This is a genomic window from Kitasatospora sp. NPDC049258, from assembly GCF_040678895.1.
In the GTDB taxonomy this organism is placed as follows: Bacteria; Actinomycetota; Actinomycetes; order Streptomycetales; family Streptomycetaceae; genus Kitasatospora.
In genome coordinates, this window is the sequence record NZ_JBFAQT010000049.1 from 1 (window position 1) to 43042 (window position 43042).

Here is a 43042-nt window from a genome sequence, read left to right on the forward strand (position 1 = left end):
GGCAGCACGATGTGCCGGCGGGCACCGAGGACCGGGTGCTGCGCGCCGCCGAGGTGCTGCTGCGCCGCAACATCTGCGGGCCGGGCCCGCGGCGTTCGTCCGCCCGGTGCCCCCGCCGCGGTCAGTGCTTCTGCCGGCTGAAGTACTCGAAGCCCTTCTGCGCGTCCGCGCCGAGGGTGGGGCCGGCCAGGAAGGTGGCCTGGTCGTTGCCGACCGAGGTGTTGCTGACCAGGGCCGGCTTGCCGTCCGGCTTGGTGGCGAACCAGCCGCCGCCGCTGGAACCGCCGGTCATGGTGCAGCCCATCGCGTTCATCGGCGGGCGCGCGGGGTCGTAGACGTACGGGGTCAGCTTGACCCTCGAGTCGCAGTGCTCCAGCTCGCGGCCGTCGAACGGGACCTCGGCCGGGTAGCCGTAGGCGGAGACGGCGCTGATCGTGTCGATCGGGGCGTTGAACCAGATCGGGATCGAGCCGCCGACGGTCTCCTCCAGCGAGCGGCTGCCGCCCTCCTCGTTGTGCACGTGGAAGACGGCGAAGTCGAACTGGCTGGCCGGGCCGCCCTTTTCGCTGCCCTCCTGGACCCACTGCGGGGAGACGTAACCGGCGTCCATCGTCCAGGCACCGTACGGGGCGAGCTGGGCGACGGTGGCCCTCTTGCCGCCGCTCGCGGCGCCGCCCCGGTTGTACGAGGGCACGAAGCCGATCTTCTTGAACCAGTCGCCGTCCTTGCCTTCGTGGACGCAGTGCGCGGCCGTCCAGACCAGGTTGGAGCGGCCGGGGTTGGCCGGGTCCGAGACCACGGTGCCGGAGCACTCCGCGTCGGCGGTCGGGCTGACGCTCATGAAGATCTTGCCCACCACCGCGGTGCCCGGGCTGTAGGGGTGCTTCTCCGCGGTGGCCGCGATGGCGGGCGGCAGCTGCACCTCGGAGCGGGTCGGGGACTTCGCGGTCGCGATGTTGGCCTCCTTGGGCTTGACGCCCTTGGCGGCCTCCATCCGGACCTGGTCCCAGTAGCCCTTCAGCACCTCGGGCTTGAAGCCGTGGTCCTTGGCCCAGTTGGCCAGGTCGTCGGCGCTCCAGTTCTTGAGGTCCTTCAGCGAGTCCGGCAGCTTGATGCCGCCCTTGCCGGCGGAGGCCGAAGGGGCCGACGAGGGCGGCGGCGGTGCGGCCTGCGGCGCAGGGTCGTCCTGGCAGCCGGTGGCCGTCAGCGCCAGCACGGTGAGCAGGGCGGCCGTGGCCGCGGCGGAACGTCGGTGGGTGGAAGGCATGGGCTCGATCCCCGTTGCTCGGTCGGTCGGTGGGGCGGGTGTCGGTGCTTCTCGGACGGATGTCTTTCTCGGACGGATGTCACTTCTTGGAGAGGTAGTCCAGCGCCTGGCGGGCCACGCCCTCCAGGTAGGGGCCGTTCAGCGAGGTGTGGTCGACGGTCCCGAGGGAGGTGTTGCTGACCAGCGCCTGGCGGCCGTCCGGCAGGGTGGCGAACCAGCCGCCGCCGCTGGCGCCGGAGGTCATGGTGCAGCTGATCGTGTGCATCGCCGGGCGCTCGGGGTCGAAGGAGAGCACCCCAGGCCGGCCCGCGTCGCAGCGGTCCAACTCCTGGCCGTCGAAGGGGCGGCCGACCGGGTAGCCCCAGGCCGAGACGGTGATGCCGTCGCGCGGGGCGTCGAACCAGACCGGGACGGCCGACCCGACGGCCTCCTCCAGCGACTGCCCGGAGTCGTCCGCGGCGTGCACCCGGAGCACCGCGAAGTCGTACTGGTTGGCCGAGTTGCCCGCGTGCCCGCCCTCGGCCGTCCACTGCGGCGAGGTGATCACCTTGTCGGCCCACCACTGGCCGAGCGGCGCCACCTCGGCCAGCGTCGCCTTGCGGCCGCCGCTGGCCGCGCCCGAACTGTTGTAGGCGGGAACGAAGATGAGGTTCCTGAACCAGTCGCCGTCCTTGCCCTCGTGGACGCAGTGCGCGGCCGTCCAGACCAGATTGCTCCGGCCGGGGCGGGCCGGGTCGGCGACCACCGTGGCGGAGCACTGGCCGGTGCCGCCGTTCGGCGCGGTCATGAACACCTTCCCGGAGGCGGCGTACCGGGTGTAGGGGCGCGGCACGGCCACCGCCTGGACGGCGGAGGGCACCGGTGCGGCGGTGGGTGATGCGGCGGGGCCGGCAGTGGCGGAGAGCGGCGGGGAGGAGGCCGCGGGCGAGGCGGCGGGCGGCGCGGGCTGCTGCGCGGGTGCGCCGGCCATGCTGTCCGGGCTCCACACGCCCTCCGTCCGCGGGTTGTGGAAGACGTGCTTGGAGGCCCAGTTGTCCCAGTCCTCGAAGCGCCACCGCTTCAACTCGTCCCAGCTGCGCGGCAGCCCCGAGGCGCGCCGGCCGCCGTCGTCGGGGGCGCCGCAGGCGGCCCCGGTGAAGAGCACCGCGAGGGCCACGGCAGCGGCCCCCGCGGTGCGGTTGATCGATGACATCGGCCCCGCCCCCGGACGTTCGACAGAGTTCCCCTGCCGCAGTCTCCCATCCGCGCCGGACCCGGGGCCCGCCGGTGTCCGGCTGTTGACGAGTGGTCATCGATTCGTGACCGGTGTCGGCCGTCCGAGTGACAGTGCTCACCCCCGGGGGTGAGTGATGGTTCGCCGTTCACCGGAAGGAGTGAGCTGATCTTGTGCTCACGACCCCGGGATAGGTAGCCCTTACCCGTAGTCCAGCCCGTCCGAAGGAGCAGCCTTGAGCACCGCCCTCACCGGAGCCCCGCCGGCCGTAGCCACCAGGCCGGCCGCGCAGGCCGCCACGGCCGCGCCGGATCCGCTGCTCCACCCGGATCCGGCCACCGCCGCCGAACAGGCCGCCACCGAGAGCCTGCTGCGGTGCTGGGCCCGGGAGACCGGGGCCCGCCCGGCCGGCGGGCAGCTGCGGATCGCCGTCCTCGGCGGCGCCGCCGAGCTGGCCGCCCCGCTGCGGCACTGGTCCGCCTGCGGCTGGCACCGGTTCGGGCGGGTCACCGTCACCGCCGGCCACGGCGCACCGGGCCCGGTCGACCCCGTCACCGTCGCCGCGCTGCTCGCCGGCGCCGCGGCCGAACACCCCGACCCCGGGCAGATCGCCGACCTGGCCGCCCGGGTGGCGGACTCGGTCGGCCGTACCGCCGAATTCCTGGCCCACCACCGGGCGTCGACCCGGGAGGCCGGCACCCCCTTCCTGCGGGCCGAGCAGTCGCTGCTGCTGGGCCACCCGCTGCACCCCACCCCCAAGAGCCGGGACGGCCTGGCACCCGCCCAGAGCGCCGCCTACTCGCCCGAGCTGGGCGGCAGCTTCCGGCTGCACTGGTACGCGGTCGACCGCGAGCTGCTGGCCGCCGACTCCGCCGCCGCGCTGCCCGCCGAGGCCCTCACGGCGCGGCTGCTCGGCGACCCGGGCCTGCTGCCACCCGGCACCGCGGCCCTCCCGCTGCACCCGTGGCAGGCCGGGGAGCTGGCGCTGCGCCCGGCCGTCGCCGCCCTGCTGGACGAGGGCCTGCTGCACGACCTCGGACCGCACGGCGAGCCCTGGCACCCCACCTCCTCGGTCCGCACCGTCTACCGCCCCGGCACCCCGTGGATGCTCAAGCTGTCGCTGGGCCTGCGGATCACCAACTCCCGCCGGGAGAACCTCCGCAAGGAGCTGCACCGGGGTGTCGAGGTGCACCGGCTGCTGGAGCGCGGTCTGGGCGCCGAGTGGCAGGCCGCCCACCCGGGCTTCGACATCGTCCGCGACCCGGCCTGGATCGGCGTGGACCACCCCGGCCTCGGCGACCCGGGCGGCCTGGACACGGTGCTCCGCAGCCAGCCCTTCGGCCCGGCCGACCGGGCGCTGTGCGTGGCCGGTCTGATCGCCGAGCAGCCGCTGGGCCGGATGCACTCGCAACTGTCCGACATCCTGCGGGAGCTGGCCGGCCGCAGCGGCCGACCGGTGCAGACCGTCGCCGCCGAATGGTTCCTGCGCTACCTGCACGCCGTGGTGCTGCCGATCCTGTGGCTGGACGGGCAGGCCGGCATCGCCCTGGAGGCGCACCAGCAGAACAGCCTGGCGGTGCTGGACGCGGCGGGCTGGCCGGTCGGCGGCCGCTACCGCGACAACCAGGGGTACTACTTCCGGGCCTCGCACGCGGGCCGGCTGGCCGCCCGGTCGCCCGGCATCGGCGCGCACAGCGACACCTTCGTGCCCGACCAGGTCGCCGACGAGCGCTTCGCCTACTACCTCGGCATCAACCACGTCCTCGGCCTGATCGGCGGCCTGGGCTCCCAGGGCCTCGCCGAGGAGGGCGTGCTGCTGGCCGCCCTGCGCGGCTTCCTGGCCGGCCCCGAGGCCGCCGCCACCGGCTCCCGGCTGCCGGCCCACCTGCTGGACTCGCCCACCCTGCGCTGCAAGGCCAACCTGCTCACCCGGCTGCACGGCCTGGACGAGCTGGTCGGCCCGGTCGAGACCCAGTCGGTGTACGTGACCATCACCAACCCCGTGGCGACGGGGTGACGGTGGCCGGGCCGCCGCCGGACCTGCTGGACGGCGTGGCCGACTGGGGCCCGATGCCCACCGCCGCCGGCGAGTTCCGGCTCCGGCCGGCCGACCCCGACACCGACCTCGCGCTGCTGGCCGGCTGGATGAACGACCCGGCGGTGGACGCCTTCTGGGAGCTGGCCGGACCACCCGCCACCACCGGCCGCCACCTGCGCGCCCAGCTCGACGGCGACGGCCGCAGCGTGCCGTGCCTGGGCCTGCTGGACGGCGCCCCGATCAGCTACTGGGAGGTCTACCGCGCCGACCTCGACCCGCTCGCCCTGCACTACCCGGCCCGGCCCCACGACACCGGGCTGCACCTGCTGCTCGGCCCCGCCGAGGCCCGCGGCCGAGGCCTGGGCGGCCTGCTGCTGGCCGCGCTCGCCACCCGGATCCTGGCCCGCCGGCCGCGCTGCGAGCAGGTCGTCGCCGAGCCCGACCTGCGCAACACCCCGTCCCTGCGGGCCTTCCGCAAGGCCGGCTTCGACGCGCGCGGCGCACTCGACCTGCCGGGCAAGCGGGCCGCCCTGATGGTGCGCCGGCGCGCCGGCCTCAGCCCCGCCGGCCCGCCCGGCTGACGCCACCCGAGCCCGAACCCCCTCTCCCCGAAGTGGATGGCATGGACAACCCGCAGCCCGAGCCGTACGACCTCCTGGGCGTCGGCATCGGCCCGTTCAACCTGTCCCTCGCCGCGCTCGCCGACCGCGCCGACGGCCTGCGGACCCTCTTCTGCGAGGCCCGGGCGGAGTTCCGCTGGCACCCCGGCATGCTGGTCGACGGCGCCCGGATGCAGGTGCCGTTCCTGGCGGACCTGGTCTCGCTGGTGGACCCGACCAACCCCTGGTCCTTCCTGAACTACCTGCGCGACCAGGGGCGGCTGTTCCCGTTCTACTTCGCCGAGCGCTTCCAGCTGCCCCGCCGCGAGTACGACCACTACTGCCGGTGGGCCGCCGAGCGGCTGCCCAACTGCCGCTTCTCCGCCGAGGTCACCGCCCTGCACTGGGAGCCCGAGCAGCGGCTCTACCGGGCCGAGACCGCCACCGGGCCGGTGCCGGCGCGGGCCGTGGTGCTGGGGGTGGGCACCGTCCCGGCCTGCCCCGAACCGTTCGACCGGCTGGCCGGCCACCCGCTGGTCTGGCACGGCGCGCAGTACCTGGAGCGCCGGGCCGCGCTGGCCGGCGCCCGGGACATCACGGTGATCGGCTCGGGCCAGTCGGGGGCCGAGATCTTCCTCGACCTGCTGCGCACCCGCGGCGCGGACGGCACCCGGCTGCGCTGGCTCACCCGCAGCCGGGCGCTGGCCCCGATGGAGTACTCCAAGCTCGGCCTGGAGCACTTCACCCCCGACTACACCCGCTACTTCCACGGCCTGCCGGGCCCGGCCCGGGACCGGCTCGTGCCGGCCCAGTGGCAACTGCACAAGGCCGCCAGCGCCGAGACCCTGGCCCAGATCCACGACCACCTGTACGACCGCACGGTGGGCCGCCCGCTGGACGCCGACCCGGTGGAGATCGTCCCCGGCACCGAGGTCACCGGGGCCCAGGCCGGCCCGTGCGGCGGCTTCGAGCTCAGCTGCCGGCACCGGGACTCCGGGGTCCGGCACCTGCTGCGCACCGACGCCGTGGTGCTCGCCACCGGGTACCGGGCCGTCCGCCCGGCCCTGCTGGACCCGATCGCCGACCTGATCGACTGGGACGAACAGGGCCGCTACCGGGTCGACCTGGACCACCGGGTGGCCACCGCCGCGGCCCTCACCGGCGGTCTGTACGTCCAGAACGCCGAGCTGCACACTCATGGGGTCGGCGCCCCGGACCTCGGTCTGGGCGCCCACCGCGCGGCCGTCATCCTCAACGCCGTCGCCGGCCGGTCGGTCCACCACCTGCCCACCCGCACCGCCTGGACCAGCTTCGCCCCGCCCACCGCCGCCCTGCTCCCGCGACCCCAGGAGGAGAACCGTGCCGCAGCCGTCCGCTGACCAGCCGCTCCAGCTGCCCCCGCACCTCACCGAGGAGCACTGGCAGCGGGCCCGGCGGGGGCTGCTCGCCAAGATGCTCGGCGAGTTCGCGTACGAGGAGCTGATCACCCCGGAGCCCGACGGCGACGGCGACGGGTACGCGCTCGAACTGCCCGGCGCCGGCTACCGGTTCCGGGCCCGCCGCGGCGCGTACGGCGGCTGGCAGGTCGATCCGGCCTCGGTGAGCTGCCCGCAGGACCCCGAGGTGGATCCGCTGCGCTTCGTCCAGCGCGCCCGGCACCTGCTCGGACTCTCCGGCGACACGGTGGGCCACCTGATCCGCGAGCTCACCGCCACCCTGATCGCCGACACCCACCAGCTGGGCACCGAGCTCACCGCCGCCCAGCTGGCCGGGCTCGGGCACGTCGAGCTGGAGGGCCGGCAGACCGGCCACCCGTGGATCGTCCCCAACAAGGGCCGGATCGGCTTCTCCGCGCAGGACGCCGCCCGCTGGGCCCCGGAGGCGCGCCGGCCCCAGCCGCTCCCGTGGCTGGCCGTGCACCGCAGCCTGGCCGAGTACCGCGGCCCCGCGGACCTGTACGAGCGGGAGCTGGACTCCCCGGAGCGGCTGCGCGCGGTGCTCGGGGAGCGCGCCGACGAGTACCTGCTGCTGCCCGTCCACCCCTGGCAGTGGGACGAGGTCGTCGTGCCGCTGTTCGCCCCCTGGATCGCCGACGGCCGGATCGTCCCGCTGCCGAGCGACGGGGACCTGCGGCTGCCGCAGCAGTCCATCCGGAGCTTCTTCAACCTCACCCGGCCCGAACGCTGCACCGTCAAGCTGCCGCTCGCCATCCTCAACACCCTGGTCTGGCGCGGTCTGCCGACCCGGCGCACGCTGGCCGCGCCCGCCGTGACGGCCTGGGTGCACGCGATCCGCGACGCCGACCCGTTCCTGCGCGAGGAGTGCCGGGTGATCCTGCTCGGCGAGCTCGCCTCGGTCACCGTGGACCACCCGCTCTACCGTGACCTGCCGGAAGCGCCCTACCAGTACAAGGAGCTGCTCGGCGCGATCTGGCGGCAGTCGCTGGACAGCTGCCTGGAGGCCGGCGAGCGCGGCCGCACGCTGGCCGCCCTGCTGCAGACCGGCTCGGACGGCCGGGCACTGGTGGCCGAGCTGGTCGCCCGCTCCGGGCTGGCGCCCGCCGAGTGGCTCGGCCGGCTGTTCGCGGTGATGCTGCCGCCGCTGCTGCACTTCCTCTACCGCTACGGCACGGTCTTCTCCCCGCACGGCGAGAACGCGATCGTGGTCTACGACGAGCGGGACGTGCCCGTGCGGCTCGCGGTCAAGGACTTCGTGGACGACATCAACCTCAGCGACCAGGACCTGCCCGAGCTGGCCGGCCTGCCGCCCGAGGTGGCCGGGGTGCTGCTGCGCGAACCCCCCGCCTACCTCTGCCAGTTCCTGCACGCCGGCCTGTTCATCGGGGTGTACCGCTACCTGGCGCCGCTCTTCGAGCAGCAGCTCGGCCTGCCCGAGCGGGAGTTCTGGGCGCTGCTGCGCGAGCGGATCCTGGCCCACCAGCGGCGCTTCCCCGAGCTGCGGGAGCGGTTCGCGCTCTTCGACCTCTTCACGCGCCGGATCGACCGGCTCTGCCTGAACCGCAACCGGCTCCTGCTGGACGGCTACCGCGACCGCGCCGAACGGCCGCACGCGGCCGTCCACGGCCAGGTGGAGAACGCGCTGCACCCCGGGGCCGCGATCGGGATGCCGGGACAACGGGGCCGGATTGTCACTCCCGCCCCGTAGGCTTGGGACGCGATGACGAACGACTCCGAATCCCTCCTCCAGGCGGCCGACGAAGCACCGGGCGACGAAGCTCCGGCCGCCGTCCCCGCGTCCCGGCTCCCGGAGCTGCTGCACGCCGCGGTCACCGCCGTCGGCGGTGTCGAGCGGCCCGGCCAGGTCAAGATGGCCGAGGCGGTCTCCGCCGCGGTCGACACCGGCGAGCACCTGCTGGTGCAGGCCGGCACCGGCACCGGCAAGTCCCTCGCCTACCTGGTGCCCGCGCTCGCCCACGGCGACCGCGTGGTGGTGGCCACCGCCACCCTCGCGCTCCAACGCCAGCTGGTGGAGCGGGACTTGCCCCGGACGGTGGACGCGCTCCACCCGGTGCTGCGCCGCCGCCCGCTGTTCGCGATGCTCAAGGGCCGCTCCAACTACCTGTGCCTGCACCGCGCGCACGAGGGCACCCCGGCGGACGAGGGGGAGGGCCTGTTCGACCCGGTCGAGGCGCTCGGCGGCCCGTCCGGCAAGCTCGGCCAGGACGTGCTCCGGCTGCGCGAGTGGGCCGGTGAGACCGACACGGGGGACCGGGACGACCTCTCCCCGGGCGTCTCCGACAAGGCCTGGGCACAGCTGTCGGTCACCTCCAAGGAGTGCCTGGGGGCCACCAGGTGCCCGTACGGCGGGGAGTGCTTCGCCGAGGCGGCCCGGGAGCGGGCCAAGCTCGCGGACGTGGTGGTGACCAACCACGCGATGCTGGCGATCGACGCCATCGAGGGCGCCCCGGTGCTGCCCGAGCACGGCCTGCTGATCATCGACGAGGCGCACGAGCTGGTGAACCGGGTGACCGGCGCGGCCACCGCCGAGCTGTCGGTGCACGCCGTCAACCGGGCGGTCCGGCGGGCCGCCAAGCTGGCCAACGAGAAGGCGGTGGACGCCCTCCAGGCGGCCGCCGAGAACTACCACGGCCTGATGGAGACCGCCCAGCCCGGCCGGGTCGAGGAACTGCCCGAGTACCTGGCGTACGCGGTCTCCGGGATCCGGGACGCCGCCCGCCAGGTGATCACCTCGCTGGGCGAGACCAGGGACAAGGCGCTCACCGACGAGGACGCCGTGCGCAAGCAGGCGATGGCCTCCGCCGAGACGCTGCACGAGACGGCCGACCGGCTGCTCCAGGACTCCGAGTACGACGTGGTCTGGATCGAGCGCAGCGACCGCTTCGGCCTGGGCGCGGCCTCGCTGCGGGTGGCCCCGCTGAGCGTCTCCGGGCTGCTGCGGGAGAACCTCTACAAGGAGCGGTCGGTCGTCCTCACCTCCGCCACCCTCAAGCTGGGCGGCGACTTCAACGGGGTGGCCGGCTCGCTCGGCCTGCCGGTCGACGGCCGGTTGCCGGACGAGCGCTCGGCGGCCGAGCTTGAGCCCGCGCAGGGCGAGGACGCCCCGCCGTACTGGCGCGGGATCGACGTCGGCTCCCCGTTCAGCTACCCCAGGCAGGGCATCCTCTACGTGGCCAAGCACCTGCCGGCGCCCGGGCGGGAGCCCGACCGGCCGCAGATGCTGGACGAGTTGACCGAGCTGATCGGCGCGGCCGGCGGCCGCACGCTGGGTCTGTTCTCCTCGATGCGGGCCGCGCAGACCGCCGCCGAGGCGCTCCGGGAGCGGCTGGACAACCGGATCCTGCTGCAGGGTGAGGACACCCTCGGCGAGCTGATCCGGGAGTTCGCCTCGGACGCCACCACCTGCCTGTTCGGCACCCTGTCGCTCTGGCAGGGGGTGGACGTGCCGGGGTCGGCCTGCCAGCTGGTGGTGATGGACCGGATCCCGTTCCCGCGCCCGGACGACCCGCTGATGAGCGCCCGGCAGAAGGCCGTCGAGGAGCACGGCGGCAACGGCTTCATGGCGGTGGCCGCGACCCATGCCGCGCTGCTGATGGCGCAGGGCGCCGGCCGGCTGGTCCGCGCGGCGGACGACAAGGGCATCGTCGCGGTGCTCGACCCGCGGCTGGCCACCGCGCGGTACGGCGGCTTCTTCCGCTCCTCGATGCCGGACTTCTGGTACACCACCGACCGCAACCAGGTGCGGCGCTCGCTGGCCGCGATCGACGCCTCGGCCGCCCCGGTCCGCCCGGTCGCCAAGCGGGCGGTGTCGTAGCCCCGGCCACCGGGCCGCGACATGCCGCGGGGGCCCCGGCCGTGATCGGCCCGGAGCCCCCGGGATGTCGGGTCGTGATCGGTCAGAGGCGGCGCAGCACCGCGACGACCTTGCCCAGGATGGTCGCGTTGTCACCCGGAATGGGCTCGTACGCGGGGTTGTGCGGCATCAGCCAGATCTTGCCGTCCTCGCGCTTGAGGCGCTTGACGGTGGCCTCGCCGTCGATCATCGCGGCGACGATGTCGCCGTTCTCGGCGACCGGCTGGCGGCGGACGGTGACCCAGTCGCCGTCGCAGATGGCGGCCTCGATCATCGAGTCGCCGCGGACGGTGAGCGCGAACAGCTCACCCTCGCCGACCAACTGGCGGGGGAGCGGGAAGACGTCCTCGACGGTCTGCTCGGCGAGGATCGGGCCACCGGCCGCGATCCGGCCGACCAGCGGCACGTACGAGGTGGACGGGCGCCCGGCGGTCTCCGCCGTGTTCGGCCGGGCGACCTCGACGCCGCGGACCTCGTAGGCGCGCGGGCGGTGCGGGTCGCGCCGCAGGAAGCCCTTGCGCTCCAGGGCCATCAGCTGGTGCGCCACCGAGGAGGTGCTGGACAGGCCGACGGCCTGGCCGATCTCCCGCATGCTCGGGGGGTACCCGCGGCGCTGCACCGAGTCCCTGATCACCTCGATCACCCGGCGCTGGCGCTCCGTCAGGCCCGCCTCGTCGGTGCGGATGCCCGGCGGGCGGCCGGGCATGGCGCGGGGCGGGGCGGGCTGGACGAGCACGGCGTCCTGCACCGAGGCGTGCTCGATCGGCTGGCTCTGGCTCATGCTGTGGTCCATGCTCTGGTCCGCGGTGCGCGCCGAGCGCTCCTGCACCGGAATGGCGGTCCTTGCTTCTACCGTGTTCATGGCGGCCCTCATTCGACAGGCGTTCTCCCTTGTGCAGCTCAACTGGTGCACCTATCGAAAGGTTGCGCCAAACACACGTTCGAGTGAATTATCAAGCAGTTAGCTGACTCGATCAAGGCTTTGGGTGTACATCGATTAAATGTTCGACTCGAACAGTGTATTCCGCGTCGCGGAGGGATCTCGACCGCTTCCGGCGCGTCGCCCCCCGACTCCTAGATCTAGTGGCTAGTCTCCTCGCTCGTACCCACAGGTTGTGGTCCGGTAGAGTGGCGGAGTCCGATGTCTTGCCGCCAGGGAGGAAGTCCTCAGGTGCACTGCCCCTTCTGCCGGCACCCGGACAGTCGCGTGGTGGACAGCCGCGCCAGCGATGACGGGAGTTCGATCCGTCGCCGCCGTCAGTGCCCGGACTGCAGCCGCCGTTTCACCACGGTGGAGACGGCCACGCTGATGGTGATCAAGCGCAGCGGAGTCACCGAGCCGTTCTCCCGGGAGAAGGTGATCTCGGGGGTCCGCAAGGCCTGCCAGGGTCGTCCGGTGACCGAGGACGCACTGGCCCAGCTCGGCCAGCGGGTCGAGGAGTGCGTCCGGGCCAGCGGGAGCGCCGAGCTCTCCACCCATGACGTCGGGCTGGCCATACTCGGTCCGCTCAAGGACCTCGACGTGGTCGCGTACTTGAGGTTCGCCAGCGTGTACAAGGCCTTCGACGGCCTGGAGGACTTCGAGGCCGCCATCGCGGAGCTCCGCGTCGAGCGGCCGGTGATCGCGGAGGACTGCGCACCCGTGCCGACCCCCGCCGCCGCGCCCTGACGGCTCGGCCGTACCCCGTGCGGCCCCTCGGGGCCCCGCGCGCCTGAAATCGGCGCACAAACCGAACAAAACGTGCACATCGGCGGGCCGACCGGCAGCCCTGCACGCCAGGAGAAGCGAACCAGCGGTGCCCGGAAGGTTCGGGGCACCTAGGGCGTTTGCCCAGGAGGAGGACCAGAAGTGACAGACACGACGAGCGGTTCCGCACGCGGGTCGAAGTCCGAGCGGACCAAGGGCGCCGGCAAGGCGGCCAAGGCCGGCCTGCGGATCGAGCGCATCTACACCACCCCTGGCGTCCACCCCTACGACGAGGTGAGCTGGGAGCGGCGCGACGTCGTCATGACCAACTGGCGCGACGGTTCGATCAACTTCGAGCAGCGCGGCGTGGAGTTCCCGGACTTCTGGTCGGTCAACGCGGTCAACATCGTCACCTCCAAGTACTTCCGCGGCGCCGTGGGCAGCCCGCAGCGCGAGTGGAGCCTCAAGCAGATCATCGACCGGGTGGTGCTGACCTACCGCGCCGCCGGCGAGAAGCACGGCTACTTCGGCTCCGCCGAGGATGCCGAGGTCTTCGAGCACGAGCTCACCCACGCCCTCCTCCACCAGGTGTTCAGCTTCAACTCGCCGGTCTGGTTCAACGTCGGCACCAAGCAGCCCCAGCAGGTCAGCGCCTGCTTCATCCTGGCCGTCGACGACTCCATGGAGTCGATCCTCGACTGGTACAAGGAAGAGGGCATGATCTTCAAGGGCGGCTCCGGCGCCGGCCTGAACCTCTCCCGGATCCGCTCCAGCAAGGAGCTGCTCTCCTCCGGCGGCAACGCCTCCGGCCCGGTCTCCTTCATGCGCGGCGCCGACGCCTCGGCCGGCACCATCAAGTCCGGCGGCGCGACCCGCCGCGCGGCCAAGATGGTCGTGCTGGACGTGGACCACCCGGACGTCGAGGCCTTCATCGAGACCAAGGTGAAGGAGGAGGAGAAGATCCGCGCGCTGCGCGACGCGGGCTTCGACATGGACCTCGGCGGGGACGACATCGCCTCCGTCCAGTACCAGAACGCCAACAACTCGGTCCGGGTCTCGGACGAGTTCATGACCGCGGTCGAGAACGGCACCGAGTTCGGCCTGCGGGCCCGGATGACCGGCGAGGTCATCGAGACCGTCGACGCCAAGAAGCTCTTCCGCAAGATGGCCGAGGCCGCCTGGGCCTGCGCCGACCCGGGCATCCAGTACGACTCGACCATCAACCACTGGCACACCTGCCCGGAGTCGGGCCGGATCAACGCGTCCAACCCCTGCTCCGAGTACATGCACCTGGACAACTCCAGCTGCAACCTCGCCTCGCTCAACCTGATGAAGTTCCTCCGGGACGACGCCGCGGCCGACGGGGGCCAGCGCTTCGACGCCGAGCGCTTCGCCAAGGTGGTCGAGCTGGTCATCACCGCGATGGACATCTCCATCTGCTTCGCCGACTTCCCCACCGAGAAGATCGGCGAGACCACCCGCGCCTACCGCCAGCTCGGCATCGGCTACGCCAACCTCGGCGCGCTGCTGATGGCCACCGGCCACGCCTACGACTCCGAGGGCGGCCGCGCGCTGGCCGGCGCCATCACCTCGCTGATGACCGGCACCGCCTACCGCCGCGGCGCCGAGCTGGCCGGCGTGGTCGGCCCGTACGAGGGCTACGCCCGCAACGCGGCCCCGCACCAGCGGGTGATGAAGCAGCACGCGGACGCCAACGCCGCCGCCGTGCCGGCCGACGGACTGGACACCCCGGTGTGGGCCGCCGCCACCGAGACCTGGGCCGAGGTGCTGCGCCTCGGCGCGCGCAACGGCTTCCGCAACGCGCAGGCCTCGGTGCTCGCGCCGACCGGCACCATCGGCCTGATGATGGACTGCGACACCACCGGGGTCGAGCCCGACCTCGCCCTGGTCAAGTTCAAGAAGCTGGTCGGCGGCGGCTCGATGCAGATCGTCAACGGCACGGTGCCGCGGGCGCTGAAGCGTCTCGGCTACCAGGACGAGCAGATCGAGGCGGTCGTCGCGCACATCGCCGAGCACGGCAACGTGGTCGACGCGCCGGGCCTGAAGCCGGCCCACTACGAGGTGTTCGACTGCGCGATGGGCGAGCGGGTCATCTCCGCGATGGGCCACGTGCGGATGATGGCGGCGATCCAGCCGTGGATCTCCGGTGCGATCTCCAAGACGGTCAACATGCCCGAGGCGGCCACGGTCGAGGAGATCGAGGAGATCTACTTCGAGGCCTGGAAGCTCGGCGTCAAGGCGCTGGCGATCTACCGCGACAACTGCAAGGTCGGCCAGCCGCTCTCGGCCAAGACCAAGACCCCGGCCGTCGCGGCACCCGCGGCCGCGCCGGTGGTCGAGAAGGTCGTCGAGAAGGTGGTCGAGTACCGCCCGGTCCGCCGTCGACTGCCCAAGGGCCGTCCCGGCATCACCACCTCCTTCACGGTCGGTGGCGCCGAGGGCTACATGACCGCCAACTCCTACCCGGACGACGGTCTGGGCGAGGTCTTCCTGAAGATGTCCAAGCAGGGATCCACCCTCGCGGGCATGATGGACGCCTTCTCCATCGCCGTCTCGGTGGGCCTGCAGTACGGCGTCCCGCTGGAGACCTACATCTCGAAGTTCACCAACATGCGCTTCGAGCCGGCCGGTCTGACCGACGACCCGGACGTGCGGATGGCCCAGTCGATCGTCGACTACATCTTCCGCCGCCTGGCGCTGGACTTCCTGCCCTTCGAGACCCGCTCCGCGCTCGGCATCCACTCCGTCGAGGAGCGCCAGCGCCACCTGGACACCGGCTCCTACGAGCCGGTCGAGGACGACGTGGACGTCGAGGGCCTGGCCCAGTCCGCCCCGCTGGCCGAGGCCTCCAAGCCCGCCGCCGGCACCCCCGCCGAGCCGCCGAAGGCCGTCGCACCGGCCCCGGCCAGGGCGCACAACTCCACCGAACTGGCGGAGATCCAGCTCGGCCTGAGCGCGGACGCGCCGCTCTGCTTCTCCTGCGGCACCAAGATGCGCCGGGCCGGCAGCTGCTACCTGTGCGAGGGCTGCGGCTCCACCAGCGGCTGCAGCTGATCACGGTCGCCGGCGCACGGGGCATCGCCCCGGCGCGCTGGTGCGGCCAGTAGTGGTGCACGAAGGGCGTCGACCGACCGGTCGGCGCCCTTCGTGCTGCGCGCGCTCCCTCCCGCTCCGGGTCGCGCCGGGCCTCCGACGTGCGGTCCGGCCCGGTGCTCCGGAACGCGTCGGCCGCCGTTCACCCGGAGTTGTACGGATGCGCAGGGTTGGGTTGCCACAACGGAACGTCAACTGGCCGGTTGAGACCGTGTGCTGAATCGATATGATCTGATGACCGCGTGTACTGATCAACCGCCCGGGGCGGGCCCTGTCGTGTGCCTCGGGCGGTCGCGCGATGTCGACCGCCCTGCCGCTGACGCCTGCACCGAGGATCAGATAGATGAAAGCTCGCACGCGCCCCGCTCGCGCGGCGTACCAAGGCCGGGACATCGGCTCGGCACTGTGGGCCGCCGCCGCGGTGCTGCTCGGTGCGGCCGCCGCCGCCGGTGCGGTGGTCGCCGCCGCCGGGCACCGCGCGGTGGTGGCCGGGGTGGCCGGCGGTGTGCTGCTGGCCTGGTGCGGCCTGGTGGTGATCGCCGCCCGGCTGGCCGGCCGGGCGCACCGGGCGGAGGCCGAGCTGACCCTGGCGCGCCGCGAGTTGGCCGCCACCCAGGGCACGGTGGCCCATTTGCACGCCGACGTCACCGCGGGCCACAACGTGGCCGCCGCCCTGCGCGCCGCACTCGCGGAGGCGCAGGCCGGTGCCGAGCGGGACCGGGCCGACCTGCACGGCGCGCGTACCGCGCTGGCCGAGGCCGACAGCACCGCCGCCGCGCTGCGCGAGGACGTCCGGACCGCCGCGGAGGAACGGGCCGCGCTGGCCGCGCTGTCGGCCGAGGTGCTGCCCGAGGTGATCGGCCGACTGCGTGCCGGCGCCGCGGTCAACACCGTGCTGGCGGGCCGCCCGGCGACCGCCCACGACGCTCTGCTGCGCACGGTCGCGGAGGAGATCGGCCGGGGCGAGCGGCAGCGGGCCGCTGCCCTCGCGGTGTGTGCCACGGCCGCCGGCCGGGTCCAGGCGCTGGCCACCTCGATGCACGCCGAACTGCGCGACATGCAGCACCGGCACGGCGACGACGTGCTCGGCGACCTGCTCAGCCTGGACCACTCCACCGCACAGGTCGGGCGGATGGCCGACAGCATCGCGGTGCTCACCGGGGCTCGTTCGGGCCGCCGCTGGACCAAGCCGATCGGCGTGGAGTCGATCCTGCGCGGCGCCCTTGGTCGGATCGGCGCCTACCAGCGGGTCCGGCTGCACTCCGCCTCGACCGCTGCGGTGGCCGGCTTCGCGGCCGAGGGCGTGATGCACACGCTGGCCGAACTGCTGGACAACGCCGCCAACTTCTCGGCGCCCCCGGCCGAGGTGCACGTGTACGTCGAGGAGGTCCACTCGGGCCTGGTGATCACCGTCGAGGACGGCGGACTGGGCCTCGGCGGCAGCTGGCTGCGCCGGGCCGAGCAGGCCGTCTCCGGTGAGCCGCTGGACCTGACCGCCCTCTCCGCCGGCACCCGGCTGGGCCTGGCGGTGGTGGGCTCGCTGGCCCGCAAGCACGGGCTGTCGATCTCCTTCCGGCCGTCCGCCCGGGGCGGCACCGGTGTGGTGGTGCTGATCCCGGAACAGCTGGTCACCCACCCGAACCCGGCGCTGGCCAAGGCGCTGACGGTGGGCCGCTCCCCGGACCGGGGGAACACCGAGAACCGCCAGGGCGCGGACGGCCGCCGGACCGAGCCGCTGCGTTCCGAGCCGCTGCGCGCCGAACCCCTGCGCGCCGAACCCCTGCGTTCCGAGCCGAACCGTACGCTGCCGGCCCGCATCGAGCCCGCCCGCACCGAACCGGCCCGCACCGAGCCGGTCGAGCCCGCGCCGGCGGCCCCGGCCGGGACCGGTGGCCTGCCGCAGCGTCGCCGCGGACAGACCCTGGCCGGTGCCACGACCTCCCAGACCATCGCGCCCGCTCCACCGGCGCAGCCCGCCCGCCCCGGCGCCGCAGCTCTCTCGGCGGCCCGGTTCGGCGCCTTCCGGAAGGCCCTGCAGCAGGGGCCGGACGAATCCCACGACGCTCTCCCGAAGGACGACTCCTGATGAGCAGCACCGACCGTGATCTCGACTGGCTGTTGGAGAATCTGCTGAGCAGCACCCCGGGGGCGCGGCACGCCCTGGTGCTCTCGGCGGACGGGCTGAAGCTCTGTCACACGGTCGGACTCGGCACCGACCAGGCCGACCAGCTCGCCGCGATCGCCTCCGGGATGCAGAGCCTGGCGCACGGCGCCTCGATCGAGTTCGGCGACGGCTCGGGAGGGGTGCGGCAGTCGATGACCGAGTTCCACGGCGGCATCCTGTGCATCGTGGCGGCCGGCGAGGGCGCGCACCTGGCCGTGGTGACGGAGGACGACGCCGACGTCGGCGTGGTCGGGCACAACATGCACGGGCTCATCGAGCAGATCGGGGCCTACCTGAGCGCCCCGCCGCGCGAGATCGAGGCCGGGGTGTGAACGCCCCCCGGAACCTGCCGGGGTGGGACGAGGATCCGGACCGGCTCTACACCGTGACCAAGGGGCGCAGCCGCCCGCCGGAGCACGCCTTCGACCTGGTCACCCTGATCGTCACGGAGCAGGAGCCGGCGCCGGGCATGCAGTCCGAGCACGCCCGGATCCTGCGGCTGTGCGAGACCCCCACCGCCGTGGTGGAGGTGGCCGCCGACCTCGGCCTGCCGGTGAGCGTGGTGCGGATCCTGCTCGGTGACCTGCTGGAGGCCGGCACCATCACGGCCCGCCACCCCAGGTTCGCCCCGACCAAGGCCCGCTTGCCCGATCTCGACATGCTGAAGCAGGTGCTCCATGGTCTCCAACAGCTCTGACACCGCGGTGCTCACCGACCGGGTGCCGCTGCGCAGCACCGCGACCAATGCGCTGAAGATCGTGGTGGTGGGCGGGTTCGGGGTCGGCAAGACCACCCTGGTGGGTTCGGTGAGCGAGATCCGCCCGCTGAACACCGAGGAGACGATGACCCGGGCGGGCGAGGGCATCGACGACCTGTCCGCGGTCCGGGACAAGCGGGCCACCACGGTGGCCTTCGACTTCGGCCGGATCACGCTCAGCGCCGAGCACGTGCTCTACCTGTTCGGTGCCCCGGGGCAGGAGCGGTTCTGGTTCCTCTGGGACCGGCTGTTCGCCGGCTCGCTCGGGGCGGTGGTGCTGGTCGACACCCGCCGGCTGGAGGAGTCCTGGTACGCCATCGACCGGCTGGAGCAGCACGGGACGCCGTTCGTGGTGGCCCGGAACAACTTCGACGGCCCGGCGCACACCCTGGCCGAGGTGCGGGCCGCGCTCGATCTGCCGGAGCACGTCCCGCTGGTCGACTGCGACGCCCGTGACCGGGAGTCCAGCAAGCAGGTGCTGATCGAACTGCTCCAGCACCTGCACCGGCTGGCCGAAGCCCAGACCGCCGTTGTGGAGGAGACCCCGTGACCGAGCCCGCGACCACCCCGCCGCCCGGCTGCCCGGCCCATGCCGGCGCCGCCCCGCTGTACGGGCCGCGGTTCCAGACCGACCCGGCGCAGGTGTACCAGGAGCTCCGCACGACGCACGGCCCGGTCGCCCCGGTCGAGCTGGCGGGCGGGGTGCCGGCCTGGCTGGTGATCGGCTACCGCGAGCTCCAGCTGGTGACCAGCCAGTCGAAGGTGTTCGGCCGGGACGCCGACCGCTGGCGGCTGTGGGACAGCATCCCGCAGGACTGGCCGCTGCGGCCGATGATGACCTCGGCCCCGTCGGTGATGTACGCGGAGGGCGCCGAGCACCAGCGCCGCCGGGCGGCCGTGGACGAGGCGCTGGCCTCGGTGGACCCGTACGAGCTGAAGAAGTACTGCGAGGAGATCGCCGACCGGCTGATCGACGAGTTCGCCGGCCGGGGCGAGGCGGACCTGGTCGCCGAGTACGCGCACCAGGTGCCGCTGCTCGCGCTGTGCCGGATGTTCGGCCTCGGCGAGGAGGAGACGCCCCGGCTGATCCGGGCCCTGGTCGCGATGGTGGACGGCGGGCCGGGCGCCCAGGCCGGCGCCGTGGACCTGCTGGCCGTGATGCTGCAGCTGGTGCAGGAGCGGCGGGTGAACCCGGCCGCCGACATGACCTCGGTGCTGGTGGCGCACGAGGCCGCTCTGACCGACGACGAGATCATGCGCGACCTGCGGGTGCTGCTGATCGCCGGCCACCAGACCACCGCGTACTGGATCTCCAACGCGCTGCGCCTGATGCTGACCGACGACCGGTTCGCGGCCTCGCTGTCGGGCGGTCGGCGCTCGATCGGGCAGGCGCTCGGCGAGGCGCTCTGGGAGGACACCCCGACCCAGATCTTCGCCGGCCGCTGGGCGACCCGGGACACCCAGCTCGGCGGTCAGAAGATCAGCAAGGGCGACCTGGTCCTGCTCGGTTTCGCGGGCGCCAACACGGACCCGGCGGTGCGGCCCGACGGCGGCCGTCCGGCCGAGGGGAACCGGGCCTACCTGAGCTTCTCGTACGGCGACCACGGCTGCCCGCACGCGGCCAGCGAGGCGGCCGAGGTGATCGCGACCACGGCGATCGAGGTGCTGCTGGACCGGCTGCCGGACCTGCGGCTCGCGGTGGCGGAGAGCGCGCTGGTGTGGCGGCCGTCGGCCTGGGTGCGGGCGCTGGTGGCGCTGCCGGTGGCGTTCACGCCGGGCTACGTGACGGACTGACCGGCGGGGCGGGTGGCGGCCGAGGACCGCCCGGCTGCCGCCCGCCCGATCGACTGCCGCCCGCCGATCAGCTGCCGGCCGCCGAGTGCCGACTGCCGGCTGCCGGCTGCCGATCGACTGCCGATCGACTGCCGACCGACTTCCGAGTGATGGAGAGTGAGCGGATGACCGCCCCGATCGTGATGGACCCGCTGGCCGGCGACAACGTGGCGGAGGGCGCCCGGCTGCGGGCGGCCGGCCCGGTGGTGCCGGTGGAGCTGCTCGGCGGGGTGCGCGGCTGGGCCGTGACCCGGCACGCGGAGGCCCGGGAGCTGCTGACCGACCAGCGGCTGGTGAAGGACGCCGCGCACTGGGCGGCGTACCAGCGCGGCGAGGTGCCCAAGACCTGGCCGCTGATCGGGCTGGCGGTGCCCGGTCCGTCCATGGTCACCACGGACGGGGCGAAGCACCGGCGGCTGCGGGCGATCGTGGCGCAGGCCTTCACCCCGCGCCGGGTGGAGCTGATGCGACCCAAGATCGAGGAGATCACCGCCCGGCTGCTGGACGATCTGGCGGCGGCCGGCCCGGTGGTGGACCTGAAGACGGTCTTCGCCTTCCCGCTGCCGATGTCGGTGATCGGCTGGCTGCTGGGCGTGCCCGAGCGCGACCACGCGTACATCCGGGAGCTGTACGAGCGGTTCTTCAGCAGCACCACCAAGCCGGCCGACGTCCCGGCGACCATCGCCGCGCTGAACGTCTTCGTCTCGGACCTGGTGGCCGCCCGCCGCGCGGACCCGGGCGACGACCTGACCAGTGCGCTGCTCGCGGCCGACGTGGAGGGCGGTGCGCTCACCGACGCCGAGGCGGCGGCCACCCTGCGCGTGATCATCGCGGCCGGCCACGAGACCACCGTCAACCTGATCAGCAACGCGGTGCGGGCCCTGCTGACCCACCCCGACCAGCTGGCCCTGGTCCGCTCCGGGCAGGTGGGGTGGTCGGCCGTGGTGGAGGAGTCGCTCCGCTGGACGCCGCCGACCAGCAACTTCCTGTTCCGTTTCGCCAGCGAGGACATCAAGGTCGGGGACGCCGTCATCCCGCAGGGCGACCCGGTGCTGATCTCCTACAACGCGATCGGCCGGGACCCGGCCCAGCACGGTGTCACCGCGGAGGTGTTCGACCTCACCCGGGACCCGATCCGGCACCTGTCCTTCGGCCACGGGCCGCACGTCTGCCCGGGTTCGCCGCTGGCGCGGCTGGAGGCCGGGGTCGCGCTGCCGGCGCTGTTCGAGCGCTTCCCCGACCTGGCGCTGGCGGTCGGCGACGACGAGCTGCGGCCGAGCCCCTCGATGGTGGTCAACAGCCTGCGGGAGCTGCCGGTCCGGCTCTGAGTAGCGCATCGGAGGGCCGGACGCGGCCGGCCCTCCAGCACAGCCTTGTTACGACTGGGGCACCTCCCGGTGAAGGTCGAACGCGCACCTTGGCGCGGAATGTCCGTTGAGTTAACGTCTTCAAGCCAGCAATCGCTGGGTAGACAATCTCCGGTTCAGCGCAGTGTTGTTCTGTCTTACCGCTGGCATGTCCATGCCCTGGCAAGGAGGACTCATTGACCACCACGTCGACCGCGACCGAGGGATGCCGATGAACAGAGCACATCGGCGCCGCCTGCTGGCCGCACCGGCCGTACTCGCCTTGGCACTTGTGGCTGCCTGCTCGAACAGCTCCGGCAGCTCGTCCAAGGACGGCGGCACGGACGCCTCGCCGCTGGCCGGCGACTGCGCGAAGTACCAGGCGTACGCGGGCCATGCCGGCACCAAGGTGACGATGTTCGCCTCGATCCGCAGCCCGGAGTCGGACTCGCTGGAGAAGTCCTGGTCCGAGTTCAGTTCCTGTACGGGAATCAAGATCGTCTACGAGGGCTCCCCGGACTTCGAGGCCCAGCTGCCGGTCCGGGTGGCCGGTGGCAACGCCCCGGACTTCGCGATCGTCCCGCAGCCCGGGCTGCTCGCCCAGATGGTGAAGACCGGCAAGGTGGCCAAGCCGCCGGCGCAGACGGTGGCCAACGAGGACAAGTGGAGCCCGGTCTGGAAGACCTACGGCTCGGTGAACGGCACCTTCTACGCCGCGCCGATGAGCGCCAACATGAAGTCGCTGGTCTGGTACTCCCCCAAGGCCTTCAAGCAGGCCGGCTACGAGGTGCCGAAGACCTGGGCCGACCTGATGGCGCTCAGTGACAAGATCGCCAAGGCGGGCGGCGGCAAGCCGTGGTGCGGCGGCATCGGCTCCGGCACCGCGACCGGCTGGCCGGCCACCGACTGGCTGGAGGAGGTCGTCCTCGGCAGCTACGGCGGCGAGGTGTACGACCAGTGGGTCAACCACCAGGTGAAGTTCGGCGACCCGAAGATCACCACCGCGATGCGGACGGTGGCGGACTGGATGCAGAACCCGGCCTGGGTGAACGGCGGGATCGGCGACGTGAAGTCGATCGCCACCACCACCTTCCAGGACGCCGGCACGCCGATCCTCAGCACCAAGTGCTGGATGCTCCAGCAGGCCTCGTTCTACCGGGCGCAGTGGCCGCAGGGGACGAACATCGGCCCGGACGGTGACATCTTCGCCTTCCACCTCCCGGCGGTGAACCCCTCGGTGAGCAACCCGGTCGAGGGTGGCGGCGAGTTCGTCACCGCCTTCGCCTCCCGGCCGGAGGTGCAGGCGGTGCAGAACTACCTGTCCAGCGCCGAGTGGGCGAGCAGCCGGGTCAAGGTCTCCCAGGGCTGGGTCTCGGCCAACCAGGGCGTGGACAAGAGCCTCTACACCGATCCGATCGACCGGCTCTCGGCGGACGCGCTGACCGACCCGGCCGCGACCTTCCGGTTCGACGGCTCGGACCTGATGCCGGCCGCGGTCGGCGCGGGTGCGGAGTGGACGGCGCTCACCGCCTGGTTCGCCGAGGGACAGGCCATCCCGAAGGTGGCGGGCGACATCGACGCGGCCTGGCCGCAGTAGCCGACCGCCGCCGGGCAGCGCGGGCCCACCCGCCCGCGCTGCCCCCCCATCTCCACCTGGAAGGACTCCGTATGCCCACGGCCTCGCTCGCCGCAGCCCGGCTGGCCGAATCGGCGTGGACGGACGCGACGGTCAAGCTCGGCAACAGCTTCGGCGCCATCGCCGGCTTCCTCGGCATCCTGCTGGTGGTCTTCTTCGCGGCGGGCCGGGCCGGCGGACGGCTCTCCCGGCCGCTCACCGTCGCGGTGATGCTCGGCCCGGCCGCGCTGCTGCTGATCGTCGGCCTGGTGGTGCCGCTGGTGCGGACCGTCTTCCTCAGCGTGCGCAACGACGACTCGACCCGCTTCCTGGGCGGGAAGAACTTCGGCTGGGCGCTGACCACCGACTCGATCCACCACGTGCTGCTCAACACCCTGCTCTGGTTGGTGGTCGCCCCGCTGGCGGCCACCGGGCTCGGCCTGCTGCTCGCGCTGCTGGTCGACCGGATGAAGGGGCAGGCGGTCTACAAGTCGCTGATCTTCATGCCGATGGCGGTCTCGCTGGTCGGCGCCGGCATCATCTGGAAGTTCGTCTACGAGGCCAGGGACGCCGCCCAGCCGCAGATCGGTCTGCTCAGCCAGCTCGCCGTCAGCCTGGGCTGGGAGCACCCGCCGAACTGGATCCTCTCCCAGCCGCTCAACAACTTCCTGCTGATGGTGGTGATGGTCTGGGTGCAGACCGGCTTCGCCATGGTGGTGCTCTCCGCCGCGATCAAGGCGATCCCGGACGAGATCACCGAGGCGGCCCGGCTGGACGGCGCCGGCGGGGTGCGGCTGTTCTGGTTCGTCACCGTGCCGATGATCCGCACCACGCTGGTGGTGGTGCTGACCACGGTCATGATCACCACGCTGAAGGCCTTCGACATCGTCCGCACCATGACCGGCGGCAACTTCGGCACCCAGGTGCTGGCCAACGAGATGTACTCGCAGTCGTTCGTGCAGTTCAACGTCGGCCGGGGCAGCGCGCTCGCGGTGATCCTCTTCGTCGCGGTGCTGCCGCTGGTGGCCTACAACATCGTCCAACTGCGCAAGGAGCGTGCGACCCGATGAGCGAGACCGCGCTTGGCCGCACCGTCGGGGCGAAGGCCGAGGCCACCGGGGTCCGGGCGGTCCGCCGCTCGTTCAGCAGCCCGCTCGCCTCGCTGCTGGTGATCGTGGTGACGGTGCTCTGGACCATCCCCACCTTCGGCCTGCTGATCACCTCGCTGCGGCCCAAGCAGGACGTGGCGAGCAGCGGCTGGTGGGAGGTGTTCGTCCACCCCGACCTGACCCTGTCCAACTACCACACGGTGCTCTTCGAGGGCGGCTTCAGCGTCAGCGGCGGCCTGATGCCCTACCTGGTGAACTCGCTGGCGATCAGCCTGCCAGCCACCCTCTTCCCGCTGGTGCTGGCGGCGATGGCCGCCTACGCGCTGGCCTGGGTCCGGTTCAAGGGCAGCGACACGGTCTTCTTCGTGATCTTCGCGCTGCAGGTGGTGCCGCTGCAGATGGCCCTGATCCCGCTGCTCCAGCTGTTCTCCGGCGGCGCGCACCTGGGCGGGCTCACCATCCTCCCGGCCGTGGACCTGAGCGGGACGTATGCGCCGGTCTGGCTCGCGCACACCATGTTCGCGCTCCCGCTGGCCACCTTCCTGCTGCACAACTTCATCTCCCAGCTGCCGCGGGACCTGATGGAGGCGGCGGTGGTCGACGGGGCCTCGCACTTCAAGATCTTCCGGTCGATCGTGCTGCCGCTGTGCACCCCGGCGCTGGCCTCCTTCGCGATCTTCCAGTTCCTCTGGGTCTGGAACGACCTGCTGGTCGCGCTCACCTTCGCCGGCGGCTCGGCGGACGTCGCGCCGATGACCGCCCGGCTGGCCCAGCTCTCGGGCTCCTTCGGCGGGCGCTGGGAGCTGCTGACGGCCGGCGCGTTCCTGTCGCTGATCGTGCCGCTGGCCGTCTTCTTCGCCCTGCAGCGCTACTTCGTGCGGGGTTTGTTGGCCGGTTCCGTCAAGGGCTGACCGGATTTCGGGTTGACCTGTCCCAGGAATGTGGTGATTTCGAGGACACGCCGCGCCCCCAGCCGGTACACCGGTAGCGGCGATGTCGCCGCAGGTGTGGTTATCCGATCTGGGGGCTTGTGTGAGGTTCAGGAAACGTGTGTCGGGCCTGGTGGTGGCCCTGATGGCAGCCGTGGCGGTGGTCTCGGCCCCGGCCCAGGCGGCCGGCACGGCAACTCTCGGCACCACCACGGTCGGTACCGCGGTCGACTCGGGTGACTCCAACCACATGAATACCTCACGGTATGTCACGGGTTCGAGCGGTGGAGCGGTCAGCAGCATCAGCGTCTACGTCGGCGCGGTCGACGCGGCACCCAACAACCAGTACCAGGTGGGCCTGTACACCGACGCCTCCGGCAAGCCCGGCACACTGGTGGCCAGCAGCGCCGCCGGCACGCTCACCGCCAACAGCTGGAACACCCTCGCCCTGACGGCGACCCTCGCCCCCAACACCCCGTACTGGCTGACCTACAACAGCAACGGCAGCTCCGCGGCGGTCAACAACCTCAAGTACGCCTCCGGCGGCACCAGCGGGTACAGCGTCGGGGGCACCGCCTTCGGCACCTGGCCGGCCGACTTCGGGACCGTCTCGACGGACAGCGTCAGCTTCTCCATCTACGCGACCTACACGCCGGACGCCGGCACCGTCACCCCGCCCGGCGCGGGCCCGGGGGCGGAGGGGCCGATCCTGCTGGTCAGCAACCCGGCCAACCCGTACACCCGGTACTACACCGAGATCCTCAAGGCCGAGGGCCTGAACTACTACAAGGTCAGCGACCTGTCCGGGGTCTCCGCCGCGACGCTCGCCTCCTACGACGTGGTGCTGCTCGGCGAGAGTGCGCTGACGCCGGCCCAGGTGACCATGTTCACCACCTGGACCAACGGCGGCGGCCGGCTGATCGCGATGCGGCCCGACAAGCAGCTCGCGCCGCTGCTCGGCCTCACCGCGACGCCCGACACGCTCGCCGACTCCTACCTGAAGATCGACACCTCGGCCGCCCCCGGCGCCGGCCTGACCGCGGCCACCATGGGCTTCCACGGCGCCGCCGACCGCTACACCCTGAACGGCGCCACCGCGGTGGCGACGCTGTACAGCGACGCCAACACGGCCACCGCCAACCCCGCCGTCACCCTGCGCACCGTGGGTACCGGCCGGGCCGCCGCGTTCACCTTCGACCTGGCGAAGTCCGTGGTGCAGACCCGGCAGGGCAACATCGCCTGGGCCGGCCAGCAGCGCGACTCCACGGACGGCTACGAGGCCAGCGAGATGTTCTACGGCACCGGCGGGCAGCCGGACTGGAACAACCTGGACAAGGCGCTGATCCCGATCGCCGACGAGCAGCAGCGGCTGCTCGCCAACCTGATCACCACCATCGACCTCGCCAAGAAGCCGCTGCCGCGGTTCTGGTACTTCCCCCGGGACGTCAAGGCCGTCGTGGTGATGAGCGGCGACGACCACGGCATCGGCGGCACCGTCGGCCGCTGGGACGGCTACATCGCGCAGAGCCCGCCCGGCTGCGTGGTGGCCAACTGGGAGTGCGTGCGCGGCTCCTCCTACATCTACACCGACGACCCGATGACCCCGGCGCAGGCCCAGGCCTACTCCGACGAGGGCTTCGAGGTCGGCGTGCACGTCACCACCGACTGCAAGCCGTGGGGCACCGCCGCCAACCTCCAGTCCATCTACGCCTCCCAGTTGAGTGCCTGGAAGGCCAAGTACTCGACCCTGCCGATGCCCTCCAGCAGCCGCACGCACTGCGTCGAGTGGGACGACTGGTCGACCCAGGCCAAGACCAAGCTGGCCAACGGGATCCGGCTGGACGAGGACTACTACTTCTACCCGGCCTCCTTCACCAAGGACCGGGCCGGCTACTTCAACGGCACCGCCCAGATCATGAAGTTCGCCGACACCGACGGCAGCGTGATCGACGAGTACCAGGCCACCACCCAGCTCACCGACGAGTCGGGCCAGTCCTACCCCTCGACGGTCAACACCCTGCTGGACGCGGCCTACGGCAGCCAGGGCTACTACGCCGCGCTGACCGCCAACATCCACACCGACTTCGCGGCCTCCGCGGCCTCGGACGCGGTCATCACCGCCGCCAAGGCGAAGGGCGCACCGGTGGTGTCCGGTCGGCAGATGCTCACCTGGCTGGACGGGCGCAACGGCTCCGCCTTCAGCAAGATGGCGTGGAGCGCCAACAAGCTCACCTTCGACATCACCGGCGGGGCCAACGGGCTGCGCGCGATGGTGCCGGTGACCTCGGCCGCGGGCACCCTGACCGGCGTCAGCCGGCAGGGGCAGGCGCTCACCTACCGGATCGAGACCATCAAGGGCGTCGCCTACGCCTTCTTCGACGGCGCGGTCGGCTCGTACACCGCGACCTACGGCCAGGACACCACGGCGCCGACCGTCACCGGGACCTCCCCGTCCGCCGGTGCGACCGGGGTGGCGCCGTCCACGGCGGTCCGCTTCAACTTCAGCGAGCCGCTCAACTCCGCCACGGTGAACTCCTCGACGGTGACGCTCAAGACCACCGCGGGCGGCACGCCGGTGAGCGGCACCGTCGCCTACGACTCGGCCACCAACGGCGCGGTCTTCACGCCCGCCGCGGCCCTGGCGCTGACCACCGGCTACACGGCCACCGTGCAGGGGGTGAAGGACATGGCCGGCAACACCCTGGCCGGTACGTCCACCCTGTCGTTCACCACGGGCGGCGCCCCGCCGAAGACCATCGGCAACACGGCGGTCGGCACCCTGATCGACGACACCGACTCCAACCACATGAACGGCAGCAAGATCACCACGGGAGCCACGCCGGTGCCGCTGACCTCGCTCAGCGTCCACGTGGGCTCGGTGAGCGCCGCCCCCAACAACCAGTACCAGCTGGCGGTCTACTCCGACAGCGCGGGCTCGCCCGGCAGCCTGGTCACCTCCACCTCCAGCAGCACCCTCACGGCGAACGCCTGGAACTCGGTGCCGGTGAACGTCACCCTGGCGGCCAACACCACCTACTGGCTGGTCTACAACAGCAACGGGAGCAGCACCTCGGTCAACAACATGAACTACAGCGGCGGAACGGCCGGTCAGGGCGCCTACAGCGCGGGCGGGGTGGCCTTCGGCACCTGGCCGACCGACTTCGGGCCGGCGGTGAAGGACTCGCTCGCGTACTCGCTGTACGGGTCGTACTGACCGGACCAGGTCGGGCCCGCTCGGCGGCCTGACGGAACCCCGATGGGGCGCTTGTGTCACAACTCTGCGACACAGGCGCCCCATCGGGGTTTTGAACCTGTTCAGAATGATCGGCGCGGGCCTAGAGTCGCCAAGGTCTGCACGCGGTCCCGGACGAGGCTCCGCCGTGCCCGGTCACTCTGAGGGGGAATCATTTCCACGCCATCCCAGCCGCCCACGCCGTCCGAGCGCCCGCCGTCCGGGTCCACACCGTCCGATCGCACGCCTCCCGAGGTCACGCCGTCGGGGTCCATATCGTCGGCGTCCGGGTCGGCGGGGGCGGCGCCCGAGCGGCCCGAGCCCGCACGACCCGTGCTGCCGGGACCGGCCGGGGCTCCCGGTGTCGGTGCCGGTGTAGGTGTCGGTGCCGGTGCTGCGGGAGCCGGTGTGCCAGGTGGGTCGGGAGCGTCCGGTGTGCCCGGCGGGTCCGGTGCCCCGACCGGTCGGCCGCCGGTGCCGCCGCAGGTCAACCCGTACCGCTCGCCCTATCCGCAGGCCCCGCCGCCCGCGTGGGTGAAGGCGACCCAGCCGGCCAAGCCCGTCACGCCCGGACCGTGGGTGGCGGTCGCCGGGATCGGCGCGGGCCTGGTCTCGGCCGCGCTGCTGGGCGAGGGGGTGGGCGTCAACCTGCTGCTCTGCGCGCTGGTGGCGAGCGGTGCCGCCGCGCTGTCGGCCCGCGCCGCCGGCCGCAAGGTCCGGCCCTGGACGGTGGTCTGGGCGGTGGGTGCGCTAGGTCTGCTGGTGGTACCGGCGGTCAGCGCCGCCGGCTGGCCGATCGCGCTGGCGATCTTCGCGGCCTTCGGTGTCGGCTCCCTGGCGCTGCACGGCGGCACCCGCTGGACGGGTGTCCTGCTGGGCCCGGTCGGGCTGTGGGCGCACCTGATGGCCTCGGTGCCCTGGGCGGCCGGGGGCCTGCGCAGCCAGAACCTGCCGGCCCGCAACCGGGTGGTGCCGGTGCTGAAGGCGGTGGCGGTCACGATCGGCCTGCTGGTCGTCTTCGGCGCGCTGTTCGCGAGTGCCGACGAGACGGTGGCCGAGCTGCTGGGTGATCTGACGCCCAGCGTGGACACCGAGGAACTGCCGCTGCGGGCACTGCTCTTCATCGTGGGCGTGCTGGTGGCGCTCGGCGCCGCCCACACCGCCGCCGCGCCGCGCCGCTGGGACCGGCTGCCGGTCACCCCGGGGAAGGCCCGTACCCGGGTGGAGTGGGCGCTGCCGATGACCGCGCTGAGCCTGCTGTTCGGGGTGTTCGTCATGGTGCAGGTGGTCGCGGTGTTCGGCGGCGGCGGCGAGGCCGTCCGGACCAAGCCGGGGGTGATTCCGGCGCAGTTCGCTCGGGAGGGCTTCTGGCAGCTGCTCTGGGTCATCCTGCTGACCATGGTCGTGGTGGTGCTCGCCAGCCGCTGGGCCCCCCGTGGGACGCCCGGTGACCGGCTCATGGTGCGGGTGCTGCTGAGCGTGCTCTGCGCGCTCACGGTCGCGGTGGTGGCCTCCGCGATGTACCGCATGCAGCTCTACGTCGATGCCTTCGGGCTCACCCGGCTGAGGATCTCGGTCGCCGCCGCCGAGCTCTGGCTCGGCGTGGTCTTCGTCCTGATCGTCGTTGCCGTCCTGTCCGGCTCCGGGCGCTGGCTGCCGCGGGCAGTGGTGTTGAGTGCCGTCGTCGGCACCGCGGTGCTCGGTCTGATCGGACCGGACGCGCTGATCGCCGAGCAGAACGTCGCCCGCTACGAGCGCACCGGCAAGGTGGACATCGACTACCTGCGCGGCCTGTCGGCCGACGCCGTGCCCGCCCTGGACCGCCTCCCCGCCGACCGCCGCACCTGCGCCCTGCAGCAGATCAGCTCGGACCTGGCCGTGGACACCCCCTGGTACGCGACCAGCCTGGCCGAGGCGGACGCCCGTGAGATCCTCCGGCAGCGACCGGCGCCCGACGACCGGGGCGTGGCCTGCCGGCGGGCGGGTGTCTCGACCTACTCGTACTACCCGTAAGCCGTGAACCCTCCCACCGAGGCCCGGGTGTGACCCCGGTTGCCCGGAACGGACCGCATGGAGCAGGGTGCGGCCTGGAGTGCGGGACCGACGGCGGGCGTGCCGGGGGGCACGTCCACCGTCGGTGCCGGACCGGGGTGTTGGCCCGGGATCCGGCCGAGCGTCAGAGGGCCATCCCGGCCGGGCCCTCGGCGGGCAGGTCGCTGGCCTTGGCCTTGACCACGAAGACCGCTGCCAGCAGGGCGACCACCGCGAGCGCGGCGCCGACGATGAAGGCCTGGCCGATGCCGTGCGCCAGCACCTCGCTGTACCAGTGGCTGCCGACCGGGAACTCACCCTTGGCCTTGAAGGCCGCCAGCTGCTCGGGGGAGGCGTGGGCCATGAAGTCCGGCGCCTGGGCCTTGCCCTCGTCCTTGGCGGCGGAGCTGAAGACCGTGGTGAGGATCGACAGGCCGAGTGCGCCGCCGATCTGCTGGGTGGAGTTGAGCAGGCCGGAGGCCGCACCGGTCTCGTGGTCGGAGACCCCGGCCACCGCGAGCAGCATCACCGGGACGAAGATCAGGCCCATCCCGAAACCGAAGACGACCGTCGGGCCGAGCACACCGGAGGCGTAGCCGCTGTCGGACTTCAGCTGGGTCAGCCAGATGAGACCGGCGGCAACCAGGACGGCGCCGCCCGCCATGAAGAGCTTCGGCCCGTACTTGGCCTGGAAGGCCGACGCGATCTGGGCGGCGATGATGATCGCCACGCTGATCGGCAGGAAGGCCACACCGGCCTTGAGCGGGCTGTAGCCGATCACCGTCTGCACGAAGATCGTGATGTAGAAGAAGATGCCGAACATGGCCGCGGCCAGGCAGAGCATCATGATCAGGCCGCCGGTGCGGTTGCGGTTGCTGAACAGCTGCAGCGGGGTGATCGGCTGGGCCGTCCGCCGCTCGATCACCACGAAGGCCGCGAGCAGCAGCAGGCCGACCGCGAAGGAGCCGAGCGCGAGGGAGTTGCTCCAGCCCTCGGAGGCGGCCCGGATGAAGCCGTAGACCAGGGCGACCAGGCCGAGCGTCGAGGCCAGCGCGCCGGGCACGTCGAAGCGGCCCTCCTGGCGCTCCGACTCGTTGATGTACCGCGGCGCCGCGACCGCGATCAGGACGGCGATCGGCACGTTCACGAAGAACACCCAGCGCCAGTCGAGGTATTCGGTGAGCGCACCGCCGGCCAGCAGGCCGATCGCCGCGCCGGAGCCCGCCACCGCCGAGAAGACGCCGAAGGCGCGGTTGCGCTCCGGGCCCTCCTGGAAGTTGGTCGCGATCAGGGCGAACGCGGTGGGCGAGCAGATCGCCCCGCCGATGCCCTGCAAGGTCCGGGCGGCCAGCAGCATGCCGGCGTCCTGGGCGAAGCCGCCGAGCAACGAGGCGAGACCGAACAGCACCACACCGACGACGAAGACCCGGCGCCGCCCGAGGATGTCGCCGATCCGGCCGCCGAGCAGCAGCAGGCCGCCGAAGGCCAGCGTGTAGGCGTTGATCACCCAGGACAGGCTGGTGTCCGAGAAGCCGAGGGCCGTCTTGATGTGCGGCAGCGCGATGTTCACGATGGTGGCGTCGAGGACGACCATCAGCTGGGTGGCCGCGATGACCGTCAGGGTGAGGCTCTTGGCCGCCCCCCGCGCGGCCCCTGGCGGTGTGGACTTGCTGAGTGTCTCCGATAGAGCCATGGCTGTTCCCCCTGGTGGTTACTGCTGTTCGGTGTGCTGCTCGGCCGGCTTGGTGTCCCCGTGGGCCGGATCCCGTCGGGCATGGCACGACCGGGACGGCCCGCGCCGCCGCAGTGAACGGTGCCGTTCACTATCGCGGACGATAGTGGATCGACTATTGTGAACGCAAGCGTTCTCTAGGATTGGTGACGATGGATCAGACGGTGCTGCGACAGCCGCCGGACGGCCGTGCGGCGGCCGCGCCCCGGCCGGTCGTGGTCGAGGAGCCGGCCGGGCCGGGCCGGGCGGCCCCCATCGCCGTGCGCAAGCGCGGCCGGGCGCTGGAGGTGGCGATCTTCGAAGCGGCCCTCGATCAGCTCACCTCCGGTGGCTTCGCGCGGATGACGATGGAGGGGGTGGCCGGCGCCGCGCAGACCGGCAAGGCCGCGCTGTACCGACGCTGGGCCTCCAAGGCCGATCTGGTCGTGGACGCCCTGGGCTCAACTCTCCCACCCCCTACCGACATCCCCGACCTCGGGTCGGTGCGCAGCGAGTTGGTGCAGCTCATGGCCCAACTCGGTGAGGTGATGAACTCCCGGGCCGGCACGGCGATGCGGGCCCTGATGGCCGAGCTCGACCACGAACAGGCGGTCCCGTTCAAGGGTTTCGTGCTGGCCCGGGTGATCGAGCCGGTCACCGGCGCGATCCTGGCCATCCTCCGGCGCGGCGAGCAGCGCGGCGACGTCCGGCCGGGTGCGGCCACCGCACTGGTGGCCGATGTGGCCCCGGCCATGCTGCTCTACCGTGCCAAGGTCTGCGAGGGGCCGCTGGACGTCGCCTTCTGCACCGAGCTCGCCGAGCAGGTGCTGCTCCCGATGATCCGGGCCTGAGGTCGCCCCGGCGGGCGGGGCCGGCGGGGCGGACCTGCCCGGCCCGCCGGGCGGGGGCGCGGCAGGCCGTAGGCTGGGAGTCGCCAGACCAGAGCCGAACGGACCGATCCCATGCCTTACGACCCCCCGACCCATTCGGTCGAGCGCTCGCTGCGCCGGGCCGGCGCCCGCCTGGTGGTGGGCCTGGACGAGGTCGGGCGCGGCGCCTGGGCCGGTCCGGTCACGGTCGGCGCCGCGGTGACCGGTCTGCGCCGCCCGCCCGAGGGTCTCACCGACTCCAAGCTGCTCACCGAGAAGCGGCGCACCGCGCTCGCACCGGTGCTGGCCGACTGGGTCGTGGCCTCGGCCATCGGCCAGGCCTCGCCGCAGGAGTGCGACGACCTCGGCATGACCGCCGCCCTGCGGCTGGCGGCGGTGCGCGCGCTGGAGGCGCTGCCGGTCGAGCCGGACGCGATCATCCTCGACGGCAAGCACGACTACCTCGGCGGCCCCTGGCGGGTCCGGACCGTGATCAAGGGCGACCAGTCCTGTGTCTGCGTCTCGGCCGCCTCGGTACTGGCCAAGGTGCAGCGGGACGGGCTGATGGCCGAGCTCGGGGCGGCCCTGCCCGCCTTCGCCTTCGAGGACAACGCCGGCTATCCCTCCCCGGTGCACCGCGCCGCCCTGGAGGAGTACGGGCCCACCCCGCACCACCGCCTCTCCTGGGCCTATCTGGACGCGCTGCCCCGGTGGCGGCACCTCAAGCGAGGCCGGGCGGGCGAGCCGCAGGACGAGCAGCTCTCGCTGGGTTTCTGACCCTCCCGGGGCCGGGCCGGTATCGGGCCGACGGGCCGTCAGTTCGCCGCGGGCTGCCCGACCCCGACCGGACGGTGTCCAACTCGTGGGGTGCCTGTGCGCATCCGACCGGCATTTGATAGATATCCGGGTATGCCAGTCTTCCCCGAGGAGCCGGAGATTTACGACAGTATCCCGGGCCCCGGCGTTCCCTTCCCCCGTAAGCCGGACGCATCCGCCCCCCGCCAGCCCGCCGTTCCCCTGCCCGGGCCGCCGCCCGTGCCTCGCCCCGGGCCGCCGCGCCCGGCACCGCCGAGGCCCGGCCCGCCGGCCCAAAGCGCCCAGATCCCCAAGCCCGGCCGGGCCGGCCGCCCGGCCGAGCCCGCCCCGCCGGCCGTACAGCTGATCGCCGCAGATCCGCGACAGGCGCTGGAGCGGGCCGACGAGGCGGTCGACGCGCTGCTGGAGGCCGGTCGCGACCCCGGTCACATCCTGGTCCTGACGATCGGTCAGCCCCACCCGTGGCAGCGGCACGAGCAGTCGTTCGGCGAGGCCGGCTACTGGGCGCAGCTGGCCGAGGGCGGTGACGTCTTCTACGCCGACGCCGGTACCTCCCGGCCGCTGCGGCGCGAGGTCGTGGTCCTGGTCGGCAACGACACCGATGCGGGCCGGACCGAGAAGGCGATCCGCAAGGCGCTCGGCCGCGCGACCGAACTCCTGGTGGTGTGCGGCGACGCCGCGGCGACCACCGCCGTCCTCGCGGCGCAGGGGCGTCCCGTCCCGGCCTGAGGACGGCCGCCCGGCCGCCCTCGGACACGGTGTCCGAGGGCGGGGCCGGTCATGCCCGGTGGCGGGCGTCGCGTCTCAGCGGGCCGCGGTGCGCCGGGCCGCCGGGTTCAGCGGGGAGAGCGGCCCGGCCGGGGTCAGCTGTCCGAGCTGACGGCCGGGCGCGAGCCGGCTCACCTGGCCGAGCCGGGCGATCTGCCCCGGCCCGGCCGGCCCCGTACCGGCCTGCGCCGCCGCGACCGGTACCGCCCCGGGCGGCGGCCACTGATCGGGCTCGGCCTCCCGGGCGACCCGCGGCGGCAGCTCCGCGACGGTGTGCACCGGCGCCTGCGCCCACGAGCCCGAGTGCGGGGTGCGCCCGCTGAGCCCGTCGCCGATGGTGTGCCAGCCCGCCGGGGTCAGGGTCAGGTAGGAGCCGCAGCGCAGCCCGTGCAGCGCCGAGGCGTCCCGCAGCGCCCACATCCAGGCGCCGTCCTGCTCGGTCCAGTCCGGCCCGCCCTCGCGGCAGCGCAGCAGCACCGCGGTCCGCACCGGTGCGGGCAGGCGCAGGTCGTGCGGGATGATCCGGCGCAGCTCGCCGAGGATGGCGTTGCGGTGGTGCCACCCGTCGGTGGCGTGCGGCCGGCCGGCGAACGAGGCGGAGGCGGCCACCCGCTGCTGCGGGTCGAGCACGGCGAGCACCGTGGTGCCCGGCTGGGGGAGGTGCCGTTGGTGCAGTTCGGCGACGAATTCGCGGGGCGCTCCGAGCTGAGCCACTCCCGACCCGACCCAGCTCGCCAGATCGATCGTCCGCGCGCCGTCACAGGGGGTCTGACCTCGGTCGATACCGTTGATCACGATCCTCCTTCCCGGGCCCGCAGGCGCGCTGATGCGGGCGTACGCCGAGGGCCTGGTCCGCGGACCGGGCGATGGATACGGTCCAATTCTCGGGTCAGACCGGGTCGAGCGGCAACGATGAAATGACAAACGGCGCCCGAAACTCGGCGTTCTGCCGGATATATTCCACGCCGCGAGTGGCGCCATTCGAGGGACGCGGGGTCGGTCGGCGCCCCGCCGCCCCCTCGGGCCGCTCAGGCCTGCACGGCGAGGACGAGCGGCAGCACGGCGTCCGCCCCGGCCTGGCGCAGCAGCCGGGCCGCCACCGTGACCGTCCAGCCGGAGTCCACCAGGTCGTCGACCAGCAGCACCGGCCCGGGGTTCTGCGCCAGCGCCTCGCGCAGCAGCGGCGGTACGACGAGGGTGCCGGAGAGCGAGTGCAGCCGCTGGGCGCTGTTGCTGCGCGGGCCGGGCGGGGGCTGCCCGGTGGCGTACTCGATCCGCCCGAGCAGCGGCAGCCGGCCGACCGCCGCGAGCCGCTCGGCGAGGCTCCCGATCAGGGCGGGCCGGGTGGCCGACGGCATCACGACCACCCCGACCGGCCGCTCCGCCCGGCTGCCGTCCGCCGCCGGCGGGCCGGCCCAGCCGCCGGGCCCGCGGGCCCAGTCGGCCAGCACGCTGACCATCGCGTCCAGCACCTCGCCCGGCACCGGTCCGTCCGGGGCCTGATCGCCCAGCAGCGCCCGCAGCCGGGTGCCCCAGCCGATGTCGGAGAGCCGGCCCAGGGCCCGGCCGGTCTCGGCCTGCTCGCCGGCCGGGATCCGACCCTTCAACGGGACCCCGATGGCCTCCATCCCGGTCGGCCACAGGCGCCGGGGCTCGAACGAGATCCCCGGGCGGCCGAGGGCGGCCCGGGCCGCCGCGAGGGCCTCCTCCGCGACCTCCGTGCCGTGCCGCGGGCCCGCGCAGTTGTCGCAGCGGCCGCACGGGGCGGCGTCCGGGTCGTCCAGCTGGCGGCGGAGGAACTCCATCCGGCAGCCGTTGGTGCTCGCGTACTCCCGCATCGCGCGCTGCTCGCTCTCGCGGGACTCGGCCACCTTGGCGTAGCGCGCGGCGTCGTAGGCCCAGGGCTGCCCGGTCGAGCTCCACCCGCCGCGCACCCGGCGCACCGCGCCGTCCACGTCCAGCACCTTGAGCATGGTCTCCAGCCGGGCCCGGCGCAGGTCCACCCGCGGCTCCAGCGCGGCGGTGGACAGCGGGCGGCCCGCCTCGGCGAGCGCGTCCAGGGTCCGGCGGACCTGCTCCTCCGGGGGGAAGCCGAGGGAGGCGAAGTACCGCCAGATCGCCTCGTCCTCCCGCCCGGGCAGCAGCAGCACCTCGGCCCGGGCGACACCACGGCCGGCCCGGCCGACCTGCTGGTAGTAGGCGATCGGCGATCCGGGCGAGCCCAGGTGCACGACGAAGCCCAGGTCCGGCTTGTCGAAGCCCATGCCGAGCGCGGAGGTGGCGACCAGGGCCTTGACCCGGTTGGCCAGCAGATCCGCCTCGGCACTGCGCCGGTCGGCGTCCTCCGTCCGGCCGGAGTACGAGGCCACCGGGTAGCCGCGCTCGGCCAGGAAGGCCGTGACCTCCTCGGCGGCGGCCACCGTGAGCGTGTAGATGATGCCGGAGCCCGGGAGGTCGCCCAGGTGGTCGGCCAGCCACGCCAGCCGGTGGGCCGGGTCGGGCAGGGCCAGCACGGCCAGGCTCAGGCTCTCCCGGTCCAGCGGGCCGCGCAGCACCAACGCCCGCTCGTCGGTGCCGCCGGTGCCGAGCTGCTCGGCCACGTCGGCGGTGACCCGGGCGTTGGCCGTGGCCGTGGTGGCCAGCACCGGGACGCCCGGCGGCAGCTCCGCCAGCATGGTGCGCAGCCTGCGGTAGTCGGGGCGGAAGTCGTGGCCCCAGTCGGAGATGCAGTGTGCCTCGTCGACCACCAGCAGGCCGGTCGAGGCGGCGAGCTTGGGGAGCACCTGGTCGCGGAAGTCCGGGTTGTTCAGGCGCTCGGGGCTGACCAGCAGGACGTCGACGGCGCCGGCTGCGACCTCGGCCTGGATCGCGTCCCACTCCTCCGGGTTGGCGGAGTTGATGGTGCGGGCGTGGATGCCGGCCCGGGCGGCCGAGTCCACCTGGTTGCGCATCAGCGCCAGCAGCGGGGAGACGATCACGGTCGGCCCGCTGCCGCGGGCCCGCAGCAGCGCGGTGGCGATGAAGTACACCGCCGACTTGCCCCAGCCGGTGCGCTGGACCACCAGGGCCCGCCGGCCGTCGACCACCAGCGCCTCGATGGCCGACCACTGGTCCTCCCGCAGCACGGCGGAGGGGCCTGCGAGCTCCCGCAGCACCGCCTCGGCGCGCATCCGGACGGCGGTGCGGTCGGGGGTTTCGGTGCTGTGTGCTGTGGGCTCGTCCATGGCTCCATCAATACCGTGTGGCGGGGACAAACGACGAACGGGGCGGGGTGGGGACGGTCGGCTGCTGGCGGGCAACCGGCCGGCAGTCGAGCGGCAACCGGCCGGCAGTCGAGCGGCAACCGGCCGGCAGTCGATCGGCATCCGATCGGCAGTGTGGCGGATCGGTCGAGAGGCCGCATGAAGCTGTGGACAAGTGGTCCCCCGATCGGGGGAGCAGATGCTGGACCCCCCGAGTTGTCCACAGGGAAAAAGCACTTTCCGGCACGGGCCGCGGCCTGCGGAAGGCTTCCCGCCATGAACGACGAACGCACCGCGATGACTCCCGGCCCGCTCCCCGAGCCCGAGCCCGACGCGGGCTGTGGCCCCGGTCCGCAACCGGGGTTCCGGCCCGGCCCGCTGCCCGGCCAGCTGCCGGTCCGGATGCGCGGCCCGGCGGACATGGCCGAGCTGCTCCCGTACCTGCTCGGCTTCTTTCCCGACGACAGCATCGTCGCGGTCGGCCTGCAAGGGCCCGACCTTCACCAGGGCGGCGTGATCCGGGTCGACATCCCCGACGATCCGGCCGGCTGGCCGCGGCTGGCGGGTGACGCGGCCAGGCTGCTGGTCCAGCTCTCCGAGCGGCGGGACGAGCGGCCCGACCAGGTGCTGCTCTACCTCTGCCGGGATCCCGCGCCCGGGGTGCCGTCCGGCCGCGGGGTGCTGGCCGACCTCGGGCCGCTCGCCGCGGCGCTGGCCGAGGCGTTCCGGCGCGAGGGCGTCGGGGTGAAGGAGTCGCTCTGCGTCTCCGCCGGCAGCTGGTGGTCCTTCCTGTGCACGGGGGAGGGCTGCTGCGATCCGGGGGGCACCCCGATCCGCTCCACCTACGGCCCAGGCCCGCTGTCCGCGGCGGCCACCTTCGCCGGCCTTGCGCCGCGCGGCAGCCGCAAGTCGATCACGGCCGGCCTCGGCCCGGTCGGGCCGCCCGAGGCGGACGCCCTGTGCGAGGCCATCGACCGGGCGAGCGCGCCGTTCATCCGCGAGCTGGCCGGGCCGGGCGGGCGGGCCGAGGCGGTCGAGCGCACGGCCGAACTGCTGGCGGGAGCCGTCGCCGAGTTCCGGGCCGGGGCCCGGGCCCTCGATCCCGGGCGAACCGCCCGCCTGCTGGTCGGCCTGCAGGACAGACGCGGGCGCGACCGCGCAGCCGAATACACCGAGCCGGACGAGCTGGTGGCCGCCCAGCGGCTGTGGCGCTACCTGGTCCAGCGGTGCGTGCCGCCGTTCGAGCACCTCGCGCCGCCGCCGATGACCTTGCTCGCCTGGACGGCCTGGCTGGGGGGCGACACGGCCACCGCCCGGATCGTGCTCGCCCGGGCCCTGGAGATCGACCCGGGCTACACCCTGGCCCAGCTGCTGTACGAGTCGATCAACGGCGGGCTGGTGCCCGAGCGGCTGCTGGACAGCGTCCGCCGGGAGCGGGCCGGCCGGCCGCGCGGCGGGCCTCCTGAGCCGGTCGCGCCGTCGCCCGCGCCGTCGCCTGCGGACGCGGGCGCTGCCGAGGGCGGGCCCGCAGCGGGCGGGCCACCGGCCCGCCGCCGACTGCGCCTGCCCGGGCAGCGCCGTCCGCAGGACCGCCCGGACCACCCGGCGGGGAGCTGAGATGACCCGCCGCCCCGCCCCGAAGCGGGCCGGAGCCGCCGCCGGCCCGCCCTGCTGCGCCGTGCTGCTACAGCTCGCCCCGTGCCATCCGGATCAGCCGGTCGAGCACGGCCCCGCCGCTGACCCGGAGCCCGTCGTGCTCCCACTCGTTGGTCACCCAGGTGCGTACGTTCGCCACCGCCCGGGCGGTCGCCAGCGAGTCGGCCGTGTCGACGTACATGTCGTCGTGGTAGATCGCGGCGTACACCGGCACGGTGTTGGCCGCCAGACGGTCCAGGTCGTACAGCTCGGGCCAGTCGGTGCGCTCGGCGAGGAGCTGAGCCGTCTCGCGAAGCGGCCGCAGCACGGGGTCGGTGTCGAACATCCAGGGGTAGATCATCTCCCCGGTGAAGAGCACCGGGGAGCCGGCGGCCAGCGCCTGCTCCGCGTCGAACTCGGGAAACTCCTTGCGCACGCGCTCCGCCGCCCAGCCGGTGCCGCCACCGTCCACCGCTCGCTGCCCGTAGATCGACTCGTGCAGCACCGCGTACAGCGGCCCCGTGGCGAAGGACAGCTGGGCCTGCGCCCCGGCGAGGAAGGTGTCGGAGAGCTCAGGTCCGTCCGGGCCCTCCACCCAGGCCTCCTCCAGCAGGTAGTGCAGGCTGTGCGAGCCCGCACCGCCGCCGAGCAGCAGGCCGAGGGCCTGGAAGGCCTGCACGGTGAGCACGCCGCCGTCCGGCAGCGCCGCCGGGTGGGCGAGCAGGTGCTCCGCGATCCGGCGGGCGGCCTCGATGTCCTGCGGGTACCGGCGGTAGTGCGCCGTGTTCTTGTCCGCCACCCGCGGGTAGGCCGCGCGGTAGACGTCGTCGGCAGAGCTGCGCAGGCCGGCCAGGCCGCCCGTCACGAATGCCTCGCGCAGGCCCGCGGGCGCCAGCGAGAGGTAGGTCAGGATGCAGAAGCCGCCGTAGCTCTGCCCGAGCACGCTCCAGCTGCTGTCCTCGCCCAGCAGCAGACGGCGGATCAGCTCGGCGTCCCGGACGATCGAGTCGGCGCGGAAGTGCGTCAGGTACTCCGCCTGCAGACGGGCGTCACCGCGGCGGGCCAGGGTCCGGCGGTTGGCCGGGGTGGAGCGTCCGGTGCCGCGCTGGTCGAGCAGCAGCACGCGGTAGCCGTCCAGGGCGCGGCCCAGCCAGCCGTCCCGGCCGTGCGGCCGGGCCGCCTTGCCGCCGGGGCCGCCCTGCAGGAAGAGCAGCCACGGCAGGTGCTCGTCCTCACGTCCTGCGGCCACCACCTCGCGGGCGTACACCTCGATCCGCTCCCCCTCGGGGCGCTGGTGGTCGAGCGGCACGCGGAACACGTGGTCGGTGGTGACGATTCCGGGCAGCCGGCTGGTGGCGGACATGCAACTCCTCGGTCCGTGCTGGTCACAGGGGTGGTGCGGCAGTCGCTGCCGGGGTCTCCGGTGCGGGCGCCGTCGCTCCCGCACCGTATCCTGACGGCGCGCACGGACTGCCGCGGCCGGGTCACCGCCCGGGGCGGCCACGGCGCGGGGCAGCCGGGAGGCGATGCGCGGGCCCGCCGGTGCTCCGGCGGAGTCCGCAGTGCGGTCCGTGCCAGGGGGGCGCGCCGGACCGGCGTGACCTGGGGCAGGTGCGGTGCGTTCACCCTGCGGGACACCCCCGGGGTCCGACCGCCGACCGGCGGTGACCACCGTGACCCGGCGGTCGCCGATGGTCCGGGGCGAGCCCTGTCGCCGCCGGTTCGGCCGCACGGGCAGTACCGGGGGCTGTACTCTCCGGGACGGCCCTGGCCCGATCCGGCGGGCGGGCCGCAGGGGCGGCGCTGCACCACCGATCGTGAGCGGACGGGCTCGCCTTCGGCGCACCACGACGAGTACGAGCAGACCGGTCGAGCAAGGGGAGGAGAGCCCGGTGACCACCATGAGGCCAGCACAGACAGGGGCGCAGGCCGCCCCGAGCGCGCCGCCACCGGCTCCGACCACGGCGCCACCGGCTCCGCCCGCGCCGCCGACCGTGCCGCCCGCGCCGCCGACCGTGCCGCCCGCGCCGCCGACCGTGCCGCCCGCGCCGCCGGGTGCGCCCCGGGCCGGCGCCGGGGGCCCGCGCGGCCCGCAGTTCGGTGGCCCGCCGCCGGCGGGTCCGCCGGCCGGTGGTCCGCGGCTCGGCCAGCAGCCCGCCGCCCCGCCCCGCCAGGCGCCCCCGCCGCCCAGGCCCCAGCAGGTGGCCGCCCATGACGCCGTGCTGTGCGTCAACGCGCCGGCGATGGCCGCCTCCGGCCCCGACGGCCAGCTCAGGGGCCAAGGCCTGCACGGCTTCTTCCGGGCCGGCGTCCGCACCCTCGCCCGGATGGAGCTGCGGCTCGGCGGCATCGAGCCGATGCCGCTCCAGGGCACCCTCACCTCGGCGGCCACCGCTCGCTTCCTCGGCGCGGTCCGGCTGCCCGGCGACCCGGATCCGGACCCGGCCCTCACCGTGGAGCGGCTGCGTCACGCGGACGGTGTGGAGAGCGTCACCATCCGCAACACCGGGGCCCGGCCGGCCCGCCTCCCGTTGGAGATCGCGCTCGGTACCGATCTCGGGCTGCTCACCGATGTCGCCGCCGGCCGGCGCTCGGCGGACCTGCCCGGACAGGTGCAGTCCGCCGGGCTGCGCTGGACGGGCCAGGGCCGCAGCGCCACGGTGTCGGCCCAGCCCTCCCCGCACGCGGTGCTGGCCGGGGCGGGGGTGCTGCGCTGGGACTTGGAGGTGCAGGCCGGCGCCCGCTGGTCGGTCGAGCTGCGGGCCGAGCTGGAGACCGCCCCGGCGGCGGTCCGTCCGCCGACCGGCCGCGGCCCGGGCGTCGCACTGCCCTGGGCCGAACCCGAGATCCGCAGCGACGACGCCCGGGTGGTGCAGCTCGTCGCCCGCTCGCTGGACACCCTCGGCGGTCTGCTGATCGCCGACCCGGACCGGCCGACCGACCTCTACGCCGCCTCCGGTGCGCCCTGGAGATTCGGTCTGACCGCCGCCGACGCGCTCTGGGCGGCCCGGCTGACCCTCCCGCTGGGCACCCGGCTGGCAGTCGGCACTCTGCGTGCCCTCGCCAGGCGCCAGCACCTGGCGGGCGGCCCCTCGGCCGCGCCCCAGACCGGTGCGCGCGGGCCGGGAGCCGACACCACAGCGCCCGCAGGCCCGACGGAGGCCGGGCCGCACGGCCGCCCGGACGGTCTGATCCCGGGGCCGCTGAGGCACGCCGGCCCCGAGCTGCCGCCGTCCTGCACCGCGACTGAAGCGACCCTGCTGTTCGTCACCGTCCTGGCCGAGGCCTGGCGGTGGGGCCTGCCGCGCCAGGAGGTGGCCGAGCTGCTGCCGGCCGCCGAGCGGGCGCTGAGCACCCTGCGCGGGGCGCTCGGCGACGGCATCGAGGGGCCGGAGGGCTTCGTCATCGACCTGAGCCGGACGGCCGAGGACCGGGCCGCGCGCCCGGCGGCGGCCAGGTGCGAGGTCCAGGCGCTGGCTCACCGGGCCGCCCTGCACGGGGCGGACCTGCTCGCCGGCTTCGACCGCCCCGGCGCCGAGGAGTGGCGGGCCTGGGCCGCCCGGCTGCGGGAGCGCTTCCGGGAGCGGTTCTGGATCGACGACCTGTCAGGCGGCCGGCCGGCCCCCCCCCGGCGCCCCCGCCCCCCGGGGGGGGCCCCCCGGCCGGGGGGGGGGGGGGGGGAAGGGGAGATCGGAGGCGTCGGGAAATCGGTCTGGTACACGGGGGTGATATCGGG

30 protein-coding genes are annotated in these 43042 nt (G+C 73.5%); 23 read left to right on the plus strand and 7 right to left on the minus strand.

All coding sequences use genetic code 11. The annotated features are described in order from the left end of the window. Window positions 1-121: 121 nt before the first annotated feature. Window positions 122-1267: a hypothetical protein gene (locus AB0K43_RS28045; RefSeq protein ID WP_363644555.1), complete on the minus strand. Its 1146-nt coding sequence runs from the start codon at window positions 1265-1267 to the stop codon at window positions 122-124. Window positions 1268-1346: 79 nt separating this feature from the next. After that, window positions 1347-2459: a trypsin-like peptidase domain-containing protein gene (locus AB0K43_RS28050; protein WP_363644557.1), complete on the minus strand. Its 1113-nt coding sequence runs from the start codon at window positions 2457-2459 to the stop codon at window positions 1347-1349. Between the two features lie 256 nt (window positions 2460-2715). On the opposite strand from AB0K43_RS28050, the gene AB0K43_RS28055 reads away from it, so the two are divergent. The 5 genes from AB0K43_RS28055 to AB0K43_RS28075 are packed head-to-tail and all read left to right on the plus strand — an operon-like array spanning window position 2716 to window position 10409. Further along, on the plus strand, window positions 2716-4497 hold the full coding sequence (locus tag AB0K43_RS28055) for an IucA/IucC family protein (RefSeq protein ID WP_363644559.1): 1782 nt from the start codon (window positions 2716-2718) through the stop codon (window positions 4495-4497). Beyond that, window positions 4494-5099, plus strand: coding sequence for a GNAT family N-acetyltransferase (locus tag AB0K43_RS28060; RefSeq protein WP_363644561.1), 606 nt, complete (start codon window positions 4494-4496; stop codon window positions 5097-5099). The genes AB0K43_RS28055 and AB0K43_RS28060 overlap by 4 nt, the downstream gene beginning before the upstream one ends. Before the next feature lie 41 nt (window positions 5100-5140). After that, window positions 5141-6496, plus strand: a complete 1356-nt coding sequence (locus tag AB0K43_RS28065; protein ID WP_363644563.1) for a SidA/IucD/PvdA family monooxygenase — start codon at window positions 5141-5143, stop codon at window positions 6494-6496. Further along, window positions 6477-8282: an IucA/IucC family siderophore biosynthesis protein gene (locus tag AB0K43_RS28070; protein ID WP_363644565.1), complete on the plus strand. Its 1806-nt coding sequence runs from the start codon at window positions 6477-6479 to the stop codon at window positions 8280-8282. The genes AB0K43_RS28065 and AB0K43_RS28070 overlap by 20 nt, the downstream gene beginning before the upstream one ends. Before the next feature lie 12 nt (window positions 8283-8294). After that, on the plus strand, window positions 8295-10409 hold the full coding sequence (locus AB0K43_RS28075; RefSeq protein WP_363644567.1) for an ATP-dependent DNA helicase: 2115 nt from the start codon (window positions 8295-8297) through the stop codon (window positions 10407-10409). An 82-nt stretch (window positions 10410-10491) separates the two neighbouring features. Here the strand turns inward: AB0K43_RS28075 and lexA are convergent, their stop codons facing one another. Then, the gene (gene lexA, locus AB0K43_RS28080) at window positions 10492-11154 is read right to left on the minus strand and encodes a transcriptional repressor LexA (RefSeq protein ID WP_233288955.1); all 663 of its coding nucleotides are present in this window, start codon (window positions 11152-11154) and stop codon (window positions 10492-10494) included. Between the two features lie 465 nt (window positions 11155-11619). Between lexA and nrdR the strand changes: the two genes are divergently transcribed. The 13 genes from nrdR (at window position 11620) to AB0K43_RS28145 (ending at window position 30247) form a co-directional block, all read left to right on the plus strand. Then, the gene (gene nrdR / locus AB0K43_RS28085) at window positions 11620-12117 is read left to right on the plus strand and encodes a transcriptional regulator NrdR (RefSeq protein WP_363644569.1); all 498 of its coding nucleotides are present in this window, start codon (window positions 11620-11622) and stop codon (window positions 12115-12117) included. A 180-nt stretch (window positions 12118-12297) separates the two neighbouring features. Further along, window positions 12298-15210, plus strand: coding sequence for a vitamin B12-dependent ribonucleotide reductase (locus AB0K43_RS28090; protein WP_363644571.1), 2913 nt, complete (start codon window positions 12298-12300; stop codon window positions 15208-15210). Window positions 15211-15592: 382 nt separating this feature from the next. Continuing rightward, window positions 15593-17335, plus strand: coding sequence for an ATP-binding protein (locus AB0K43_RS28095; protein WP_363644573.1), 1743 nt, complete (start codon window positions 15593-15595; stop codon window positions 17333-17335). Continuing rightward, on the plus strand, window positions 17335-17745 hold the full coding sequence (locus AB0K43_RS28100) for a roadblock/LC7 domain-containing protein (RefSeq protein WP_363644575.1): 411 nt from the start codon (window positions 17335-17337) through the stop codon (window positions 17743-17745). Before AB0K43_RS28095 ends, AB0K43_RS28100 begins: the two co-directional genes overlap by 1 nt. Then, window positions 17742-18110, plus strand: a complete 369-nt coding sequence (locus AB0K43_RS28105) for a DUF742 domain-containing protein (RefSeq protein WP_363644577.1) — start codon at window positions 17742-17744, stop codon at window positions 18108-18110. The genes AB0K43_RS28100 and AB0K43_RS28105 overlap by 4 nt, the downstream gene beginning before the upstream one ends. Then, a complete protein-coding gene (locus AB0K43_RS28110; protein WP_363644579.1) occupies window positions 18091-18720 on the plus strand; it encodes an ATP/GTP-binding protein in 630 nt (209 codons plus the stop codon). The genes AB0K43_RS28105 and AB0K43_RS28110 overlap by 20 nt, the downstream gene beginning before the upstream one ends. After that, window positions 18717-19964, plus strand: a complete 1248-nt coding sequence (locus tag AB0K43_RS28115) for a cytochrome P450 (protein ID WP_363644581.1) — start codon at window positions 18717-18719, stop codon at window positions 19962-19964. Before AB0K43_RS28110 ends, AB0K43_RS28115 begins: the two co-directional genes overlap by 4 nt. A gap of 164 nt (window positions 19965-20128) precedes the next feature. Then, on the plus strand, window positions 20129-21331 hold the full coding sequence (locus AB0K43_RS28120) for a cytochrome P450 (RefSeq protein ID WP_363644582.1): 1203 nt from the start codon (window positions 20129-20131) through the stop codon (window positions 21329-21331). 250 nt (window positions 21332-21581) lie between these two features. Next, window positions 21582-22946, plus strand: coding sequence for an ABC transporter substrate-binding protein (locus AB0K43_RS28125; RefSeq protein WP_363644584.1), 1365 nt, complete (start codon window positions 21582-21584; stop codon window positions 22944-22946). A gap of 71 nt (window positions 22947-23017) precedes the next feature. Then, entirely contained in the window at window positions 23018-24034 is a 1017-nt protein-coding gene (locus AB0K43_RS28130) for a sugar ABC transporter permease (protein ID WP_363644586.1), read from the plus strand. Beyond that, window positions 24031-24984, plus strand: a complete 954-nt coding sequence (locus AB0K43_RS28135; protein WP_363644588.1) for a carbohydrate ABC transporter permease — start codon at window positions 24031-24033, stop codon at window positions 24982-24984. Before AB0K43_RS28130 ends, AB0K43_RS28135 begins: the two co-directional genes overlap by 4 nt. Window positions 24985-25147: 163 nt before the next feature. Continuing rightward, on the plus strand, window positions 25148-28216 hold the full coding sequence (locus AB0K43_RS28140; RefSeq protein ID WP_363644590.1) for an Ig-like domain-containing protein: 3069 nt from the start codon (window positions 25148-25150) through the stop codon (window positions 28214-28216). 453 nt (window positions 28217-28669) lie between these two features. Continuing rightward, window positions 28670-30247, plus strand: coding sequence for a DUF4173 domain-containing protein (locus AB0K43_RS28145; RefSeq protein WP_363644592.1), 1578 nt, complete (start codon window positions 28670-28672; stop codon window positions 30245-30247). A 163-nt stretch (window positions 30248-30410) separates the two neighbouring features. Here the strand turns inward: AB0K43_RS28145 and AB0K43_RS28150 are convergent, their stop codons facing one another. Beyond that, entirely contained in the window at window positions 30411-31958 is a 1548-nt protein-coding gene (locus AB0K43_RS28150) for an MFS transporter (RefSeq protein ID WP_363644594.1), read from the minus strand. A 191-nt stretch (window positions 31959-32149) separates the two neighbouring features. Between AB0K43_RS28150 and AB0K43_RS28155 the strand changes: the two genes are divergently transcribed. From AB0K43_RS28155 to AB0K43_RS28165, 3 genes are all read left to right on the plus strand, one after another. Further along, a complete protein-coding gene (locus AB0K43_RS28155) occupies window positions 32150-32827 on the plus strand; it encodes a TetR/AcrR family transcriptional regulator (protein WP_363644596.1) in 678 nt (225 codons plus the stop codon). Between the two features lie 111 nt (window positions 32828-32938). Continuing rightward, window positions 32939-33622 carry a ribonuclease HII gene (locus tag AB0K43_RS28160; protein WP_363644598.1) on the plus strand — a complete coding sequence of 228 codons (684 nt, stop codon included), beginning with the start codon at window positions 32939-32941 and terminating at the stop codon, window positions 33620-33622. A gap of 258 nt (window positions 33623-33880) precedes the next feature. Further along, window positions 33881-34390 (plus strand): hypothetical protein, encoded by a 510-nt coding sequence (locus AB0K43_RS28165; protein ID WP_363644600.1) that lies wholly within the window; start codon window positions 33881-33883, stop codon window positions 34388-34390. Between the two features lie 75 nt (window positions 34391-34465). Here AB0K43_RS28165 and AB0K43_RS28170 read toward each other — a convergent pair whose 3' ends face one another. Continuing rightward, window positions 34466-35173 (minus strand): hypothetical protein, encoded by a 708-nt coding sequence (locus AB0K43_RS28170; RefSeq protein ID WP_363644609.1) that lies wholly within the window; start codon window positions 35171-35173, stop codon window positions 34466-34468. Between the two features lie 284 nt (window positions 35174-35457). Beyond that, window positions 35458-37599 carry a DEAD/DEAH box helicase gene (locus tag AB0K43_RS28175; protein ID WP_363644611.1) on the minus strand — a complete coding sequence of 714 codons (2142 nt, stop codon included), beginning with the start codon at window positions 37597-37599 and terminating at the stop codon, window positions 35458-35460. A gap of 348 nt (window positions 37600-37947) precedes the next feature. Here AB0K43_RS28175 and AB0K43_RS28180 point away from each other — a divergent pair, with 348 nt between their 5' ends. Further along, window positions 37948-39288: a DUF4192 domain-containing protein gene (locus tag AB0K43_RS28180; RefSeq protein ID WP_363644602.1), complete on the plus strand. Its 1341-nt coding sequence runs from the start codon at window positions 37948-37950 to the stop codon at window positions 39286-39288. Between the two features lie 67 nt (window positions 39289-39355). Here AB0K43_RS28180 and AB0K43_RS28185 read toward each other — a convergent pair whose 3' ends face one another. Continuing rightward, window positions 39356-40669 carry an alpha/beta fold hydrolase gene (locus AB0K43_RS28185; protein ID WP_363644604.1) on the minus strand — a complete coding sequence of 438 codons (1314 nt, stop codon included), beginning with the start codon at window positions 40667-40669 and terminating at the stop codon, window positions 39356-39358. 838 nt (window positions 40670-41507) lie between these two features. Here AB0K43_RS28185 and AB0K43_RS28190 point away from each other — a divergent pair. Continuing rightward, the coding region (locus tag AB0K43_RS28190) for a glycogen debranching N-terminal domain-containing protein (RefSeq protein ID WP_363644606.1) at window positions 41508-43042 on the plus strand (1535 nt) is incomplete at its 3' end.

Coding starts and splice junctions, on each gene's coding strand:
- AB0K43_RS28140 (WP_363644590.1), top strand. CDS start 25,148: ATGGCAGCCGTGGCGGTGGTCTCGGCCCCGGCCCAGGCGGCCGGCACG.
- AB0K43_RS28155 (WP_363644596.1), top strand. CDS start 32,150: ATGGATCAGACGGTGCTGCGACAGCCGCCGGACGGCCGTGCGGCGGCC.
- AB0K43_RS28135 (WP_363644588.1), top strand. CDS start 24,031: ATGAGCGAGACCGCGCTTGGCCGCACCGTCGGGGCGAAGGCCGAGGCC.
- AB0K43_RS28100 (WP_363644575.1), top strand. CDS start 17,335: ATGAGCAGCACCGACCGTGATCTCGACTGGCTGTTGGAGAATCTGCTG.
- AB0K43_RS28180 (WP_363644602.1), top strand. CDS start 37,948: ATGAACGACGAACGCACCGCGATGACTCCCGGCCCGCTCCCCGAGCCC.
- AB0K43_RS28110 (WP_363644579.1), top strand. CDS start 18,091: ATGGTCTCCAACAGCTCTGACACCGCGGTGCTCACCGACCGGGTGCCG.
- AB0K43_RS28065 (WP_363644563.1), top strand. CDS start 5,141: ATGGACAACCCGCAGCCCGAGCCGTACGACCTCCTGGGCGTCGGCATC.
- AB0K43_RS28120 (WP_363644582.1), top strand. CDS start 20,129: ATGACCGCCCCGATCGTGATGGACCCGCTGGCCGGCGACAACGTGGCG.
- AB0K43_RS28175 (WP_363644611.1), bottom strand. CDS start 37,599: ATGCGCGCCGAGGCGGTGCTGCGGGAGCTCGCAGGCCCCTCCGCCGTG.
- AB0K43_RS28150 (WP_363644594.1), bottom strand. CDS start 31,958: ATGGCTCTATCGGAGACACTCAGCAAGTCCACACCGCCAGGGGCCGCG.
- AB0K43_RS28125 (WP_363644584.1), top strand. CDS start 21,582: ATGAACAGAGCACATCGGCGCCGCCTGCTGGCCGCACCGGCCGTACTC.
- AB0K43_RS28045 (WP_363644555.1), bottom strand. CDS start 1,267: ATGCCTTCCACCCACCGACGTTCCGCCGCGGCCACGGCCGCCCTGCTC.
- AB0K43_RS28160 (WP_363644598.1), top strand. CDS start 32,939: ATGCCTTACGACCCCCCGACCCATTCGGTCGAGCGCTCGCTGCGCCGG.
- AB0K43_RS28130 (WP_363644586.1), top strand. CDS start 23,018: ATGCCCACGGCCTCGCTCGCCGCAGCCCGGCTGGCCGAATCGGCGTGG.
- AB0K43_RS28095 (WP_363644573.1), top strand. CDS start 15,593: ATGAAAGCTCGCACGCGCCCCGCTCGCGCGGCGTACCAAGGCCGGGAC.
- AB0K43_RS28050 (WP_363644557.1), bottom strand. CDS start 2,459: ATGTCATCGATCAACCGCACCGCGGGGGCCGCTGCCGTGGCCCTCGCG.
- lexA (WP_233288955.1), bottom strand. CDS start 11,154: ATGCCCGGCCGCCCGCCGGGCATCCGCACCGACGAGGCGGGCCTGACG.
- AB0K43_RS28075 (WP_363644567.1), top strand. CDS start 8,295: ATGACGAACGACTCCGAATCCCTCCTCCAGGCGGCCGACGAAGCACCG.
- AB0K43_RS28185 (WP_363644604.1), bottom strand. CDS start 40,669: ATGTCCGCCACCAGCCGGCTGCCCGGAATCGTCACCACCGACCACGTG.